Annotated in this window: 58 protein-coding genes (1 of these 58 cut by a window edge); 34 read left to right on the top strand and 24 right to left on the bottom strand. The window is 63.8% G+C overall.

Annotation, left to right across the window (positions count from 1 at the left end):
- The 3 genes in view from Q0319_RS03490 to Q0319_RS03480 are tightly spaced (at most 1 nt apart) and all read right to left on the bottom strand, a layout consistent with a single transcriptional unit that may run on beyond the window.
- Positions 1–27: the 5' end (the start) of a 2,3-dihydroxyphenylpropionate 1,2-dioxygenase gene (locus Q0319_RS03490; protein ID WP_296463168.1), read on the bottom strand. Its footprint begins 798 nt before the window's first position; the window shows 27 of its 825 coding nt (coding positions 1–27); its start codon is at positions 25–27; its stop codon lies off the left edge, out of view.
- 1 nt (position 28) lies between these two features.
- Entirely contained in the window at positions 29–331 is a 303-nt protein-coding gene (locus Q0319_RS03485; RefSeq protein WP_296463166.1) for a subunit of meta cleavage enzyme, read from the bottom strand.
- Positions 331–1494 carry an alpha/beta fold hydrolase gene (locus Q0319_RS03480; RefSeq protein ID WP_299450931.1) on the bottom strand — a complete coding sequence of 388 codons (1164 nt, stop codon included), beginning with the start codon at positions 1492–1494 and terminating at the stop codon, positions 331–333. The genes Q0319_RS03485 and Q0319_RS03480 overlap by 1 nt, the downstream gene beginning before the upstream one ends.
- Positions 1495–1772: 278 nt before the next feature.
- Between Q0319_RS03480 and Q0319_RS03475 the strand changes: the two genes are divergently transcribed.
- Entirely contained in the window at positions 1773–2897 is a 1125-nt protein-coding gene (locus Q0319_RS03475) for an FAD-dependent oxidoreductase (protein ID WP_296463162.1), read from the top strand.
- A gap of 62 nt (positions 2898–2959) precedes the next feature.
- On the opposite strand, the gene Q0319_RS03470 is transcribed toward Q0319_RS03475, so the two are convergent.
- From Q0319_RS03470 to Q0319_RS03445, 6 genes are all read right to left on the bottom strand, one after another.
- Entirely contained in the window at positions 2960–3928 is a 969-nt protein-coding gene (locus Q0319_RS03470; RefSeq protein WP_299450927.1) for a tripartite tricarboxylate transporter substrate-binding protein, read from the bottom strand.
- 265 nt (positions 3929–4193) lie between these two features.
- On the bottom strand, positions 4194–5180 hold the full coding sequence (locus Q0319_RS03465; protein ID WP_299450924.1) for a tripartite tricarboxylate transporter substrate binding protein: 987 nt from the start codon (positions 5178–5180) through the stop codon (positions 4194–4196).
- A 111-nt stretch (positions 5181–5291) separates the two neighbouring features.
- Positions 5292–6428: an LLM class flavin-dependent oxidoreductase gene (locus tag Q0319_RS03460; RefSeq protein ID WP_296463156.1), complete on the bottom strand. Its 1137-nt coding sequence runs from the start codon at positions 6426–6428 to the stop codon at positions 5292–5294.
- Positions 6425–7216, bottom strand: a complete 792-nt coding sequence (locus tag Q0319_RS03455) for an alpha/beta hydrolase (RefSeq protein ID WP_296463154.1) — start codon at positions 7214–7216, stop codon at positions 6425–6427. The genes Q0319_RS03460 and Q0319_RS03455 overlap by 4 nt, the downstream gene beginning before the upstream one ends.
- Before the next feature lie 38 nt (positions 7217–7254).
- Entirely contained in the window at positions 7255–7863 is a 609-nt protein-coding gene (locus Q0319_RS03450; protein WP_296463152.1) for an NAD(P)H-dependent oxidoreductase, read from the bottom strand.
- 90 nt (positions 7864–7953) lie between these two features.
- Complete coding sequence (locus tag Q0319_RS03445) at positions 7954–8877, bottom strand: LysR family transcriptional regulator (RefSeq protein ID WP_296463150.1); 924 nt, start codon at positions 8875–8877, stop codon at positions 7954–7956.
- Positions 8878–9057: 180 nt separating this feature from the next.
- Here Q0319_RS03445 and Q0319_RS03440 point away from each other — a divergent pair, with 180 nt between their 5' ends.
- Positions 9058–10053, top strand: a complete 996-nt coding sequence (locus tag Q0319_RS03440; protein WP_299450919.1) for a tripartite tricarboxylate transporter substrate binding protein — start codon at positions 9058–9060, stop codon at positions 10051–10053.
- Positions 10054–10110: 57 nt separating this feature from the next.
- Here Q0319_RS03440 and Q0319_RS03435 read toward each other — a convergent pair whose 3' ends face one another.
- Genes Q0319_RS03435 through Q0319_RS03420 form a run of 4 tightly spaced genes read right to left on the bottom strand, consistent with a single transcriptional unit; the run spans position 10111 to position 13449 of the window.
- The gene (locus Q0319_RS03435; protein ID WP_296463146.1) at positions 10111–10539 is read right to left on the bottom strand and encodes a nuclear transport factor 2 family protein; all 429 of its coding nucleotides are present in this window, start codon (positions 10537–10539) and stop codon (positions 10111–10113) included.
- A 2-nt stretch (positions 10540–10541) separates the two neighbouring features.
- On the bottom strand, positions 10542–11318 hold the full coding sequence (locus tag Q0319_RS03430) for a fumarylacetoacetate hydrolase family protein (RefSeq protein WP_299450916.1): 777 nt from the start codon (positions 11316–11318) through the stop codon (positions 10542–10544).
- A gap of 27 nt (positions 11319–11345) precedes the next feature.
- Entirely contained in the window at positions 11346–12524 is a 1179-nt protein-coding gene (locus Q0319_RS03425) for an alpha-hydroxy acid oxidase (protein WP_299450913.1), read from the bottom strand.
- A 7-nt stretch (positions 12525–12531) separates the two neighbouring features.
- Positions 12532–13449: a TauD/TfdA family dioxygenase gene (locus Q0319_RS03420; protein ID WP_299450911.1), complete on the bottom strand. Its 918-nt coding sequence runs from the start codon at positions 13447–13449 to the stop codon at positions 12532–12534.
- Between the two features lie 219 nt (positions 13450–13668).
- Here Q0319_RS03420 and Q0319_RS03415 point away from each other — a divergent pair, with 219 nt between their 5' ends.
- From Q0319_RS03415 to Q0319_RS03345, 15 genes are all read left to right on the top strand, one after another.
- Positions 13669–14790 (top strand): cupin domain-containing protein, encoded by a 1122-nt coding sequence (locus Q0319_RS03415; protein WP_296463138.1) that lies wholly within the window; start codon positions 13669–13671, stop codon positions 14788–14790.
- 107 nt (positions 14791–14897) lie between these two features.
- Entirely contained in the window at positions 14898–15809 is a 912-nt protein-coding gene (locus Q0319_RS03410) for a fumarylacetoacetate hydrolase family protein (RefSeq protein WP_296463136.1), read from the top strand.
- 100 nt (positions 15810–15909) lie between these two features.
- Positions 15910–17076: an ABC transporter substrate-binding protein gene (locus Q0319_RS03405; protein WP_296463134.1), complete on the top strand. Its 1167-nt coding sequence runs from the start codon at positions 15910–15912 to the stop codon at positions 17074–17076.
- A 2-nt stretch (positions 17077–17078) separates the two neighbouring features.
- On the top strand, positions 17079–17984 hold the full coding sequence (locus Q0319_RS03400; RefSeq protein ID WP_296463191.1) for a branched-chain amino acid ABC transporter permease: 906 nt from the start codon (positions 17079–17081) through the stop codon (positions 17982–17984).
- Between the two features lie 98 nt (positions 17985–18082).
- The gene (locus Q0319_RS03395) at positions 18083–19033 is read left to right on the top strand and encodes a branched-chain amino acid ABC transporter permease (protein ID WP_296463189.1); all 951 of its coding nucleotides are present in this window, start codon (positions 18083–18085) and stop codon (positions 19031–19033) included.
- Entirely contained in the window at positions 19014–19787 is a 774-nt protein-coding gene (locus Q0319_RS03390) for an ABC transporter ATP-binding protein (RefSeq protein ID WP_296463133.1), read from the top strand. The genes Q0319_RS03395 and Q0319_RS03390 overlap by 20 nt, the downstream gene beginning before the upstream one ends.
- Positions 19781–20479 carry an ABC transporter ATP-binding protein gene (locus Q0319_RS03385; protein ID WP_296463131.1) on the top strand — a complete coding sequence of 233 codons (699 nt, stop codon included), beginning with the start codon at positions 19781–19783 and terminating at the stop codon, positions 20477–20479. Before Q0319_RS03390 ends, Q0319_RS03385 begins: the two co-directional genes overlap by 7 nt.
- Before the next feature lie 17 nt (positions 20480–20496).
- The gene (locus tag Q0319_RS03380) at positions 20497–21525 is read left to right on the top strand and encodes a carbon-nitrogen hydrolase family protein (RefSeq protein WP_299450905.1); all 1029 of its coding nucleotides are present in this window, start codon (positions 20497–20499) and stop codon (positions 21523–21525) included.
- 4 nt (positions 21526–21529) lie between these two features.
- On the top strand, positions 21530–22306 hold the full coding sequence (locus Q0319_RS03375; RefSeq protein WP_299450901.1) for an Asp/Glu racemase: 777 nt from the start codon (positions 21530–21532) through the stop codon (positions 22304–22306).
- Between the two features lie 43 nt (positions 22307–22349).
- A complete protein-coding gene (locus Q0319_RS03370; RefSeq protein ID WP_296463124.1) occupies positions 22350–23129 on the top strand; it encodes an FCD domain-containing protein in 780 nt (259 codons plus the stop codon).
- The gene (locus Q0319_RS03365) at positions 23110–23991 is read left to right on the top strand and encodes an alpha/beta hydrolase (RefSeq protein WP_299450899.1); all 882 of its coding nucleotides are present in this window, start codon (positions 23110–23112) and stop codon (positions 23989–23991) included. The genes Q0319_RS03370 and Q0319_RS03365 overlap by 20 nt, the downstream gene beginning before the upstream one ends.
- Positions 23992–24298: 307 nt before the next feature.
- A complete protein-coding gene (locus Q0319_RS03360; RefSeq protein WP_296463121.1) occupies positions 24299–24757 on the top strand; it encodes a MaoC family dehydratase in 459 nt (152 codons plus the stop codon).
- A gap of 78 nt (positions 24758–24835) precedes the next feature.
- Positions 24836–25309, top strand: a complete 474-nt coding sequence (locus Q0319_RS03355; RefSeq protein WP_299450895.1) for a MaoC family dehydratase — start codon at positions 24836–24838, stop codon at positions 25307–25309.
- Positions 25310–25316: 7 nt separating this feature from the next.
- Entirely contained in the window at positions 25317–26891 is a 1575-nt protein-coding gene (locus Q0319_RS03350) for an AMP-binding protein (protein WP_299450893.1), read from the top strand.
- 13 nt (positions 26892–26904) lie between these two features.
- The gene (locus tag Q0319_RS03345; RefSeq protein WP_296463115.1) at positions 26905–27672 is read left to right on the top strand and encodes an SDR family oxidoreductase; all 768 of its coding nucleotides are present in this window, start codon (positions 26905–26907) and stop codon (positions 27670–27672) included.
- Positions 27673–27703: 31 nt separating this feature from the next.
- Here the strand turns inward: Q0319_RS03345 and Q0319_RS03340 are convergent, their stop codons facing one another.
- From Q0319_RS03340 to Q0319_RS03310, 7 genes are read right to left on the bottom strand one after another with little or no spacing between them, the layout of a single operon-like run.
- Positions 27704–28567: a fumarylacetoacetate hydrolase family protein gene (locus tag Q0319_RS03340; protein WP_299450889.1), complete on the bottom strand. Its 864-nt coding sequence runs from the start codon at positions 28565–28567 to the stop codon at positions 27704–27706.
- Positions 28568–28580: 13 nt separating this feature from the next.
- Positions 28581–29603, bottom strand: a complete 1023-nt coding sequence (locus tag Q0319_RS03335) for a cupin domain-containing protein (RefSeq protein WP_299450887.1) — start codon at positions 29601–29603, stop codon at positions 28581–28583.
- 1 nt (position 29604) lies between these two features.
- Positions 29605–30780, bottom strand: a complete 1176-nt coding sequence (locus Q0319_RS03330) for a CaiB/BaiF CoA-transferase family protein (protein WP_299450884.1) — start codon at positions 30778–30780, stop codon at positions 29605–29607.
- Positions 30777–31943 carry an acyl-CoA dehydrogenase family protein gene (locus Q0319_RS03325; RefSeq protein ID WP_299450882.1) on the bottom strand — a complete coding sequence of 389 codons (1167 nt, stop codon included), beginning with the start codon at positions 31941–31943 and terminating at the stop codon, positions 30777–30779. The genes Q0319_RS03330 and Q0319_RS03325 overlap by 4 nt, the downstream gene beginning before the upstream one ends.
- Before the next feature lie 12 nt (positions 31944–31955).
- Positions 31956–33152 carry a Rieske 2Fe-2S domain-containing protein gene (locus Q0319_RS03320; protein ID WP_296469702.1) on the bottom strand — a complete coding sequence of 399 codons (1197 nt, stop codon included), beginning with the start codon at positions 33150–33152 and terminating at the stop codon, positions 31956–31958.
- Positions 33153–33158: 6 nt separating this feature from the next.
- Positions 33159–34082 (bottom strand): SDR family oxidoreductase, encoded by a 924-nt coding sequence (locus Q0319_RS03315; RefSeq protein ID WP_296469704.1) that lies wholly within the window; start codon positions 34080–34082, stop codon positions 33159–33161.
- Positions 34083–34095: 13 nt separating this feature from the next.
- Positions 34096–35055 (bottom strand): tripartite tricarboxylate transporter substrate-binding protein, encoded by a 960-nt coding sequence (locus Q0319_RS03310; protein ID WP_299450878.1) that lies wholly within the window; start codon positions 35053–35055, stop codon positions 34096–34098.
- Between the two features lie 139 nt (positions 35056–35194).
- Between Q0319_RS03310 and Q0319_RS03305 the strand changes: the two genes are divergently transcribed.
- Positions 35195–36085 carry a LysR family transcriptional regulator gene (locus Q0319_RS03305; protein WP_299450875.1) on the top strand — a complete coding sequence of 297 codons (891 nt, stop codon included), beginning with the start codon at positions 35195–35197 and terminating at the stop codon, positions 36083–36085.
- Between the two features lie 31 nt (positions 36086–36116).
- On the opposite strand, the gene Q0319_RS03300 is transcribed toward Q0319_RS03305, so the two are convergent.
- Together Q0319_RS03300 and Q0319_RS03295 are read right to left on the bottom strand one after the other, a co-directional pair.
- Entirely contained in the window at positions 36117–36602 is a 486-nt protein-coding gene (locus Q0319_RS03300; RefSeq protein ID WP_299450872.1) for an Lrp/AsnC family transcriptional regulator, read from the bottom strand.
- An 85-nt stretch (positions 36603–36687) separates the two neighbouring features.
- Positions 36688–37614: a LysR family transcriptional regulator gene (locus Q0319_RS03295; RefSeq protein WP_299450869.1), complete on the bottom strand. Its 927-nt coding sequence runs from the start codon at positions 37612–37614 to the stop codon at positions 36688–36690.
- Positions 37615–37824: 210 nt separating this feature from the next.
- On the opposite strand from Q0319_RS03295, the gene Q0319_RS03290 reads away from it, so the two are divergent.
- The 13 genes from Q0319_RS03290 (at position 37825) to Q0319_RS03230 (ending at position 50116) form a co-directional block, all read left to right on the top strand.
- Entirely contained in the window at positions 37825–38805 is a 981-nt protein-coding gene (locus Q0319_RS03290; RefSeq protein WP_299450867.1) for a tripartite tricarboxylate transporter substrate binding protein, read from the top strand.
- A gap of 47 nt (positions 38806–38852) precedes the next feature.
- Complete coding sequence (locus Q0319_RS03285; RefSeq protein WP_299450865.1) at positions 38853–40121, top strand: Rieske 2Fe-2S domain-containing protein; 1269 nt, start codon at positions 38853–38855, stop codon at positions 40119–40121.
- 7 nt (positions 40122–40128) lie between these two features.
- Positions 40129–41112: a PDR/VanB family oxidoreductase gene (locus tag Q0319_RS03280; protein WP_299450863.1), complete on the top strand. Its 984-nt coding sequence runs from the start codon at positions 40129–40131 to the stop codon at positions 41110–41112.
- A 45-nt stretch (positions 41113–41157) separates the two neighbouring features.
- A complete protein-coding gene (locus Q0319_RS03275; RefSeq protein ID WP_299450861.1) occupies positions 41158–42150 on the top strand; it encodes a hypothetical protein in 993 nt (330 codons plus the stop codon).
- 35 nt (positions 42151–42185) lie between these two features.
- On the top strand, positions 42186–42578 hold the full coding sequence (locus Q0319_RS03270; protein ID WP_299450859.1) for a RidA family protein: 393 nt from the start codon (positions 42186–42188) through the stop codon (positions 42576–42578).
- 35 nt (positions 42579–42613) lie between these two features.
- Entirely contained in the window at positions 42614–43687 is a 1074-nt protein-coding gene (locus Q0319_RS03265; protein ID WP_299450857.1) for an amidohydrolase family protein, read from the top strand.
- The gene (locus Q0319_RS03260) at positions 43684–44541 is read left to right on the top strand and encodes an aldolase/citrate lyase family protein (protein WP_299450855.1); all 858 of its coding nucleotides are present in this window, start codon (positions 43684–43686) and stop codon (positions 44539–44541) included. The genes Q0319_RS03265 and Q0319_RS03260 overlap by 4 nt, the downstream gene beginning before the upstream one ends.
- Positions 44542–44564: 23 nt before the next feature.
- Positions 44565–45344, top strand: a complete 780-nt coding sequence (locus Q0319_RS03255) for an SDR family oxidoreductase (RefSeq protein WP_299450853.1) — start codon at positions 44565–44567, stop codon at positions 45342–45344.
- Positions 45345–45542: 198 nt separating this feature from the next.
- A complete protein-coding gene (locus Q0319_RS03250; protein ID WP_296468152.1) occupies positions 45543–46442 on the top strand; it encodes a LysR family transcriptional regulator in 900 nt (299 codons plus the stop codon).
- A gap of 131 nt (positions 46443–46573) precedes the next feature.
- A complete protein-coding gene (locus Q0319_RS03245) occupies positions 46574–47455 on the top strand; it encodes a TauD/TfdA family dioxygenase (protein WP_296468154.1) in 882 nt (293 codons plus the stop codon).
- A 58-nt stretch (positions 47456–47513) separates the two neighbouring features.
- Positions 47514–48554: an ABC transporter substrate-binding protein gene (locus tag Q0319_RS03240; protein WP_296468157.1), complete on the top strand. Its 1041-nt coding sequence runs from the start codon at positions 47514–47516 to the stop codon at positions 48552–48554.
- Between the two features lie 2 nt (positions 48555–48556).
- Positions 48557–49336: an ABC transporter ATP-binding protein gene (locus tag Q0319_RS03235; RefSeq protein WP_296468158.1), complete on the top strand. Its 780-nt coding sequence runs from the start codon at positions 48557–48559 to the stop codon at positions 49334–49336.
- 3 nt (positions 49337–49339) lie between these two features.
- On the top strand, positions 49340–50116 hold the full coding sequence (locus tag Q0319_RS03230; protein WP_296468161.1) for an ABC transporter permease: 777 nt from the start codon (positions 49340–49342) through the stop codon (positions 50114–50116).
- A gap of 90 nt (positions 50117–50206) precedes the next feature.
- On the opposite strand, the gene Q0319_RS03225 is transcribed toward Q0319_RS03230, so the two are convergent.
- Both Q0319_RS03225 and Q0319_RS03220 read right to left on the bottom strand, forming a co-directional pair.
- Positions 50207–51841, bottom strand: a complete 1635-nt coding sequence (locus Q0319_RS03225; protein WP_299450849.1) for an ABC transporter ATP-binding protein — start codon at positions 51839–51841, stop codon at positions 50207–50209.
- A gap of 275 nt (positions 51842–52116) precedes the next feature.
- Positions 52117–53040, bottom strand: a complete 924-nt coding sequence (locus Q0319_RS03220) for a LysR family transcriptional regulator (RefSeq protein WP_363322236.1) — start codon at positions 53038–53040, stop codon at positions 52117–52119.
- A 94-nt stretch (positions 53041–53134) separates the two neighbouring features.
- Between Q0319_RS03220 and Q0319_RS03215 the strand changes: the two genes are divergently transcribed.
- The 3 genes from Q0319_RS03215 to Q0319_RS03205 form a co-directional block, all read left to right on the top strand.
- Entirely contained in the window at positions 53135–54301 is a 1167-nt protein-coding gene (locus tag Q0319_RS03215) for a mandelate racemase/muconate lactonizing enzyme family protein (RefSeq protein ID WP_299450847.1), read from the top strand.
- 137 nt (positions 54302–54438) lie between these two features.
- The gene (locus Q0319_RS03210; protein WP_299450844.1) at positions 54439–55404 is read left to right on the top strand and encodes a tripartite tricarboxylate transporter substrate binding protein; all 966 of its coding nucleotides are present in this window, start codon (positions 54439–54441) and stop codon (positions 55402–55404) included.
- Positions 55401–55750 (top strand): MBL fold metallo-hydrolase (locus Q0319_RS03205; RefSeq protein WP_299450841.1); only part of this gene is annotated, 350 nt, incomplete at its 3' end. The genes Q0319_RS03210 and Q0319_RS03205, both read left to right, overlap by 4 nt.

The raw sequence follows: 55750 nt of genomic DNA, 5'->3' as shown, positions 1-55750 counted from the left end.
GGCATGCACGCTGACTATGCGAGCCACGTTATGCCTCCTCCTGCTTGCCCGCTTCCCGCATGGCTTGAACGAACACGGGCTCCGGTATGTGCAAGCCGAGGCAATGGGCCCGCAACAGGTACGGATTGACCCCCGCGAGATACATCGCGCCGATGTCGTTGTCCCGGATGGCTCGCTTGAGTTCGGCTGCGAGCGGGATGCCTGCCATGTAGGCGTCGGGGTCCTGCTTGTAGCGCTCCAGATGGTCCTCTCGGTGGTGGATGTCGAACAGGATGCGATTCATCCAGTAAGCGTCGGCCGTTGGGATGAGCTGCCGCCAGTTGCTCGGCATCAATGGCCTCCTTTCAGCTGCTTTGCCAGCCAGTTGACGATGGTGGGAAGGGTTTGCGGTGTCAGTCCCATGTGTCCGCCAGGGAAGAACCGGACTGTTTTCGGATCACCATGCTCAAGCAGCAAATGGATGTCAGCCACGGGACACTGGCGATCCTCCTTGCCGTTCACCAGCAGCAGTGGTGCGCAGGGGCGGTCCAGCAGGCCCTGGTCGAGGAGTGACAATCGCTTGAACGCGGCGACGTAGTCCTCGTCCGTTTCCACGCCCAGCATGCGCTTGCGGGTTTCGACCAGTTCCATGAGGTAGCTGTCCGGATAGCGCGATGCGGTGACCCAGTCGGGCTGGAACATGAAATGCGCGCCTCCTCCCCAGTTGACGGCACCCGCCAGGCGATCCGGAAGGAGATGGGCGAGTTTGGTTGCCCAGTAGCCTCCGAACGAGCGGCCGAGGCAGGCCACGCGCTCGGCGTCCAGGTCATTGCGGGTGCGCAGCCAATCGAGAACAGTGATGAACTGCCGTTCCGCATCCACGACACCGTGGACCGGGGATTCGCCGGTGCCGGCGTTGTCCATGGCGACCGTTGCGATGCCATGTGCAAGCACCAGGTCACTGGCGGCGGTCATCTGTTCCTTGCAGGCGTCCACGCCGCCCCACATCAGGACCACCCGCGGCCGTTCGACGCCGCGCGGACGCCGAAGCAGGACCGGCACCGTCTTGCCTTCGCCGTCGCGGCCATCGAAGGGGACGACGATGCGCTCGATGGGGATGTCCCAGTACGAGGACGTGGCAAGGTAGGTCTCGCGTTCACGGATGGCGCAGTATTGCTTGGCGGGATGGTTGGGGCAGGGAAAACGGCCCATGAAGTAGGCGCCGCTGGCACGCTGGTACAGCTCCACGGCGCGGGCGGTATCGCCGTCCCGGTGTGCCTGGCGCGCCTGTGCCTCCAGCCCATCGCCGATCTTTCCCCAGTAGGTGCCCCAGGACTCTCCGTCCAGGCCGGTCACCCCCTCGATCCACGCCGCGCCCTCGTCGGGGGGCAACGCATTCATGGGGTGGACGCGTGCCTTCCAGCGTTTGATCATCCAGGCCTTGGCTTCGGCAAGGGTCTTGGGGCGGCCAGAGACATCGGCGTCTACGGTGGCGCTGGTGGACTGCACGGTCACGGTCGTTCTCCAGGATTCGATGTTGAAACGAATGCATCGTCTCGATCGGATCCCATGATGTTCGCAGGCGGCGTCATGCTTGACTTGGCCCGGCGTGCACAGGAAGTTGATCGGTCGTGAAGGTTGATGCGAAGTTGTCTGGACGTGCGCTGAAGCTTGAGTGGGAGTCGGTCACTGGGGCCCAGGCGTTGACGGGCGCCGCTCCCTCTTGCGTAATTGCCGCGACTCATGCGTGACGGGGCCGGTGGCGCCGGTCACCATAGATGGAGCAGGCAAGAATGAGCAGCATCGGAAAGGTACTCGTGGTGGGGGGGGGCATCGGCGGCATGTCTGCAGCCATCTGTTTGCGCAGGAGCGATGTCGAGGTGCACCTGATCGACCTGGATCCCGAGTGGCGAGTGTACGGGGCGGGCATCACGCTGACCGGTCCCACGCTGCGCGCCTTCCGTGCCCTGGGGGTCTTCGACGAACTGGCGTCCCAGGCATATACCGGCCACGGCATCCAGGTCTGCAACATGGCGGGCGACCGCCTGAAGGTCGTCCCAACGCCGGTCGTCGGTGACCCGGACCTGCCCGGGAGCGGCGGAGTACTGCGTCCCGTGCTGCATGCGATCCTTGCACGCAGGACGCTGGACAGTGGCACCCATGTGAGGCTGGGCGTGACCGTGGACAGCCTCGCCCAGAACGAGGGCGATGTGACCGTGCGGTTTTCCGATGGCATGGAAGATCGGTATGACCTTGTCATCGGTGCCGATGGCATCTTTTCCCGGACGCGCACGCTGATCTTTCCGGACGCTCCAGGGCCCGAATTCACGGGCCAGTGCGCGTGGCGCCTCGTGATCCCGCGCGCACCCGGCATCGATCGCCGGCATTTCTTCCTTGGCGGGCCGGTCAAGGTGGGGCTGAACCCGGTCTCGGCCTCCGAAATGTACATGTTTCTCCTCGAGGCCTTGCCGGCGCCGAACCGTATTGAGGATGCCGACCTGCATCTCAGGCTGGCAGAACTGATGCAGGGGTATGGAGGCGTGCTGGCCACCATTCGGGAGCAGCTCAACGAGTCTTCCCGTATCGTCCGGCGCCCCCTGGAGGGGTTCCTGCTGCCTGCGCCGTGGTTCAGCGGCCGGGTCGTGCTGATCGGCGACGCCGCGCATCCGACCACGCCACAGTTGGCGTCAGGTGCCGGCATGGCGATCGAGGATGCGCTGGTGTTGAGTGAGGAACTGGCCCGCCAGGGCGAGGTGCCGCGGGCGCTCGAGCGGTTCATGGAGCGCCGGTATGCGCGCTGCCGCCTGGTGGTGGAGAACTCGTTGCAGATCGGGCGCCTGGAGCAGCAGAGGGCACCCATTGAAGCCCAGGCTGCCCTCGTCGAGGAGTCGCTGGCCGTCCTGGCAGAGCCGATCTGACGACCGGGCCATGTGCCGCCGGCTTCCCCGCGGGAGGCACATGGCCATTCAGGACGCCAGGATCATTCGATCTTGGTTCCCGTTTCGCGAACGACGCGCTCCCACTTCTGCATCTCCTTCTTCACCATTGCGGCAAACGCTTCTTGCGAGATGTCGGACGTTTCAAAGCCGACGTTGGCGAGCTTGGCGCGCACGTCTTCGGCTCTGGCCGCAGCCGACAGTTCACTGCGAATCTTCTCTATGACCTGGGCTGGCGTGCCGGCAGGGACCCAGGCGCCGACCCAGGATTCGTCCTCGAAGTCGGTGAAGCCGGCTTCCCCGATGGTGGGCACGTTCGGCACGGCGGGACTGCGCTTCTTGCTCGTCACGGCCAAACCGACGAGCCGGTCGGACTTGATCAATGGCACGGCAGGGGGCAGGGCCGTGGCGGAAAGCGCAACTTCGTTCGCCATGGTGGCCTGCATCGTGGCCGGGATGCCCTTGTACGGTACGTGCGTGACGGGAACCTTGGCGAGGATCTTGAACAGGTATTCGGCCGACATCTGAGGTGTCGTTCCGTATCCCGGTGATCCGTAGTTCAGGTCCTTGGTCGCGCGGGCCCGCTCCACGGCATCCCTCAGCGTGCGGATTCCGCTCGTGGGGCTGGTCACCAGGATATTGGGTGCCGTGGCGAGCAGTGCCACCGGGATGAGGTCCCGCTCCGAGTCGTAGCCCGTGTCCTTGTAGAGGTAGGGGGTGACCGCAAACGCGGTGGAGCTGACGAGGACCGTATAGCCATCCGCCGGTGACTTGGCTGCGGCCTGGATCGAAATCAGGGCCCCGGCGCCCGCGCGGCTTTCGACGACCACGGCGTGACCGGAGCTCTCGGTGATCTTCTGGGCGAAGATTCGGCCTATGACGTCCTGCGGGCTGCCGGTCGATGCGGTAATGAACTTGATGGGTTTGCTTGGATAGGGTTGCGCGAGCGCCGCGAGGGGAGCGCCCAGCAAGACTGCGACGCCAAGTATCGCTGTACGGGCATTCAGGGCCATCACCGTCTCCGATTTATGTGTTTGTGTCGTGAGTGAATAGCGGCCTGGCTCGTGGATGTCCTGCCTGGACGGTCCAGGGCCTGGGCTATTCTAGGCAGACGGTGGATGGCGATAGTGTGCTGTTCGTGCGCGATAAGTTGATCGTCATGGAACCCCTGGTGCAGGGGGCCATGACGTGGGTTCATGACATGACGAAAAGCGGCCGGTAGGCGCGAATGCCCTGCCCGACCGACCATTCACGCCAGGGTGGTAAGGCCGCAAGGCGTCATTGCAGCTTGATGCCCGCCTCGGTCACCACCTTCTTCCATTTCACCGTTTCTTCCTGCACGAAGCGGTGGAGCTCCCCAGGGGTGCTGCCGGCGACTTCCAGCCCTTGCGTTTGCGCCCGGGCCCGGAGCTCGGGCAGGGCCAGCGCCGTCCGGATCTCGGCGCTCAGCTTGTCGACGATGGGTTGGGGCGTCCCCTTGGGTGCGAAGATGCCCACCCAGGTATCGGCCGAGAATCCTGGCACGCCTGCTTCAGCCACGGTGGGAACGTCCGGCAGGGCCGGCGAGCGGCGGGTGCCGGTCGTGGCCAGGGCCTTGAGCTTGCCCGAGTTGACGAGCGGAATGGATGCGGTCAGGTCCATGAACCCGATGGGCACGCGACCGCCGATGATGTCTTGCAGCGCCTCGGGCGTGCCTTTGTAGGGAACGTTGCGCATGTCGAGGCCGGTAGCTTGGCGGAACAGTTCGGCTGCCAGGTGATGACTCGTGCCTACGCCGTTGGTGGCGTAGGTCAGTGCACCGGGCTGCGCCTTGGCCCGCTCGATGAGGTCCTTGATGCTATGGATCCCGGCCTGGGGGTCGGCGACGACGGCGACAGGTGCCCGCGCGACCATGGAGATGCCGACGAAGTCTTTCGCAGGATCGTAGTCCAGTTTGTAGAGATTGGGGTTGATCACCAGCGCTCCCGTGACCCCGACCAGCAGGTTGTAGCCGTCGGCAGGAGCCTTGGCGACGTAGCGCGTGGCGACGTTGCCGGCCGCGCCGGGACGGTTCTCGATCAGGAAAGGCTGATTCAGCTGGGCCTGCAACCTTTCGGCCATGGCGCGGGTAATGGTGTCGGCCGAGCCGCCGGGTGGGAAAGGCAGTGCCAGCTTGACCGGACGGTCGGGGTAGTTGGCGGCCGGATCCGCGTAAGCGGCGGGCGCCAGCAGTACGCCAGCAATGGCCAGGCATGATGCGAAGCCGCGCGCAGCGATGAAAGTCATAGTTGTCTCCTCGTTATTTCGTGGCTACGACTGCTCAAAAAGATGCGCCTGCGCCGCGGCGCGCGCCCTCGTGCAGGGGACGCGCCGCGGCGCAAGCGGACGTGAACGTGATCAGGCTGCGTCTCTGAAGTGGGGGATGACCTCCTCTGCGATGGCCTGCATGTTGGCGCGCACCATGTCGTCGGGCATGGTGCCGAACTGGGTCTTGGTCAGCGTCGTGCCAAAGCCCGCCAGTTCCTGGTACTCGGCCAGTTTCTCGCGTACGGTGGCCGGGCTGCCGATGATGACCAAGCCAGATTTCACCAGGTCTTCCGCCGACTGCGGCTTGGAACCCACTGCGCGCGTCGACTTGATGCGCTTCATGGCTTCGATGTTGGTGTAGCCCGGCGGCAGCAGCATTTCCATAGGCATCTTCAGCAGGCGCGTCATGAGTGCTTCCAGGTGCGGCTTGGCTTCGGCCATCGCGCGTGCATCGGTTTCGGCCACGTAGATGCAGTTCGACCACGCGAGTTGGTCCTGGCTTGCCTCATAGCCGGCCTTGCGCGCTTCCTCCCGGTACATGTCGAAGAATTTCTTGACCGTGAGGATGGGGCTCAGGGTCTGGCAATAGGTATACCGGCGTTCCGCGGCCCAGCGGATCGTGCTGCTCGATCCCTGCGAAGGCACCCAGATTGGCGGATGGGGGGCCTGGTAGGGCCGGGGCCACGGGTTCACGTACTGGAATTGGTAGTACTTGCCCGTGTAGGAGAACGGTCCAGGTTCGGTCCATCCCCGCACGATGAGGTCGTGTGCTTCGAGAAAGCGCGCCTGCGATTCGGCCGGGTTGATGCCCATCGCGTGGTATTCGGCGCCGATGCCGCGTACGAAACCCGCGATGAAGCGGCCCCGCGTCAGGTTGTCCAGGATGGCGAATTCTTCGGCCACCATCAGCGGATTGTTCAGTAGCGGCAATGCGCGGCCCAAGACGGCGATCTGCGCCCGTTTCACGCTGCGGGCCAGTGCGCCGGCCAGCACGCCCGGGATCGGCATCATGCCGTAGGCGGTTTGGTGGTGCTCGTTCAGGCACACCCCGTCGAAGCCGAGGCGATCCGCGAATTCCATCTGGTCCAGATACTCGTGGTAGAGCTCTGCACCCAGCTTCGGATCGTAGTGGCTATTAGAGAACGTCACCCACGCCGAACCGTTTTTCTGGATCGCTTCCAGGTCCGCATGGCGATAGGGCATCAGGTGGAAATTGAAGAACTTCATGCGGGGCTCCCGATCGAGGCGGTGAATCGTGTCAGCGCGGCCACGGTCTCGGCCGTGCGTTCGAGATGCGGTGCATGGCCGCACTCGCCGAGTTCGACCAGGTTGGCGCGGGCGATGCGGTCGCGCCAGGAGCGGCCGTATTCAGCGGGGAGGATGCGGTCATTCGCACCCCAAAGGACGAGCGTCGGAACGGTGATGCGGTGCAGCCATTTGGCGAGGTCCGGGTCGTGGCCACGGGGCTGCCACGTCAGGCGTGCCGTGATCTCCTTATTGCGCACGGCCAGGTCCAGCTCTTCTTCGGTCGGCTTGCGCTCCAGCACCTTCTCGGCCAGGGCCGGGTCGTGATAGGTGTCGCGCACCAGCTCTTCGTCCGTGCGCAGGAATACGTCGATCGTGGGCACGCCCGGCACGTGGATGCCCTGGGCCGAGATCAGGGTGAGCGAGGCCAGCGCATGGCCGTTGCGCACGGCCAGTTCCGCCGCGATCCAGCCGCCCAGGTCGTATCCGACCAAGTGCACCCCGCTCAGCTTCTGCTGGTCGAGGTAGTCGAGATAAAAGTTCGCGAGATCCCGGACGTTGTCCAGCCACGGGGGCACGGGGCTGCCGCCGTAGCCGGGGTGTTCGGGCGCATGGCAATCGTAGTGCGCGGCGAGCGCCTCGACCAAGGGCTGCGATTCGGCCAGCCCGGCCGGCCCGTGCAGGAACAATAGCGGCTGGCCTCGGCCGGCGCGCGAAATGCGCAGCGCAGTATCGCGCACGCGCAAGGTTGACGCGTCCATTGCGGTCATGGATGTCTCCTCGATGGAACGGTGTCGGCAGCGCCGCTTCAGGCGGCAGCGCGTACCGCGCTAGGGTTGCAAGCCTGGTGGGCGCGCATGCGATGGGCGAATTCGAAGACCTCACGGCCCAGCGTGCGCAGTTGTTCGTCAACGCGGGCGTCGATGCACCGACCGTCTGGCGCGAACGCCGGCTCGGTGCCGCCGATGCAGACGCCGAGGGGCGTGGGCCAGCCGCGCAGCGCATGTACGATGTCGCGCAGCGCGCCCAGCGTGGTGACGGCGCCTTGCCAGCCAGCCGCGTTCGCGATGCAACCCACGGCGCGCCCGCTCAGGTAGGGGCGGGCGTCGTTGCGCAGGTCTTCGACATAGTCCAGCGCGTTCTTGATGAGACCGGACAGGCTGCCGTGGTAGCCAGGCGAAGCGATGATGACACCGTCGGCGCGCCGCAGCTCGGCGACGAGGCGCAGTGCGGCCGGCGTGCGGCTCGGGTCGTGCGGTGCATACATCGGCAGGACCAGATCGTCGCCCGTGAGCAGGACGACTTGTGCGCCCGCTTCGGCGACCGCGTCGAGCGCATGGCGCAGGGCGCGTTCGGTGGACGAGTCGGGACGGGTGGTGCCGCCCAGGGCCACCACGCGTAGCGGGGAGGGGTTCATGCCTGTCTCCGTCGTTTAATACATAGCTAGCTATGTATTACGCTCTCCGGCGCGCGAAAAGTCAAGTGGCGCCAATGCAGCAGAACGGCGTCAGTCCGCCAGGCCCTTGCTCCATGACTTCGGGGTCTTGGCCCATTCCTTGAGGAATTCGAGGAAAACCTGGACCCGCATGGGCAGATTCTTGCGCGAAGAGTAAATGGCGTAGACGTCCAGGCCCGAAGGAACATAATCGGGAAGGACGACCTGCAGTTCGCCTCGTTCGATTTCTTCTGCCACCATGTAGTACGGATGCATGGAAATGCCCATGCCGGCCAGCGCCGCTTCCTTCAGCGCATCGCCGAAGTCCGAGCGCAGCGGGCCTTGGACGCGGACGGAGACCGGCCCTTCCGGCCCCTTGAAGTTCCAGGTGGCGGTAGGCGATTTGTTCCAGTTGACCAAGCATTTGCAATGCTGGAGATCGCTGGGATGTGCCAGCGGGCCGGTCTTGGCGAGATAGGCCGGGGAGGCGACCAGCGCTTGGGGGGCTTGGGCGAGCGGAATGGCGATGAAGCTCGCGTCCTTCAGGACGGGCACGATGATGATGCCCACGTCCAGGCCTTGCTCGACGAAGGTTTCCTGTTTACGGACCGTGAGCAGGCTGAGTGCGATCTGGACGTCAGGGTAGCGCTCGTGGAATTCATAGATGACGGGCAGCAGGCGCTGCGTGCCGAAGGCGGGAGGCACGCCCACCCTCACGACGCCGGAGACGTCGCGCGACAGATCGAGCACGGATTCGCGCAGGTCGTCGTAGCGCTTGAGGAGCTCCAGCCCGTTCTCCAGGACTTGCAGTCCCGCCGGCGTCAGTCCGAGCTGCTTCGTGGTGCGGTTGAGCAGCTTGACGCCCAGCGACCGTTCCAGCCACGCGACCTGTTTCGTGCAGGTGGCCCGGGATACGCCGAAATGTTGGGCGGCGCCGGCGAAGCTATTGCGCCGGGCCACTTCGACGAACATGCGTAGGCAGCTGAGTTGATCCAAGCCCGCGTCCTTGATCGTTTCTTCTTGGGAAATTTCAAATTTAGCACCGCTGCCTTGTTGATCAGCGCCTGCGCACGAATAATCCCCTCGTTCATTGTTTCGAAACCGACATCACCCCTATTCCGGCGCCATGCCGTTGCTGAGCACAGGGCGTCCGTCCTATATATCCGGAGACTCGTCATGTTCCAACCTCCCTCCTCCTTCGCCCGCCGTCGATTCGCCGCCCTGGCGTTCGCGTTCGCCGCGGCTGGAACCGTGGCCGCGCCCGCGGCCGCGCAGAATTTCCCGACCCATCCCCTGCGCATGGTCGTGGCCTATGCCCCGGGCGGCGCGACCGACATCGTTGGTCGCATGTTCGCCCAAGAAATGTCCGAAATCCTGGGGCAGTCCGTCGTGCTCGAGAACCGGGCCGGCGGCGGCACGTTGGTGGGCACCGAGTCGGTCCGGCGTTCCGCGCCGGACGGCTACACGCTGTTGTTCGGCACCAATGCCTTCGTGATCACGCCGTTGCTGCACGACACCAAGACTTACGACCCGGTGGCGGACTTCCAGCCCATCGGCCAGGCAACTGTGCAATCGCTGGGCATTCTCGTGACGCCCGGCCTCAAGCTTCGCACGGTCAAGGAGTTCATTGAGTACGCCAAGGCCAATCCGGGCAAGATCAATTTCGCCTCGTCGGGCAACGGCTCCGCCCAGCACTTGGCCGGCGAGGCCTTTGCCAAGGCCGCCGGAATCAAGATGGTGCATGTCCCGTACAAGGGCACGGGTCCCGCCATGGCGGACCTGCTGGCCGGGCGGGTCGACGTCATGTTCAGCTCGCTGGTCGGCAACATGGAACATGTTGCCGAAGGCAGGCTGGTGCTGATCGCGACGACGGGCTTGAGCCGTTCGCCCGCCACGCCCAATGTGCCGACCGTGGACGAAAGCGGGCTCAAGGGCTTCCAGGCCGAAACCTGGCAGGCTATCCTTGCTCCCGCCGGCACGCCTGGGCCGGTGGCCCAGCGCTTGAACGAAGCCTTGGTCAAGGCCGGCAAGTCGCCGAAGATCATCCAGACGCTGGCTGCGCAGGGAATGGAAGTGCGCACCACGTCCGCCGAGGAACTGCGTCAACTGCTCGTGCGCGACACTACGCAATACAAGGCGTTGCTGCAGCAGACCAAGAACACGCTGCAATAACGCAGGGGTGATTGCCAGAAACTCGTCTTGCCCGTGCGGCAAGACGAGTTTTTTTATTTAGTTTCCGAAGCGGCGCTGTCCACGCTTTTCTTCTACCAGCCAGCGTCCGTCTGCTGCCCGGGAGAGGCGTTCGCGATAAAACGTGATGGACAGGGGCGGTGGCAGGGGCACGGGGCCAGTCGGCGCGGCCGGCGCATCGACCCGATAGACCAGCGTCATGTAGCGCGCACAGGCACGGTCCGGCGCCTCGACGTCAATGACGAGGTTCTGCACCAGATGGGCCGTGGTGCGCCCGGCAGGGCGATCCGCCAATGCCTGGCGAACTTCGGCCGGCCCCTGCAGGGCCCGGCCCTGGCGATGCCAGACGCCTCGTTCGGCCATGCAGGCCGCGACGGCGTCGAAATCGCCGCCGTCCAGGGCGAGGTAGAAGCCGTGGATGGCTTGTTGGCAGCCGGTCACGGCGGCCCAGCGTTCGAGATCGGTCATGGTCATCCTTGGACGAAGGGGTTGCGCAGGGTACCCAGTCCCGTGATCTCGACCTCCACCACGTCGCCCGCCCGCAGGTCGGGCGATTGGCCGTCGGTGCCCATCCATACGACGTCCCCTGGGTAGAGCGTCAGGTACTTCGTCATGGCGCACAGGAAAGTCGGGATGTCGAAGATCATCGCGGCCGTCGCGAATTCCGTGGTGCACTTGCCGTTTACACGCACGCAAGTCCGGGCGGCACGCAGGTCGAACTCGGTTTCTATCCAGGGCCCCATGGGCTTGAACGTATCGGCATTCTTGGCGCGCCAGAACGTGCGGTCCGAGCGTTGCCAATTGCGTTCGCTCACGTCGTTGCCGATGGTGTAGCCCAGCACGCAGTCCATGGCATTGTCGGGCGTCAGGTGCCGGGCTTGTTTGCCGATCACGACTACCAGCTCGCCTTCATAGTGGATCGTCCGCGCGTCGGGCGGTATGACCACCTCGTGCCCGTGCGGTACCAATGCGTTATTGGCGCGGTAGCCGATGTCTGCCTGCTTGGGCAGCTGCGGTTCCTCGCCCCGCTTGCGGGCCGCCTCGATGGCATGCTCGGCGTAGTTGAGGCCGGCACAGTAGAAGGTGCGCGGGATGACCGGCACTTCCAGTCGCACGCTTTGGAAATCGACCCATTCGTCCGTGCGGACGTATCCGTCGAAGGGGGAGCCTTCGACCCGGTTGACCCGGTCGTCTTCGACGAGGCCGTAATGGGTGCCTTGGCTATCGGTGAATCTTATCCAGCGCATGGAGGGTTCTCTTGATGGGTTTTGTCGTTACGGCTGCGTCGAAAAGTGCGGCGGCGCCAACAGGCTCGCGTCGATATCCTCGATGCGCCGGGCCCCGCACAATCTCATGGCGCGCACCAGTTCCTCGGTCAGTATCTGCAAGGCCCGGTGCGCGCCGGCGTCACCGCCGGCCACCGCGCCGTATAGCGTGGCCCGGCCGACCAATACCCCCTCGGCACCCAGTGCCCGGGCCTTGAGAATGTCCACGCCGCGCCGCACGCCGCCGTCGAGCCACACCGGGATGCGGCCTGCCACTGCCCGGACGACGCCGGGCAGCGCATCGAGGGTGGCGCATGCGCCATCCAGCTGGCGCCCGCCATGGTTGGAGACCACCACGGCATCGGCGCCGAGCTGCACCAGCTTCTCGGCGTCGTCCGGCCGCAGCACGCCCTTGACGATGAGCTTGCGTGGCCATCGGTCGCGAACCTGGGCCAGGCGGTCCCAATCGAACGACGGGTCGTAGTTGCGGCCCACGGCCGAGGCCAGGCCAGCGACTGTCGTGACGTCGCGCTGCAGGCCGATCAGGTTCTTGTTCACCGGCATGCCGTGCCGCAGCAGCGAAAACGCCCAGCGAGGATGCATTGCAACGTCGCCGAAGCTGCGGTAGGTAAGCCGGAACGGCGTGCGGAATCCGTTGCGGACGTCGCGTTCGCGTTTGCCGCCAACGGGCAGGTCGACGGTGATGACCAGGGCTTCGTAATCGGCGGCGCGCGCCCGCTCGATCAGCGAATGGAAAAAGTCCTGGTTCTTCAGCACATAGGCCTGGAACCAGAGGCGGCCGGGCGCGATGCGCGCCACTTCTTCGATGGAAGCGGTGGCGCTGGTCGAGAGCGTATAGGGGATGCCGAACTGTGCCGCTGCCTTGGCAATGGCCAAGTCGCCGCCGTGCCGTCCGTAGCCTACGCCCCCGGTGGGCGCGATGGCCAGCGGAAAGCCGGCCGGCGCCCCCAAGGCGGTGCACCGGGTCTGGACCTCGGCGACGTTCACCAGGGTGCGCGGCAACAATCGCACGCGCTCGAAGGCACGGCGATTGTCGTTCAGGGTGAGCTCGTTCTCCGCGCCGCCGTCGAAGAAATCGAAGACCAGCCGGGGCAGGCGGCGGCGCGCCGCCTCGCGCAGGTCATCGATGGATTGGGCGCGGGCGATGTTCCGGTCGAAGAAACCCATGGCGCGCTCAGTGTTGGGCAGCGTCGCGCGCCGGTCGGAGTGCAGCCGGCAGGAATGACGGATCGAAAATGCGGTCAGCCAGCACCTGGCAGCGCTTGATCAGGCGATGTTCGTGCGGCAAGTAGTCGGGCCAGGCAGCGTGCAGCGTGCCGATGTGGTCCCACATCAATACATCGCCTTCGGTCCACTCGTGCGTGTATTGGTACTTGGGCTGCAACTGGTGGGCGAACAGCCGTTCGAGCACTTCGTCGCTTTGCTGCGCGTCGAGTTCGTTGATGCGGATGGCGTAGCCCGGATTGCAGTACAAGACCTTGCGGCCGGTAATGGGGTGGTCCAGGAACACCGGATGCGTGGAGGGCGGGCGCTTGGCGCGTTGCTCAGGGGTGAGGGGCGGCCGCGTGCTGCCCGGGCGCGAACGCATGTTCTCCCAGAACTTGTTGAAGTCGTGGGTGGCGGTGGCGTTGGCGAGCAGCTGCTTGAGGTCTTCGGGCAGGTCGTCGTAGGCGGCGTGCATGTTCGCGAAGCTAGTGGATCCCAGCGCGCGGCCGTCCCGGCGCGGCACCTTGATCGCGTACAAGACGTTCACGAAGCCGACGGTCGCGTTGTACGACATGTCGGTATGCCAGTCCTGCCCGGCGTCGGCAATGCCTATCGGTTTCCCGTTCTCGACGATATTGGAAAGAATGCTCACTTCAGGGATGCCCGGCTCGTTCGCATCCGAGACGGTGCGCTGGAGGCCGCCGAAACGCGCCGAGAAATCCCGCAAGTGCGCCGGCGTGATGGATTGCCGCGGGAAGCGCAGCACGCCGTGCCGGCCGAGCGCTTCCAGCAGCGCTGCGAAGTCTTCATCGGACAACGGGCGGGAGAGGTCCAGCCCGAGTACGTCTGCGCCAAGTATTTTTCCGGTGGGAACGATATCCAGCATGATGATTCCTGTCTGCCTGTTCGATGGCGAAATGGTAGGCAGCGGCGGGCCATTTGGACATCCTCGGGGCGCAAACTTGTTATTTCCCGATGAGAAACAACTGAATGGGGAAGCGAGCATGGCCCCTGGTAAACCCTAGGTCAAAACTGCTTGTGGACGATCCGGGCCGGCGATAGTATTTCGAAAAGATAATATGTTTTATAAAAGATGGAGTGGAGCATGGCCCGCTACGATGCCTATCGAGAAGAGGTGCTCGGCCGAGCGAATGTGAGCGACACGCCGGAGCTGGTGTCGTACTACGAGGAACTGGCCAAGTTCGAAACCGGCGCGCTTTGGACGGTCGCGAACAAAATCGAGCCGTGGCAGCCGCAATCGGATTCGGTGCCGGTGCTCTGGCGATATAAAGACCTGAGGGAGCACGTCCTGCGTTCGGTGGACCTCGTCAAGCCCGAGCAGGCCGGGCGGCGCGTGATCTACTTGAATAATCCGGGACGCCGCGAAGTGTCGGCGGCGGTCGGCTGGCTCTATTCTGGCCTGCAGGTCATGCATCCCGGGGAGGTCGCGACGGCGCATCGCCATTCCTCCAGTGCCCTGCGGTTCATCATGGAAGGCCGCGGCGCCTACACCATCGTCGATGGCCACAAGATGACCCTGGGCGCCAACGATTTCGTATTGACGCCTAACGGCACCTGGCATGAACACGGGGTCAGCGAAGACGGTACGCCCTGCATCTGGCAAGACGGCCTGGACATTCCCCTCGTCAATGCCCTGGAGGCGGGCTTTTACGCCGTCCATCCCGATCTGCACCAGGCCGTGACTTTCCCGGTGAACGATTCCACGGCGTCGTGGGGCGGTGCCGGGCTCCGTCCCTATGGCGACAGCTGGAGCAAGCCGTATTCGCCGCTGTTCAAGTACGAGTGGGAGCCTACCTACGAGGCCTTGCGCCGCTACGCGGCCACCACGGCAGGCAGCCCGTACGACGGGGTGATCATGAACTACGTGAATCCCGCCACGGGCGGACCGGTCATGTCCACCATCGGCGCCAGCATGCAAATGTTGCGGCCGGGCGAGAAAACCAAGGCTCATCGCCATACCGGCAGCTTCATCTACCAGGTTGCCAAGGGCAAGGGGTACTCCGTCATCAACGGGCGGCGCTTCGACTGGGAAGAGCGGGACATCTTCTGCGTGCCCTCCTGGGCCTTCCATGAGCATGCCAATGCGTCCGAAAGCGAGGATGCGTGCCTGTTCTGTTTCAACGATTTGCCGGTCATGCACGCGCTCCGGCTTTATTGGGAAGAGGCCCTGGTCGACAACGACGGCCATCAACCGATAGTCGCCTAGTCTTTCCTCGCGGGCGCGGCCCGCTTTCTTTCAACCGCTTGTCGTATATCGCGGGCTTCGGTCCGCAGGGATTCTTGTCGCCTCGTGCGACCTACGGAGTAGAAAAAATGCGTCTTGTGACTTATCGCACCGCCGTTGCCGAAGCAGCCAAATTAGGTGCCGTGGTGGGCGATCGCGTGATCGACCTGGAACGCTTGGGTTCGGCAGCCGGCGTGCCGCTGCCTGGCGACATGCTGGCCTTCATCGATCTCGGGCCCGATGCGGTGAATGCGGCCACCGGGCTGTTGAAGTCGTACGAGGGCAAGTGGCCGGTCGGGACCTCGATCCCGCTCGAAAACGTTCGCCTGCTGGCGCCGATTCCGCGTCCCCGCAAGAACATATTCGGCATCGGCCTCAATTACGTCGAGCACGTGGAAGAGTCCAGCCGTTCGCTCGACACCTCAAAAGATCTTCCCACCAAGCCGGTCATTTTTTCCAAGCCGCCCACCAGCGTGATCGGGCCGGGCGAGGCCATCGAGCACAACGCCAAGATCACCCAGCAATTGGATTGGGAGGTCGAGCTCGCCGTGATCATGGGCCGGCGCGCGCAGCGCGTGGCTGAGGCGGACGCACTCAATTACGTCTTTGGCTATAGCGTCATGATTGACATCAGTGCGCGCGACTGCCGACGCGCCGGGCAGTGGATCTATTCGAAAGGGCAGGACACCTACGGACCATTCGGCCCCTGCATCGTCACAGCCGACGAAATTCCCGATCCGCACGTCCTCGACCTCTCGCTCACGGTCAATGGCGTGACCAAGCAGAGCTCGAACACTCGCCACATGCTGTTCAAGGTGCCGCATCTCATCGCGGATATCAGCGCGGCGATGACACTCGAAGCCGGCGACATCATTGCGACGGGTACGCCCGAGGGAGTGGGCGCCGGCCGCAACCCGCAAGAGTGGCTGTGGCCGGGCGACGTAGTCGAGGCCACGGTGGAGAAGATCGGCACCCTGCGTCATCCGGTGGTAGCCGTCTAGCCGGGCTTTCACGCCGGGCCGGCGCGTACTGCATGTCGGCTCGATTCCGCCTCGTTGCGGGCTTTCCAGTAGTTGCGGTACATCCTTGGGGAACGACCATATGATCTCGACTAGGATCCGGGGCGTGCTCTGCGCGCTTCTCGTTGCAGGTACCGGCGTCGCTCAGGCTCAAGCGCCGGTCAAGATAGGATTCATCACGACCCTCTCTACGCCAGCAGGCTATATCGGGGAGGACGAACGCGACGGCTTTAGCCTCGCGATCAGGCAAGGCGGCGGTAAGTTGGGCGGCGTGCCCGTGGAGCTGGTGATCGAGGACGACGCTCTCAAGCCTGCCAATGCGAAGCAGGCCGCGGACCGCATGTTGCAATCGGGAATCAAGCTCTTTACGGGCGTGAACTTCTCGAACGTGCTGGCCGCCGTGGCGCCGGGCGTGTTGCGCGAAGGCGCTTTCTACGTGAGCTTGAATCCCGGGCCGTCTACGTTTGCCGGGGAAAAATGCGACAAGAATTACTTCGTCGCGTCTTACCAGAACGATGCATATCACTCCGCCGGCGGCCATGCCGCGAACGAGCTCGGGTACAAGCGCGTCGTCCTGCTGGCGCCCAATTACCAGGCGGGGCGCGATGCCATGGCCGGATTCAAGCGCACCTACAAGGGCGAAGTCATCGCCGAAATCTATACCAAGCTCGACCAATCGGATTTCTCGGTGGAGATGGCACGCGTCCGCTCACTCGCGCCGGATGCCGTCTACCAGTTCCACCCGGGCGGTTCGGGCATCAATTTCGCGAAGCAGTACGCCAACTCGGGGCTGAACAAGGTCGTTCCGATGCTGATGCCTGCCTTCTCCATGGATGGACGCATGCTGGCGGCAACCGGCCCCTCCGCTGAAGGCTTTTACATCGTGGGCATGTGGTCGACCGAAATGGACAATCTGCAGAGCCGCGCCTTCGTAAAAGCGTTTACCGAGACCTTCGGCCGCAAGCCCACCGACTATGCGATGCAGGCGTACGACACAGCCTTGCTGATTGCTTCGGCATTGAAGGCAGTCGGCGGTGACCTGTCCCAGGGGGAAGCATTCCGCGCTGCGATGCTCAAGGCGGAGTTCCCGACGCTGCGAGGCAAGTTCCGCTTCAACCACAACCAACATCCGATCCAGGACTACTACCTCATGCGGGTCGAGCGCAGCGGCAATGAGTTCGTGCCCAAGGTCGTCCGCAAGGTGGTGAGCGACGACAAAGACGCTTACGCCGATCAGTGCAAGCTCTGATCATGGCGCTGCTCATCGAACAGCTGCTTAACGGCCTGCAGTACGGCGCCATGCTTTTCATGCTGGCGTCGGGGCTGACCCTCATCTTTGGCATCATGGGGGTCATCAACCTCACGCATGGGTCGTTCTACATGGTGGGGGCCTACTGCGGCGCTTTCGCGCTCGGCCAGACCAACTCGTTCGGGGCCGCCGCTGCGGCTGCGTTGGCCGGCGCGGCGCTCTACGGACTGTTGGTCGAATTCGCCGTGATCCGGCGTCTCTACCAGCGAGATCACCTATACCAGGTGCTCGCGACGTTCGGCCTCATTCTGTTCACCAACGAAGCGGTCAGCATGGTGTTCGGGCGGCAGCCCCCGATGGTGGAGATCCCTGCCTTTCTCCAAGGAACCGTGACGCTCGGGCCAGGATTCGAGTATCCGATCATGCGCCTGGCATTCATCGCGGTTGGCGCGCTCGTGGCGCTCGGGCTGTGGTTTCTCATCAATCGGACCCGGGTCGGCATGCTGGTGCGCGCGGGAGCGGACGATCGCGAGATGGTGGCTGCACTCGGCGTCGACATCCAGCGGCTTTACACCGTGGTGTTCAGCCTCGGGGCGCTGCTTTGCGGCCTGGCGGGCGTCATGGCAGCGCCGCTCCTGGCGGTGGAGATAGGCATGGGCGAGCGCGTGCTGATCACGACCTTCGTGGTGATCGTGATCGGTGGCGTCGGTTCAGTGCGTGGTGCGCTGGCGGGCGCGCTGCTGGTGGGGATGGTAGACAGCCTGGGACGAGCTTATTTTCCGCAAATCCTGCAAGCCATGCTGCCGCCGGAAGTTGCCGACATGCTGGCGGCAGGATTGGTGTCTGCCAGCGTCTATGTGCTGATGGCGATGGTCCTGATTTTTCGGCCGAGGGGGCTCTTGGGATGAATCGAACGATCGATATCGCAACGCCGGACTCGGGCGGTTCCGGACCCGGTTTGGAGAGGGTGTTCACGCAGTGGAGCCGCCGTACGCTGTTCGGCTGGATGGGCTTGTTCCTCCTGGCCTTGGTGCCGGTGGCCTCCCATGTCACGGACACGCCTTACCTAGTCAGCGCCATGACCCGGTTCGTCATATACGGCCTGGCAGCAGTGAGCCTGGATTTGGTGCTGGGCTATGGCGCCTTGGTCAGTTTCGGGCATGCCATGTTCTTTGGCCTGGGCGGCTACGTGGTAGCCATTGTCACTTTCCACGCGGTGGAGGCGGGTCCGCTGTTCGGCTGGCCGGGCACAACCTCGGCCTTGGTGCTGTGGCCGCTTGCGCTGGCGTGCTGCGCCTTGCTGGGGGTGGTCGTGGGATACCTGGCTCTTCGCACCAGCGGCGTGCAGTTCATCATGATCACCTTGGCTTTTAGCCAGATGGTGTACTTCATACTTGTCTCGTTGCAGGTATATGGCGGGGACGATGGCCTGATGCTGTCTCGGCGAAGCGAGCTGCCCGGCATAGACCTGAATGAGCCGGTCAGTTTTTATTACCTATGCCTCGTGCTGTTGGCAGCATGGACGTTCTTTTGCATCAGGCTGGTCGACTCGCGTTTCGGCATGGTGCTCCAGGCCTTGCGCCAAAGCGAGCGCCGCGCGGTAAACCTCGGGGCCGCCCCCATTCCCTATCGGCTCACCGCGTTTGTGATCTCAGCCGTGGGTACTGGCATGGCTGGCATTTTGTGGGCCAATTACGCCGAACTGGTCACTCCCGACATGGCATCGTGGACCAAATCGGGCGAGTTAATGGCCATCGTCATCCTTGGAGGAGTGGGCACGCTGCTTGGGCCCATCGCCGGCGCAGCGGTATTCCTCGGTCTAGAGCAGGCGCTGTCGGCCTGGACCGAACACTGGATGTTCATTATGGGGCCGGTCCTGGTGCTGGTGGTGCTCGCCGGCAGGAACGGCCTGTTTGGTCAATGGCTGAGAAAGCGCAATGGGCAAGCAAGACAATAGCGCGGGCGAAATCCTGCTCGACGTGCGAGGGTTGCGTAAATCGTTCGGCGCAGTGGCCGCTACCCAGGACGTACACCTGGATGTCCGCGCAGGCGAGATCCATGCCCTGATCGGGCCCAACGGAGCCGGCAAATCGACGTTGATTGCGCAAATTTGCGGAGAGATCCGTCCTGATGCCGGGGAGATTCGCCTCGCCGGACGCAGCGTGACCGCAATGCAGCCGTACGAGCGCGCCAGGCTAGGGCTCGGCCGCTCGTTCCAGATCACACAACTTTGCCAGGAATACACCGCACTCGAGAACGTGATGCTGTCCCTCACGGTCGGGCCGCGCACGATTTTTTCCGTCTGGTCCGACCCTCGGCGCGATGCGGGGCTGATCGAGCGCGCGCTCGGCTGGCTGGACGAGGTCGGGTTGGCACATCGCGCAGACGTTCCCGTAGCCGACTTGGCGCATGGAGAGCGGCGGCAGCTGGAGCTGGCCGTTGCGCTCGCGCGCGAGCCACGCCTGCTGTTGCTGGACGAACCCATGGCAGGAATGGGGCCCGAGGAGTCGGCGCGGATGACACGCCTCCTGGCGAGCATGCGTGAACGTTACGGGATCTTGCTCGTGGAGCACGATATGGACGCCGTATTTGCGCTGGCGGACCGGATTAGCGTGCTGGTCTACGGCAAGCTCATTTTCACGGGGACGTGCGAGGAAGTGCGCAGGCATCCAGAAGTGCGCAGCGCTTATCTGGGGGACACAGTATGTTGAGCGCGGAAGACGTGCGGGCGGGATACGGGTCGAGCGAGGTGCTGTTCGGCATGTCGTTCGAGGCGGCCCGAGGAGAAGTCGTGTCGCTCATTGGCCGCAACGGCATGGGCAAGACCACCACCGTTCGCACGCTGATGGGCATGCTACCGGTGCGTGCCGGCAACATCGTGATCGACGGGCAGCCGGTGGTCAACCGGCCACCCCATGCCGTGGCGCGGCTGGGGGTCGGTCTGGTGCCGGAGGGGAGGCGCGTGTTCGGGTCGCTGACAGTCGAAGAAAACCTGGTGGCTACGCGCCGCGCCGGACGAGGCAAGGTCGAATGGGATCTTCCGCGCATTTACCAGCTTTTCCCGCGGTTGGGCGAGCGGCGGCGGCAGTCGTCGCGCACGTTGTCGGGCGGCGAGCAGCAAATGCTGGCCATAGGCCGGGCGCTGATGACTAATCCGCTCTTGCTCGTGCTCGATGAGGCCACCGAGGGCCTGGCGCCCATTATCCGGCAAGAGATCTGGCGCTGCTTGGCTGTGCTCAAGCGAGAAGGTCTCACCATTGTCGTGATCGACAAAAACCTGGCCGAGATGCAGGATCTGGTAGACCGGCATCACATCGTCGAGAAAGGCAAGGTAGTGTGGGCCGGCAGCCCCGGCGAACTGTCTGCCCAGCCCGAACTGGCTCAACGCTATCTCGGCCTTTGATTTCACAAGGACTGAACATGCTGACGCTCCCCCGCTTCAAGGCCGCCGCGGTGCAGGCCGCCCCGGTTTACCTGGACACCGACGCCACCGTCGAGAAAGTCTGCGCGCTTATCGAGGAGGCGGCAGGCAACGGCGCCTCGCTCGTCGCTTTCCCTGAAGTATTCGTGGCGGGTTATCCGTACTGGAACTGGATCATGACGCCTATCGAGGGCAGCCCATGGTTCGAGAAACTGTGCCGCTGCGCAATCGAGGTTCCCGGCCCGGAGATCCGCCGCATCGCCGCCGCCGCCCAGGCATGCGGGGTGCACGTGGTGATCGGCGTGAACGAGCGCGCAACACACGGGGTCGCCACGATCTACAACACGCTGGTGACGATAGGCCCCGACGGCAAATTGCTGGGCCGCCACCGCAAGCTGGTTCCCACCTGGGCCGAAAAGTTGACGTGGGCAAATGGCGACGGATCGTCGCTGCGCGTGCACGATACCGCCATTGGCAAGCTGGGGGCGCTCGCATGCGGCGAGAACACCAATACCCTCGCGCGTTTCGCGCTCCTCGCCCAGGGCGAGCTGGTGCACGTTGCGAGTTACATCTCCCTGCCGGTTGCCCCCGCCGACTACGACATGGCCGAAGCCATCAAGGTGCGCGCCGCGGCCCACAGCTTCGAAGGCAAGGTCTTCACCATCGTGTCGTGCTCGACCATTTCCGAGGAAATCGTCGAGGCAATGGCGGCTACCCATCCTCACACCCGCGATTTGCTGCGTCGTTCCAATAGCGCGTTCTCAGGCGTGCTCGGCCCGGACGGGCGCGTGATCGGCGAGCCGCTGATTGACCGCGAGGGCATCGTCTATGCCGATATCGATCTTGCCCGCTGCATCCAGCCCCGCCAGATGCACGACATCATTGGCCACTACAACCGCTTCGATGTGTTTGACCTGCGCGTGAATCGCCGCTCGCAGCAGCCGGCGCAATTCTTGGACGACGACGCGTCGCGCGATGAGTTCCCGGAGGCGCCCGCGGTGCCTCATCCGACATCTACCGAGGTATGAATCCATGATTCCCGTGCCAAGCCGCGCCCCCGGCGCGCCCATCAAGATTGGCCAGATCGTTCCGTCGTCCAATACGACGATGGAAACCGAGATTCCGGCCATGTTCCGCATGCGCGAGGCCGTGGCACCCGAGCGCTTCACCTTCCACTCCAGCCGCATGCGCATGAAGAAAGTGGTCAAGGAGGAACTCGAAGCCATGGATCGCGACAGCGACCGCTGTGCGATCGAGCTGTCCGATGCGCGCGTGGATGTGCTGGGTTACGCCTGCCTGGTGGCCATCATGAGCATGGGCAAGGGCTATCACCGCGTGTCCGAGGCGCGCCTGCACCAGCGCACCGCCGAGAACGGTGCCCCTGCGCCCGTGGTCACCAGCGCAGGCGCCCTGGTCGAGGGGTTGCATGCCTTGGGCGCCAAGCGGGTGTCGGTGGTCTGCCCATACATGAAGCCGCTGACGCGCCTCGTCGTGGAATACATCGAAAACGAAGGCATCGAAGTCAAGGACTACGTCGCGCTCGAGATCCCGGATAACCTGCAGGTGGCGGCGCAAGACCCGGCGCGCCTGCTCGAGATCTACAAGCGCCTCGATCGCGGCAACATTGACGCCCTGGTGCTGTCGGCCTGCGTCCAGATGCAATCCCTGCCGTCCATCCAGGCAGTACAGGATGAATCGGGCATTCCCACGGTTTCCGCCGCGGTGGCGACTTCCTGGCAAATGATGCGAAAACTGGGCCTGTCCACCAACGTTCCGGGTTGCGGCGAATTATTATCTGGGAAGTATTGATTCACCGCTCCCCAAGGGGCGGAGCTTGCCCAGGAGACGATGCTTGAAACCAAGAGTCAAGGCCACCCGGCAGAGCCCCGAACGGTCTTACGATGCCCTCGGCGGCGGGGTCGAGGAGATCACCTTGGCCGAACAGGTCTATCGCGCGCTTCGGCGCGATTTGATCTCCGGAGAAATCGAGCCAGGACAGTCGTTGCGCCTGGAATTCCTCAAACAGCGCTACGGCATTAGTTTTTCGCCCATACGCGAGGCCCTGAACCGCTTGCAGAGCGAACGCATGGTGGTCTCTACCGCCTCGCGCGGCTTCCGGGTCGCGCCGTTCTCGCGCGAAGAGATGTGGGATGCCGCCGAGACCCGCATCCTCATCGATTGCGAGGCCATGCGCCGTTCGCTCAAGAACGGCGACGATGCCTGGGAGACCCGGTTGGTGGCTGCTTATCACGCGTTGAACCTGGCGGCCAAGCGCGTGCAGGGCATGCCCGAGCCGGACGCCGAGGCGAGCGAGCTCCTAGAGCAGCGTCACCTCGACTTCCATCAGGCCCTGATCGGGGCATGTGGGTCGCGCTGGCTGACGGAGCTGTCGATGCAAATGTATACGCAGACCGAGCGGTATCGCCGCCCCACGCTGCGTGGCCGCTCCGGATGGGGCGACATCGATCGCGACGTGGGCCGTGAGCACCAAGAGTTGATGGACGCGGCGCTCGCTCGCGACAGCGAGCGAGCAGTGCGTTTGCTGGCGGAACACTATCGGACTACGGTAGCGCTGATCGAACGCTTCGCTTCTTTCAATGACGAGCCCTCGCATGAACCCCAGGATGCCTGACCTGCTGTTTTCCGATCTTGCCGAGCGCGCGGTCCAATACAACGCGCGCGCCTCCGTACCCGATTTCGACGCCTGTGTGCGCGAGTATGCCGAACTGGCCGCGGTGGCCCGCAGTCGCTGCGCTGCTGTGCTCGATCTCTACTACGGCATGGGCGCGGCCGAGCGGCTAGACATTTTCCTGCCGCGGGCCGATTGCCGGCCGGCGCCGGTCTTCGTTTTCATCCACGGGGGTTATTGGCGTTCGCAGACCAAGGAAGACGCCCCGATCATGGCGCCGGTGTTCAACGCCGCGGGCGTGGCGGTGGTGCCGGTGGAATACACCCTGTTGCCCGAGGGCACCTTGGGCGAAACGGTGCGCGAGGTCCGGTCTGCCATCGCCTGGATCTACCATCATGCCGAACAGTACGGCCTTGACCGGAACCGCATTTACGTGGGTGGGAGCTCGGCGGGCGGCCACTTGGCGGGGATGCTGGCCGCTGCCGGGTGGCAAGACAGGTACCGCGTGCCGGATGACGTCATCAAGGGCGTGGTGGCCTTGAGCGGCCTGTACGACATACGGCCCCTATGCGACATCAACGTCAACGAGTGGCTCCGGCTGTATCCCGACCAGGCCGAGCGGCTGAGCCCGCTCTTTCACCTGCCGCGGCCCGGGCTGCCCATGATCGTCTCGGTCGGGGGCCTGGAGACGCAAGGGTTCAAGAACCAGACCGCCGCCTACGAGGCCGCGTGCCGCGAGGCGGGCCTGGACGTCCGGCGGGTCGATGCCCCGCACTGCAATCACTTCAACCTGCTTTGCGAATTGGCCAAGGCCGACAGCCCGCTCACGCAGGCGACGCTGAAGATGATCGGGGTTTCCCGGTAATAGGCCTCGAGCGGCTTTTCGCCCCGACTGGCCTCTGGGCGTGCCGGCACGCGGGTGTCGCCCAGAGGTTTTCGCTCTCCGAAAACTATCCAAAAATGACTTGAGCGGGCCTCGGCGGCCGGAGCATGCTCGCTTCTTCGTTGGGGCCCGGCACACGACCGGGGAGGAAGGGTCGCGCGTGGGGCCGTGCGTTCCCGCTGGCCGCGACCGACACATCGAGGAGACGATTCATGGAGTACGGGATACCACTGCGCCGCGCCGCTTGCCCGCGGCAGGCGCCTTGCCAGTACCGGAGGGTAGCGAGCCGATGAGCGCCAGCGTGGAACAAGGCCGCCGTTTCGAGGACTTCCGGGTGGGCGAGCGGTGGACGAGTGAACCGTTCACGATCACCGCCGAGGAAATCATGGCGTTCGCGCGGGAGAACGATCCGCAGCCCATGCATACCGATCCCGCTGCCGCGCAGGCCGGACCGTTCGGGGGGCTGATAGCCAGCGGCTGGCAGATCGCCGCGCTGGCGATGCGTGCGTTTCTCCGGGCAGGCGGTTACGGCAAGACGCCGATGATAGGCATGGGCGTGGACGAGTTGCGCTGGCTCAAGCCGGTCCGTGCCGGCGATACGCTGGTGGTGGAGCGGGAAATCATCGAGACGATCCGTTCCAAGAGCCGGCCCGACGTCGGCACGATACGCACGCGGGTCCAGGTGCGCAATCAGCATGGCGACGTCGTCATGTCGATGATCTCGCTGGGGCGCGTGCCCGCCCGATGAGCGCTGCCGCCCGGCTTCCGGCGTGGCCCGGTTCGGCCGCGGGCGGCGATGCAAACAGAATACAGAATAGGAGGTGACATGGTAGTCCTGGACCGCCCTGCCGACCTGCAGGCCTGGGTAGGCAAAGAGATCGGTGTCAGCGAATGGCTGGCCATCGATCAATCCCGCATCGACGATTTCGCCCGGCTTACCGGGGACGACCATTGGATTCACGTAGACGTGGAACGCGCTCGCCGGGAGATGCCTGGCGGCAAGACGATCGCGCACGGTTTCATGACGCTGTCCCTGATTCCTTATCTTGCGCGCTCCATCTACACCATCAAGCATCGTGGCCGCGGGCTCAACTACGGCACCAACCGGGTCCGCTTCATCAACCCAGTGCAGGTCGGTGATCGCGTCCGGCTGCGCCAGCGGATCAAGGCGGTGGAGCGTGGCGAAGGCGGAGGCCAGGAAGGCGCGACGCGCGTGACCTCGGAATGCACGATAGAAATCGAGGGCGAGGCGCGTCCGGCCGTGGTCGCGGAGTTCTTGGTGCTGATCTATGACGAATGAGGCGGCCATGGCGGAGACCGTCCACGACATTCGAGCAAGACTCGGGCAGCAGCCCTTCGTCGATTTTCCGGCGTTGATCGCACGTCACGCCAAGGAGCGCCCGCAGGCACCGGCTTTCCGATGCGGGGCGGAGGAGCTGGGTTGGGCCGATCTCGTCCGCCAAATGGACCGCGTGGCCGGTGCGTGCCTGGCTTCGGGCCTGGTTGCCGGGGACAAGGTAGCGCTGCTTTCTGCGCCTTGCTTGCGGGCAATCGAGACATTCTTCGGCGCGGTGCGCGCGGGATGCTGCATCGTCCCTCTGGCGACCTCGGCGACGGCCGAGGCGCTGCTCGGCATGCTGCGCGATTCCGACGCACGGTTGCTGGTGGCGGATGCGGCCGGATGCGAGCTGCTGCGGACCGTGGAACCGGCGCTGCGCGACGCGTTCGCCGGCCGCCTGGTCGCGCTCGATGGCGCCACCCCGGGCTGGGCCGAATGGGAGGCTTGGCTGGCAAGAAGCCTGCCCGTCGGCACTATCGAGTACGGTGCGGACCAACCCTTCAACATCATCTACAGCTCGGGAACCACCGGCCATCCCAAGGGAATCCTCCACCACCACGGCATGCGGGCGCGCCAGGCGATGCGGCGCAATTTCGGCTTGGGGCCGGGCAGCGTCATGCTCTTGTCCACGCCGCTTTATTCGAATACGACCTTGCAGCCGATGCTGGCTACGGTTGCGGCCGGCGGCCTGACCTTATTGATGCGTAAATTCGACGCCGGGGGCTACCTGGACCTGTGCGCCGAGCATAAGGTCACGCATACGATGCTGGTGCCGGTACAGTACCAACGCCTGCTCGCGCACGAGAACTTCGGGCGGACCGATCTATCGTCGTTCGTCCTCAAGCAGTGCACGGGCGCGCCGCTCGATGCGCGCCTCAAGGCGCTTATCCTCGAGCAATGGCCCGGTGGCCTGCGCGAGATCTATGGCATGACGGAGGGCGGATGCAGCTGCGTACTCGATGCCCATGAGTATCCGCACAAGCTCGGCACCGTGGGCAAGCCCGCCGCCGACCATGACATGCGCATCATCGACGAGGATGGCCGCGTCTTGCCACAGGGCGAGGTTGGCGAAATCGTCGGCTGGTCGCCCTACATGATGGCTGGCTACTACAAGCAGCCCGAAGCCACGGAGGCCTTCTATTGGCGCGACGAGACGGGCGTGGCCTTTCATCGTAGCGGCGACATCGGCCGTTTCGATGAGGACGGCTTCCTGGTCCTGCTCGACCGCAAGAAAGACCTCATCATCTCGGGCGGCTTCAACATCTATGCCACCGACCTCGAGTCCGTGACGGCGTCTCACCCGGACGTGGCAGACGTCGCCGTGATCGGCATTCCCAGCGAACAGTGGGGCGAGACACCCTTGGCGCTGGTGGTGCGCAAGCCCGGCGGCACGGTCGATGCCGAGACGTTGCGGGAATGGGTCAATGCCCGGGTCGGCCGCACGCAGCGGCTCTCCGCGGTAGAGTTCCGGGACGAGCTGCCGCGATCGGCGCTGGGCAAGCTGCTCAAGCGGGAGCTGCGCGAACCGTATTGGAAGAAATGAACGAGGGGACGAAATGGAAAAGGTTTGCCTGGTGACCGGCTCGACCGGCAGAAACGCGGCCGGTTCGGCCACGATCAAGTATTTTGCCAAGCAGGGGTGGCGCGTCGTCGTCCACTATTCGCGCGACACGGCGGCGGCCGAAGAGGTCGCCGAGGAGTGCCGCAAGCTGGGCGCGGCCGACGTCCTCGTAGCCAAGGCCGATGTCACCAGCGATGAGGCTTGTCGCGCCATGGCGGCCGAGATCGAGCAGCGGTGGGGCCGGCTGGATCTCCTCGTCAACAACGCGGCCGTGACCACGTTCAATGATCACAAGAACCTCGACGGCCTCTCCTTCGAAGACTTCCAGCGCGTCTTCGCCGTGAACGTCTCGGGCGTGTATGTCGTCACCCGCGCGGTTGCCACCTTGCTGCGCGGTACGGGAGGCGCATCAGTCATCAACATTTCATCGGTCGGTGGCTTGCGGGGGACGGGCTCGAGCATGGCGTATGCCGCTTCCAAGAGCGCGCTCAACGCCATGACCTTCTCCCTCGCGCGCGTCCTGGCACCGGAGGTGCGGGTCAACGCCTTGTTGCCGGGCTTCATCGAAGGCGATTGGATGATCAAAGGCGTGGGCCAGGAGCGCTACGATGCGCTGCGTGCCGCCCTCATCGCGAAGAATCCGTTGAAATCCGTGCAGACACCGGAGGACATCGCCGAAGCGGTATGGTGGCTCGCGCACGGACCCGCGGCACTGACGGGAGAACTGATCCAGATCGATTCGGGCGGGCGACTGGTGGTGTAGCGGCGGGCGGCGCCGGCCACGAGCAAGGGCATCAAGCCGCTCGCACGTCCACCTGCATCGATCCCAATCCTTCAATGGAGCAAAGGATGCGATCTCCCGGAACCACGCGGCTGACGCCCGACGATGTACCTGTCATGATCACGTCTCCCGGCCACAGGGTGCAGGATTCGCTGATCCAGGCGATTTGTTCCGCAATCCCCATGATCATGTCCCGCGGGTAACACGATTGCCGCCGCGAGCCGTTGACGTCCAGCCACATGAAAAGCGACCCGGGATCCGCAATCTGGTCGGCAGTCGTCAGCCAGGGGCCCAGCACGGAGTAACTGTCGAGCGATTTGCGCATCGAACGGTCTTCAGGGCCGCGTACGACCATATCGAGGCCGATGCAGTAGCCAGCGATGTATCCGGCAGCGTCTTCGGGCCGGACGCGATCGGCACGTTGCCCAATGACGACGGCAAGTTCGAGTTCGTGATGCGTCTCCCGCTCGGGAAACCGGATTGCAATTCCCTCGGATGGGCCAACGAGGGAACTGGATGCCTTCAAGAAAAATCCTTGCTGCCGGATCGATCCGGTGTAGCGGTTGGTGAAGGTTTGGCGGGCCTGCTCGACTTCATCGACGTGGTCCTGGTAGTTGACAGGAATGCCCACGATTTTTCCCGGGCGCCGCACGGGGCTCAGCCACGCAGTGGCGTCGTTCACGGTTAGCTTGGGCGCGCCGTCGATGGCCCTGGCCACCGCCTCCCGAACGCGCGGCAGGTGAGAAATCAGCCAATCCACGTGGCCATCATCGATGCTCGGCGCCGGAAGTTCCGCGAGGATCGCGGTGACGTCGCGCCATGTGTCGCCGTCCAGGCTGGCGGCGAGTGTGCCGCCATGAATCCATCCCAGTTTCATTGGGCTCCTCGGTCTAGCAAGTAGGTTCGATCTTCGCTTCGTAGCACCCCAGCCACCGCATCAATGGGGCATTGCTGACGACGAACAGCCGGGACCGCTTGCTGAGCGAAACGTGGCGGGCCCACTGCCCTCGCGGGATGGTGAATACGTCTTTGCTGCGCCAGTCGATTCGCATGTCGCCAATTTCGCTATACCCCTCGCCTTCCACCACGCAGCACAGCCTATCCTCGTACAGGCAGTGTTTCGCGACGGCGGTATCCTGCTCGAGCTGCTGGAGCGAGCACGACAGTGTATGCAAGGCGTCGTCACCGGTTTCCGGGGTCACGTATCGCAGCTCGCGCAAGCCGACGGCATTGACCGGGCAATGAGGCAGGGCTGCCGATGCCCAGGCGTACGGATAACGGTATTGCGTCGATGCCTTTTCAGGCGAATCGGTGACCGGAACCATGCCCGGCGCGTAGGCCACGTCCGGAATGTGGGAGGGGAGGCCGTAGGGTGGGCCTGCCTCGAACTTGATGGTCCGCAACGCGATATGCAGCGGGACGTCGAGTACGTCCAGCCACAAGGCGGGCTCGGTGCCGCCGTGATAGTGCTCGTGCCAGGCCATGGACGGCGTGAGGATGAGGTCGCCGAATTCCATGGGACATTCTTTGCCGTTGACGATGGTCACGGCCCCCGAACCCTCGAGCATGAAGCGCAGCGCCTGCATGGTGTGCCGGTGTGGCCGGGCTCGCTCGCCGGGCATCAGGCACTGGATGGCTCCCAGCACTTGGCCGCACGTTGCCTCCCGGCTCCAGTCCGGCAGGTCGGCAGCGAGCAATTGCAGGACGCGCCGTTCCACCATGTCCGTGTCGACTTCGTGCTGCACGTCTACGATGAGCCCGCGCAGGCGCTCCCAGGCCCAATGGCTGGGCAAAGGGGGCGGCGGCGGTGGCTTATGGGCAGTGCGGCTCAACCATAGGGGAAGCACGTTCGCATCGCGCCAGCGCGGCGGTATCGAATCTTTCAGGGAGGGTGCATCGTTGGGAGCCGTCATCTCATTCACCTCCAGGTGCCTGCGCACTGAATTCCGCGAGCACCGCTTCGGTGTGTTGTCCGAGCGTGGGTGGCGCGGAGCCGATCGGCGGACGTACTCCGTCGACCAGGACGGGAGTCCGCACGGCGGTATATGAGGTACCGCTGGTGCTCGTGATGTCTTCGAGCGTTCCCAGGTGCTGCAGTTGAGGGTCGTCGGCAATCTCCGCGACGTTGCGGATCGGCGCGTGAGGGAGGTCTGCCGCTTCCAGTACGCTCAGCCAATGAGATAGCGGCCGGGCGCGGAACGCTTCTCCCAGCATTTCGTTGAGCACATAGAAATGAGATGCCCGGCTCGCCGGGCTGGCGAAGCGCGGATCTTGCTGCCATTCCTGACGATCGAGCACCTCCAGCAGCTTGAGCCAGTTATCCTGGCTGGAGGAAAGATGTAGGGCAAGGAGCTGCTCGTCGGCACAGCGCACGGCGTATGCTTGCGAGATGGCGACGCGCGTATGGGGCGTGATCCGCCCCGGAAGATGCCCGGCAATGGCGATGCAATCCGGAATAAAGGCGACGGAGGCGTCGAGCATGTTGATCTCGATGCGGGCGCCTTCCCCCGTCTGGCTGCGTCGGTAGAGCGCGCCCAGAACGCCATAGCAGGCATACATGCCGGTCACGTTGTCGGCGATCGTGGGGCCGCTGAAGAATGGATTCGCCGGATCCACGGTCAAGGCAGCCACGCCCGACAGGGCCAATGCGACGGAATCGTAGGCGGGGCGCTGCGCATAAGGGCCGTCGCGGCCGAAGCCAGTGATGGAGCAACGGACCAGGCGCGGATTGACGGCGCAGAGCGTGGCGTCGTCCAGGCCGAGCCGTGCCAGTACGCCCGGGCGGAAGTTGTCGATGAGCACGTCGGCCGATTCCAGTATGCGCAGCAGTGCCGCGCGACCGGCGGTTTCGCGCAGGTTCAGCGCCACGCTCTCCTTTCCGTGGTTGTATGCGCAGAACTGGGGGCTGTCGTGGCCGGTCGCATGGCGGCGGAAAGGGTCACCTTGCGCGGGGTTTTCGACCTTGATGACGCGCGCGCCCAGGTCGGCGAGCATGCGCCCGGCGAGCGGCGCCGTCACCATGGTGCCGAGCTCCAGGACGGTGACCCCTGCGAGCAGCGGGCTGCGAGAAGCGGATGTACTCGGATTCATGGAAGGGACGCTTGGATTCGGCGGGCCAGCGTGGTCTTGAGGACCTCGGTTGCCCCTTCGGTAATGCGGAAGCTTCGTATCTCGAGCCAAAACCGATGAATGGGCGACTCAATGGAAAGCCCGGTAGCGCCGTGCAATTGCAGGCAGTCGTCGACCACCTTGAAGGCGTGTTCCACGGCAAAGAGCTTGGCCATCAGCGTTTCGTATTGCACGGGGAGGCCGGCATCGGCCTTGGCCGCTGCATCCATGGTCAGCAGGCGGGCCGCATGCAGATTTTGATAGCCGTCGGCAAGCATCCATTGCACCCCCTGGCGCTCTCCGATGGGCGCGCCGAAGGTGCGTCGCTGGCGCACGTATTCCATGGTGAGCTCCAGGCAACGTTCCATCGCGCCGCAGGCCTGGGCCGCATGGCGTATCCGGCCATGGTTGATCGCGTGCTGCGCGAAGGCGAACCCTTCGCCCTCAGCACCTACCAAATTCCGCGCCGGCACCCGTACGTCGTCGAAATGAATCTCGCCCAGGGCATCGCCCATGATCATGTGGTCGGTGCTCCGCGTGATCCCAGGGCTGTCGAGGTCTACGAGGAAACAGGAAATCCCTCCCCGCGCCCGCTTTTCCGGATCGGTCACCGCGAACACCTGGGCAAAGTCTGCATGGTCGGCATGGCTGATGAAGCGCTTGGTGCCGCTCAGGATGTAGACGTCACCTTCCTTGCGGGCGCGGGTCCGCATGGAGGCGGGGTCGGACCCGGCGTCCGGTTCCGTTTGAGCGAAACATGCCTGCTTCTCCCCCGCGAGGACGGGGTCGAGGTAGCGTTGGCGCAGCTCGCCCTGCAGGTTGCACAGGATAGGCCCTGCGACCGGGCCGAAGACGTCGAGGTCGCGCGCGGTCAGTACGGCCGCGCGGGCCACCTCTTCCCAGAAGACCGACATGGCTTCCAGTGAAAGGCCCTGGCCGCCCAGCGACTCTGGAATGTCCAACATCCAGAGTCCGGCCTTGCGTGCTCGCTCGCGCACCGCCGCCTTTTGGACCTTGTCCAGGCGCGGGTGGTGCTTGAGTTCGGCCTCGAGGGGGATCAGCTCGCGTTCGACGAATCTGCGGACCGAGTCGCGAAGTGCATTCAGTTCGGGCTCGCGATGGTAGGGCGCGGGTAGGATATCCATACGAGCTGCTCGTTACGCGGCGGATTGGGCCAGGCCCGGCTGCGTGGGCAGGCGTTCTGCTTCTGTTAGGCGGCGCCATTCCTTGGTCGGTTCACCGTTGCGGAGCTTGTCCAGCTCGCGCCAGAAGAGTTTGCGCAGCGTGACGATGCCCAGGTCGGAGCGGCCCAGCACTTCCTTGGTCCGGTCAACGATGCGGCCTTGCCCGCGAATGGCGAGGTAATCCTGGGCAGCGGTCAGTCCCACGAACATGTCGTCCGGGTTGTTCCACTCGCGCATCGCAAACAGTTCGTCGTGATGGGCGGCGGGATCGTACTTGCCATAGGTGTCGAAATATTGCTCGAACCGCTGCCGCGATTCCTCGCTGCCACCTGGGGGCAGGCTATAGATCATGAAGCGGGTGGTGTTTAGGTCGTCGTTCGGCACCATCCAGACGAATACGTCTATCCACGGGTCCTCGGGCTTGAGGCCGGGAACGGTGATGTGATTGTTGTTGGGGAACGTCCAGTCGCTCACCCGTACGTTGTTGTCGGCGCGACGTCCGATCTGCCGGATGCCGGCGGGGGTTTCCTGGTATTCCAGCTTGGGTACTGCGTTCGTGACGGCGGCACCGAATGGCCCTACCTTCAGCGCGTGGTGCACGAAGCTGACGTGCGTGGCATCCATCGAGTTCTCGATCTGCTGGAACCAGTTGTTGTCCCAACGCTCGACGCCGTTGCGCAGGACGGCGCCTTCCAGCTCGGTCAGCGCCTTCCTGGGTAAATCGAACTCGGGTACGGGGGCTTCTCCCATGTAGGCGAAGATCAGGCCGCCGTACTCGTAAACGGGGTAGCCCGCGATGCGGGTGCGCGGCATGCCGGTATCGACTTCCGCGGGCCGCTCCACGCACGCTCCGCTCGAGTCAAAACGCCAACCATGGTAGATGCATCGCACCGTGTCGCCGTCGACCCAGCCCGTGCTCAGCAGTGTGCGGCGGTGAGCGCATCGTCCGCCGATCAGGTGCGGGGTGCCGGATTGGCTGCGATAGAGCGTGAGTTCTTCGGAGAGGATGGTAATGGTCTTGGCTTCGCCCGGGCCGACGTCGCTGGCAAGTGCCACCGGGTGCCAGAAGCGGCGCAGCAGTTTGCCCATGTCGGTGTCAGGGCCGGTCTTGGTCAGGGCGAGGAATCGTTCGGCGCGTTCGTCGAGCGCCATAGGCGTTACTGTGGTCATGGGGGGTTACTCCGTATTGCGCGGTTGCCCGAAGCGTTCGGTCAGGGGTTCGTTCGGTTCCCCGTATCGGGTAATGAAGGTCTTGCGTACGTAGTCTTGAATGGACAGCGGATGGTGGCGGCCAGGTGTCCAGGTCGGGTACTTGTGGCGCAGTCCGGCGTCCACGGGTATATCGATTCCCGTGATGCACGAGGATTCGTCCGATGCAAGAAACACGGTCGCCCATGCAAGATCCGACGCTCGGGGGAAGCGACGCAGCGGCAGCTGGTCGAGGTACTCCTGGCGCGAATAGAACCCGGTGCGATCCGGAACCTTCCAGTTGGGGTCGAACACTTCGTCCTTCATCAACGTCCAGAGCTGGTGTTCCATCGAACACGGGGTCACCGTATTGACGCGGATTTGGTGATGGGCCAGATCCATTGCGGCAGATCGGGCGAAGTTCAGCAGGGCTGCCTTGGCAGCGCAGTAGGCTGCACCGTCCGCTTCGCCGAAGTGTGCGGCGGTAGAGAGCAGGTGGATGATGCTGCCACCCTGGCCCTGGCGAATCATTTGCCGTGCCGCATATTGCGTGGTGAGGAGGCCGGCCGTGGCGAAACTGCCCACGGCGTCTTGCCAGTCGTCCAGGCGCATGTCGAGCGTATGGGCCCAATGAACACGGCCGGCCATGTTGACGATGACATCCACGCGACCGAAGGTTTCTACCGCGGTGCGGATGGCAGCTTCGACGTCCGCTTCTTCGCGTGCATTGCAGGCCGCCCAGGCCGCCCGCAGGTTCTTGCCCTGGATGAATTCGGCGGTTTCCCGCGCCGCTTCAGCCACGATGTCGGTCACGAGTACCGATGCCCCTTCGCGCGCGAGAAAGTGGGCGATCGTGCCGCCTATGTTCGGACCGGCTCCGAAGACCACGGCAACCTTGTTCTGCAGTCGCATGTCGATGTTCCTCTTATTCCGGGGTAACGCCAATCCGCCGGACCACACTGCCCAGGCGCTCGATGTCCGTCTTGATCACGGCGTCGTATTCCAACGGGGTGCTGCCGACTGCCTCGACCCCGTCCGATTCGAGTTTTCGGACGATCTCGGGGTCACGCGCGGCGGCCGCGAAGAGCTTGTGCAGTCGGTCGATGGTTGCGTCGTCCGTACCCGCCGGTGCAGAAACGCCGAACCAGCTGTCCACGACGACGCCATTGACGTTGCGTTCTGCCAGGGTAGGGATATCGGGCAGCAATTTCATGCGCTTATCGCTCGCCACGGCGAGCACGCGCAGGCGCCCGTCCTCGACGAGCTTGCGTATGGATGAGTACGAGACAAAAAAGAAATCGATGCGGTTGGCCGCGAGGTCCACGATTGCAGGCGCTGCGCCGCGGTAGGGAATGTGAGTCATGGGCTTGCCGGTTGCTTCCGAGAGCATGGCACCCAGCAAATGGCCGCTAGACCCGGTACCCGCCGATCCGTAGGTCAGGTTTTTCTCGCTCGCAAGCTTGATCAGGGAGGCGACGTCCCGGGCTTGGCTTTGGGAAGAGACGGCCAGTACCGAGGGAAATCGCCAGAGCAGGCTGACTGACTTGAAGTCCTTGATTGCGTCATAAGTCAGCCGGTCGCCATAGAGCGAGGGATTGATGCCGTGCGATCCAATGTTCGATTGGTACAGCATCGTCCCTCGTCCCGCCGAGCTTTTCACCGCTTCGGCGCCGATGATGCCGCCGCCCCCGGAGCGGTTCTCGACGATGACTGTTTGTCCGCTTTGTTCGGTGAGCTTTTGCGCAATGGCACGCATGGTGACGTCCGCGCTCGCGCCCGGCGCAAAGGGCACGACCACCGTAATGGGATCAGAGGTACGGGCGAACGTGGGAGGGGTTGCACAGGCAAGGGCACAGAGAATCAGCGCCGACCGGGAAAAAAACATGCGGGTCTCCTTTGGCTGTTAGTCCAGTGGGATGTAGTTATGGGCGGCGATTATCGAGACAGTGCCGATGCGCGAGCAACGCTAGAATCGCCAACGCTGCTATGCTTGATCCGTATAGCTCGATAATGAATTGCAAAATATGGATATCGAACAGATTCGTCGATTCGTTGCCGTGGCTGATAGCGGCAGCTACATCCATGCCTCGGATTTGTTGGGCGTCGCGCAGCCCACGCTCAGCCGCCAGGTTCGTGCGCTTGAGGTCGAGCTGCGCACCACGCTCTTTCACCGGCATGGACGAGGTGTCGTGTTGACGGAGCCGGGCCGGCGGTTCCTGGAACACGCACGCGGCATCTTGCATAGCGTGGATGCTTCGCTGCGTGCGTTGGATGACGGGGGGGCTGAGGAGGGCGGGCGGGTCGTGATCGGTTTGACGCCAACGGCCGGGCGCTTGCTCATACCGAAGCTGTGCAATGCGATCCTCGAGCGCTTCCCCAAGGCCAGCGTGAGTTTCATCGAAGGCTTGTCGGGCGCACTATTCGAGCGCACCTGCATCGGGCAGCTGGATTTTGCGATCGCCCACAATCCGCCTGCAACGGGGAACCTGTACGTCGAACCCATTGTGACGGAACCGTTGTACTTGATTGGCAGGAAGCCCCACGGGCGTTATCGCGATAGAGTCCCGCTAAAGAGCTTGGCAGAATTGCCATTGATCCTGCCCGGTAGCCATCACTCCATTCGTCCCGCCCTTGACCGCGAAATGGTCAGGCTCGGCTTGCGCTTGAACGTCCGCGTGGAAGTGGATTCTTTGCCGTCCATCCTGGACCTGGTGCGCAGCGGCCGAGGCTATACCATTGCCCCGAAGAATCTGCGTCGAACGGCGGAGGGCTCCGATCTCTCGTGGCAGCGGATCATATCTCCCGAGATCACCACCACCCTGTGCTTGATCGCGCAAACCCGTTGGAATCGTTCGGCCGCCGTCGTCTATGCGACAGAGCAGGCTGCCCGGCTTTTCCGGGAAGTGGCTGGATGATGTGCGATGGCGCAAAGGCATCCCGGCATGGCTAAACCGGCAGCGGCAGCTTGCTCGAGAACTTCACCTCGCGCAGGGATAGGCTGGTGCGCACCGTCGCGACGTTGGGCAGCGTGCGCAGCATGTTGTCGATGAAGTCACGCACGGAATCGAGGTCTTCTGCGACCACCATCATGACGAAGTCGGCTTCACCCGTGACGCGGTGGCAGGTCAAGACCTGGTCGCTGGCTTCGACCAGTTTTTCGAGCGCCGCAAAAGCTTCGGCGGTATGGGGGGAAAAATTCAGGCTGATGAAGGCCAGTTCGCCAAGGCCGAGCTTGCGCCGGTCGAGCAGTGCCTGGTAGCCCTGGATATAGCCTTCCGCTTCTAGCTTGCGCAGCCGATGCCAACAGGGCGTTTCGCTGAGGGCGACGCGTTGCGCGAGCTTGGCGTTGGAGAGGCGGCCGTCTTCCTGCAGGAGGCGCATCAGCTGCAGGTCAATGTCGTCCAACGAATCGGATGGGGCATTCTTCTTCATTCCAGCAGGTTAGAAAAAGAATCGCCTGATGTAAAGGCAATGCGCAAGAACAATGTCAACCCCTTTGTGGGGGCAGGGCGGACGATCAGAACACCTCGCCTGCCGCGTCCTCCACATGGCCCTTGCCCACTTTTGCAAAGTACTCGCGGACAAAGTCGCAGAATCGCCTGACGCCTTCGATGTCGGCCCGGCGGGAGTCGACGAAGAGCGAGTATTGGCGGCTGACGACCGGCGCTTCGAGCTCCACGACTTTGAGTTGATGGACCCGCGTGGCCGGTTCGACGAAGCCCGGGCAAACCGCCAGGCCCATGCCGGCGGCGACCAGGCTTAGGGCGGCAGTGGTATCGCCCACTTGCCGGACTTGGCTGAACCGGAACTCGGGGCCGAGCTGCCTGGCCAGGTGCAGCAGCGGAAGATTACCCACGAAGATCAGCGGCTCGTCGACGATTTCTTTCCAGCGCAGGCGCTTACGCCGGGCCAGCGGGTGGCGGGGCGGGCAGACGACGCAGATGCGGCTTTGAAAAAGGGGCGTGGCGATCACGTGCTCGGCCACCGGAGAATGGGTGGAGATCGCCAGGTCGACCTGTCCTTGTTCGACCGACGCCCGGATGTCGTCCACCTTGACGTCCACAGGCGTCAAGCGAACGTCTGGATAGGCGGCATGGAAGTCGTGATAGATGCGCGTCATCAGTGACCAGCCCACGAGGCGCGAGGTCGCGATCTTCACGATTTGGTGGCGCTCCCGCAGTTGGGCGGCGCTTTGCTCGATTTGCTTGAGCGCGTCCAGCGCATGCACGGCATGCGGCAGGAGCTGCTCGCCCTCCCTCGACAGCCGGACGCGCCGCGTGGTGCGCTCGAGCAGGCGGAAGCCCACGGCGCTCTCCAGTTCTCGCACCGAATTGCTCAGCGCCGCCTGGGTGATGTGCAAGGCGCGGGCAGCGTCCACGAAGCTGTTGAGGTGGGCCGTGGTGACGAAGGCCCGCAGTTGCCGGAATGTTATGCGCATAGTCATCAGGAACGCGATTCTTAACCAGAACAATAATAGTGGACAAAAACAATTTGATTGTTTTGGGTAATCCCCCTGCCTAGAATGCAGCCGTCCTGCGTGTGCACGCGCAGCAGGAGGCAACGATAGGCGGCCGCATGCAGCTTCCTTTCCACGCCGCTCGGTTCAGCAAGGCGCCAGCCGCCGCGCGCCCGACAACTCCTTGGAGACACAAACATGAAAATCATCAAAGGAGCGATACTGCTCCCCCTTGCCATGCTTAGTGCGCTGGCTGCCGCGCCCGCCAACGCCGCCGATTCTGCTTATCCCGACAAAATGGTTCGCATCGTGGTGCCGTTCACGGCGGGCGGCGGCACCAGCAACACGGCGCGCTTCCTGGCGGACAAGCTCGCCGCGAAGTGGAACCAGCCGGTCATCGTCGATAACCGTCCAGGGGGCAATACGGTCATCGGGTCCAACATCGTGGCCAAGGCCGAACCCGACGGCTACACGCTGCTGTTCGCCAACACGAGCCACACCATCAACCCGGCGGTGATGCCCAAGCTGCCGTATGACTCCGTCCGCGACTTCAAGCCGATCACTACGGTTCTCGTGAACCGGTTCGTGCTGCTGGCCCATCCCAGCATGCAGGTGGACAACCTAGACCAGTTCATTTCCAAGCTCCGCGCCAAGCCCGATGACTACAACCTGCCCACGGTCGGCGCCGCGGGCATTGGACGCTTGGCCAACGAGAGCTTGATGAACGCAATCGGCGTCAAGCTGCAGAACATTCCATACAAGGGCACGAGCGACCTGGCGACCAATCTGATCGGGGGCCAGTTGAAGTTCGCGCTCGAAATCCCTGGCTTTTATCTCCAGCACATCAAGTCGGGCAAGCTCAAGGTGCTCGCGGTGTCGGGCCAGGCGCGGCTGTCGTCGCTGCCCGAGGTGCCGACGTTCGCCGAGAAGAAGGTGAATTTCGACGCCCAAAGCTGGTATGGCCTGCTCGCGCCGGGCGGCACGCCCGACGCCGTCGTGGACAAGATCGCCGCCGACGTGCGCGAAATCGTCGCATCCAGCGAATTCAAAACGTTCCTGGATTCCATTCAATCCGAGGCTTTCGTCTGTACGCCCGCGGAGTTCGCGGATTTCATCCAGCGTGAAATGAAGAAAAACCGCGAAATCGCGGAGCAGGCCGGAATCACGGCGGAGAGCTGATTCTCGCTGTGAAGGCAGGAAGCCACTCTTAGGCTAGGAGTATCGACATGGCAATGAAGAAAGAAGAAAACGACCTGATCACCCGGGTCGAGAATGGCGCTCCTCTCGGGGAGCTGTTCAGACAATACTATTGGCTGCCTGCCTATCCCTCTGCTGCACTCGAAGCCGGCGGAAAGCCCTACCGGCTGCGCTTGCTCGGCAAGGACTACGTACTGTTCCGCGGCCATAGCGGCCGAGTCGGCTGCTTCGACGAGCAGTGCCCGCACCGCAAGGCTTCGCTCGCGCTGGGTCGCAACGAGGACGACTCGCTGCAATGCATCTTCCACGGCTGGCGATTCAACGTGGAAGGAAAGATGGTCGAGGCGCCCAACATCGCCGGCGACCAGGAAGCTTTCTGCAAGTCGGTGCGCTTCAATAGCTATCAGGTCGAAGAACGCGGCGGCATCATTTGGGTGTGGCTGGGCAAGGGCAAGGCGCCCAAGTTCCCCAACCTGCCGTTCACGGACCTGCCCGAGAACCAACGGTCGGTGACCTCGGTCATTGCGCCCGTGAACTGGCTGCAAGGGGTCGAGGCCACCATGGACTCGTCGCACGTCAGCCACCTGCACCAGGCACAAATCCAGGTCCGCGGGCGCCGCGAACAGCAGAACATGCTGGTGGACAAGCATCCCCGCCTCGAGTATGAGCGCACGCACTTCGGGTTCCGTTCCGTGGCCTTGCGCAACATCGGCGAAGGCAAAGTCTACGCGCGCGTGAACCACTATGTCTTCCCGTGGTATGGCGTCATTTGCGCGCCGGACCCGGGCGGCCCGTCTACCGTGTTCATGTCGGTGCCGGTCGATGACACCCACTACCGCGCCTGGTTCGTGCATTTCAACATTCATCGTCCGCTTGGCATGACGCCGCTGTCTGCCAGCCCGGACATCACCAATTGGCCGCCGCTGCCGCCCGGTCCGCCGGAAGACAACTGGGGCCAGAACCGCGATCTCATGAAGCGCGGGCATTTCTCGGGCTTCCCGCAAGGCGTGGCCACCGAGGACTTCGCGATGTTCATGAGCCAAGGGGCCATCCTCGACCGCACGGATGAGCAGCTCTGCTCGGCGGATTCGGAAATCATCCGCCTGCGCCAGATGCTGCTGAAGGCCGTGCGCGATTTCCAGAAAGGCGAAGTGCCCTGGGTGGCGCAGGAGTCGGACTTGGATTACTCCGAGGTGTACTCGATTGGCGGCGTCATCGATGACGGCCAGGATTGGCACGTCCTGCTCGATCGCATCCTGGCAGACGTAGGCAAGGGCGGCGCGGCAGCTAAAGCGTGAGTGAACGATGACGAGCGAAGATCTGATTGACGTCCGGGTGATGCAAGTCACCTGGTGCAGCCCGAGCATCCTGGCGTTCAAGCTGGCTCGCCCCAACGGCGCGGCATTGCCCGGGTTCCAAGCGGGGGCGCATATTTCCGTGCATCTGCCCGTGCAAGGCAAGCCGGATCGGGTGCGAGCCTATTCGCTCGTCAACACCGATCCGACCAATGACACCTCGCTGCCGCAGCCTTTTTACCGGATCGCCGTCAGGCGGGAGGAAGCCGGTGCCGGCGGGTCCAGGCAGTTGCACGAGGCAGTTCGTCCCGGAGACGTGCTGCGCATCTCGCAGCCGAAAAACGAGTTCGAGCTCGGTGATGCGGGCGGCGCATTGCTGCTTGCCGGCGGCATAGGCGTGACGCCCATCGTCTCGATGGCCGCGGAGCTGCGGCGCAAGGACGTGCCTTTTGATTTCTGCTACGCCGTCCGCAGCCGGGACGAGGCCGTGTTCCTGGACGACCTGGAGCGCCTGTGTGGCGACGGGCTGCGGCTGCACGTGGACGAAGACGCGGGCCGCCACTTGGACATCGTGACGGCGCTCGCGCAGGGCGGCTCGCGGCCCGTGTATGTATGCGGTCCCAAGCCCATGATCGACGCCGCGGTCGATGCGGCGGCGCGGCTGGGCTGGCCGGCGGACAACGTGAAGTTCGAGCTGTTCGGTCTGGACGAAAGCAGCAAATCGAAGTCCGGGTATGAGGTCGTGCTGCAGCAAAGCGGCAAGACCGTCGAGGTCGGGCTAGGGCAAAGCCTGCTGGACGTATTGATCGATGAAGACGTCGACGTCCCGTACGACTGCCGCTCCGGCTTCTGCGGCCTGTGCCGGGTCAAGGTCCTCGAGGGAGAGGTGGTCCACAACGATACCTGCCTGACCGACGACGACCGCTCCAAGCGCCGCCTCATGCAAGTGTGCGTCTCGCATTGCGCGTCCGAGCGCCTGGTGCTCGATCTCTGATCGGCGACGGGCGGCTGAGCAGGAATAACCGACATTTAGACGACTATGGCCAAGATTGTGTTGGGACTGGGAACGACCCATAGTCCCATGTTGAACCTGACCGCGCTGCAATGGCATCACCGTGCCGACATCGATTTCGCGAACAAGAAGCTTCATTTGTCGAATGGCAGGCGGTTGACCTATCCCGAGCTGCTCGAACTGCGCGGACCGCGGTATCGCTCGGAAGTCGAGCTCGATGTGATGGAGAAGAAAGCCGCTGCCTGCCAGCGGGCGCTCGACCGGCTGGCCGATGCGCTGGAGGCGGCGGATCCCGACGTGGTGGTCATCGTGGGCGATGACCAGGCGGAGCTTTTCGCGCCCGACCAGCAGCCCGCCGTCGCCTTGTTCCATGGTGCGGAGATCGCGACGACGCGCGGGAAATATGCCGATGGCGCGCCGGACTGGATGATGCAGATCGGGCGGGGCTACCTCATGGACGGCATTCACCGGCTGCCGGCCGCCCCGGAGTTCTGCACGTTCCTGATCGAGCACCTGATCCGCAACGAGGTGGACGTTGCCGCGGTCGGTTCGGTGGCCGATCCGTCCCGCGCCGGGTTCGGCCATGCCTATGGCTTCATCGTCAAGCGGCTGTTCCGCAAGAGCATCCCGGTGGCCCCGGTGATGCTGAATACCTATTTTCCGCCCAGCGTGCCGACGGCGAACCGCTGCTACGAGATCGGGCGGCGCCTGCGCGCCGCCATCGAGGCTTATCCCGCTGACCTGAAGGTGGCGGTGGTGGCTTCCGGCGGCTTGTCGCACTTCGTCGTAGAAGAAGACTTCGACCTGAACTTCATCCGCATGCTCAAGGAGAAGGACGAACAGGGGCTGCGGGCCATTCCGCCTGAAGCCCTGCGTTCTGGCACGTCGGAGACGCTCAACTGGGTCCTGGCTGCCGGGGCGGTGGACTTCCTGCCGCTGCGCGACGTCGAGTACTACGCGTTGCACCGTACCGAGGCGGGCACAGGGGTAGGCGCCGCGTTCTGCGTCTGGCAGGCGTGAATCCCGATTCCATCACTCTTCCCAAGGAAAGTCACATGAAAGCAGGCGGACGTTCACTGGAAATCGATGGCGTGAGCCATGGTTCGACCCCCATTCCCATGGGCGCCAAGGTCGGCAACACCATTTTCACTTCTGGCATCTCGGGCAAGCTGCCTTCTACCAACAAGCTGGCCGAAGGCGCGGAGGCGCAGGCGTTCCAGGCCTTCGAGAACTTGGCGGCGCTGCTCGAAAAGGGGGGCGCGACCATGCGCGACGTCGGCGTGATCAACGTGACCGTCGCGGACGAGTCGGTGCGCGATGCCGTGAACAAGGCGTGGCTCAAGCACTTCCCGGACGAAGCGGACCGTCCCGCGCGGCACACCAGCGTACAACCCCTGCGCGGCGGCATGCTGCTGCAACTCCAGGCGATCGCCGTCATCGGCGGCTGATCTCAACCCCGCATCAGTTCAAAACGGAAAAAACCATGATCATCGACTGCCATGGCCACTACACTACCGCTCCCCGTCAGTTGCAGGATTTTCGCGCCCGGCAACTCGCGGGCATGATAGACCCGAGCCTGCGGCCGTCCATCGAATCGCTGGGCATTACTGATGACATGCTGCGCGAATCGGTAGAGGGTGCACAGCTAAAGTTCCAGCGCGAGCGCGGCACTGATTTGACGATATTTTCCCCGCGCGCGGCCGGCATGGCGCACCAGTACGGCGACGAAAAAGTGGCGGCGCAGTGGGCGCGCGTGTGCAACACGCTTATCTACCGGCTCACCCAGCTCTATCCGGACAACTTCGCTGGCGCCTGCCAACTGCCCCAGCGCCCCGGCGTCTCGCCCGAGAGCTGCATCCCCGAGCTCGAGTATTGCATCAACGAGCTCGGCTTCGTGAGTTGCAACCTTAACCCCGATCCCTCTGGTGGCTGGTGGAAAGATCCCCCGCTGACCGACCGCTACTGGTACCCCTTGTACGAAAAGCTGGTCGAGCTGGACGTGCCGGCGATGATCCACGTATCGTCTTCGTGCAACGCGTGCTTCCACGCCACGGGTGCCCACTACATCAACGCCGATACCACGGCCGTCATGCAGCTCATCCAGGGCGACCTGTTCAAGGATTTCCCCACGCTGCGCCTCATCATCCCGCACGGTGGCGGCGCGTTCCCGTTCCACTTCGGCCGCTATCGGGGCCTGGCGCAGATGCTCAAGCGCCCCCCGCTCGAGGAGCACCTCTTCAAGAACGTGTACTTCGACACCTGCGTGTACGACCAGCGGGGCATCGACCTGCTGACGGACGTCATTCCGCTCGACAACCTGCTGTTCGCCTCGGAGATGGTCGGCGCCGTGAAAGGCATCGATCCGAAGACGGGCTACCATTTCGACGACACCCGCCGTTACCTGGATGCCGTCGAATCCCTGAACGACGAGGCCCGCTATAAGATTTTCGAAGGCAACGCGAGAAAGGTGTTCCCGCGCTTGAACCGGTTGCTCGACCGCCGCGCGGCCGCGCAAGCCTCTTCCGCCAACCAAGCTCCTGAACGGGTGACGCAATGAGCACGCCAAGACTCAACGGAATCATCCGCCAACTCGAATCGGGCCGCGTGGCGACCATGTCGTTCTGCCCGCCCACGATCGAATCGGCCATTGCCTTTAGCACCACCAAGTACGACGGCGTGCTGATCGAGTGCGAGCACCAGCCCTGGAACCCGCTCTCGCTGCGCGACACTTTCCAGTACCTGTTGAATCGCCGCCAGATTGCAACCTCCGGCTCCATCGCGCCGGCGGTGACGCCCATTGTGCGCATACCCGCCAACGGCGCCGAGCAGAGCCAGTGGATGGCCAAGCAGGCGCTGGACCTGGGAGCGTATGGCATCGTTTGGCCCCACGTCAGCACGGTGGAACAGGCGTATGCCGCCGTCGCGGCGTGCCGTTATCCGACCCTCAAGAGCCATCCCCTGCACGAGCCCTTCGGGCAGCGGGGCGACGGCCCGACGACCGCCGCGCGCTATTGGGGCCTGACGAACCAGGAGTATTACGCCAAGGCAGACGTGTGGCCGCGCAACCCCGAGGGTGAAATCTTCGTCATGCTGATGATCGAAGACCTCGAGGGCATCGCCAACCTGCGCGACATCCTGAAGGAAGTTCCCGGCATCAGTGCCGTCATGATCGGCGAGGGCGACCTCTCCCAGGAGCTGGGCATTCCCCGCCAATACGAGCACCCGGAGCTGCTGTCGGCCATGGCGCAGATCCGTTCTATCTGCCAGGAGTTCAACGTCCCCGTCGCCCATCCGCACGTCACGACCGAGAATGTCGAGCGCGTTTACGACGAAGGCTACCGGATCCTGGTGTGCGGCCCCAGCCGCACGTATCCGGCGCTCGACAAAGTCCGGCAACTCGCCGGCGCTTGAGCGCGGCATTTCAGGGAGACCATATGGACTTAGGAATCAAAGGCCGCAAGGCCTTCCTCATGGCTTCGTCCAGCGGATTGGGCCTGGCCTGCGCCAAGGCGCTGGCCGCCGAGGGGGTAGACGTTTGGCTGAACGCCCGTAACGCCGAACGGCTAGAGGCGGCCGCCGAGGAGGTGCGCAAGGTTGCGACCGGACAGGTTTGCACCATTGCCGCGGACCTGACCGTCGAGGCGGACCGCCAGCGCATTTTCGCGGAGATCCCGGAGGTAGACATCCTGGTGACCAACAATGAAGGGCCGACGCCGGGCAGCCTCGAGAATTGGGATCACGACGCGTGGGTGGGTGCCTTCGAGAAAAACATGATTCCCCACGCCTTGTTCATCCGGAACTACGTGGGCGGCATGCGGGCGCGCAAATTCGGACGCATCGTCAACATAACCTCGGCGATGGTGAAATCGCCGCGCGTCCACCAGTCCCTGTCCGCTGCGGCGCGCACTGCGCTGACGGCCTTCTGCAAAGGCCTCTCGCTCGAAGTGGCGCGGGACAACGTGACCATCAACAACCTGCTCCCCGAGCGCATCGATACGCCGCGCCAGCAATTCATGGCAAAGCGGCTGATGAAGCTGGAAAACATCAGCTATGAAGAAGCCCGGGCGCGCTTTGCCGACAGCATCGCGGCCAAGCGCATGGGAACCCCGGAAGAGCTGGCCAGTGCCTGCGCCTACCTGTGCTCGGCGCATGCCGGCTTTATTTCGGGACAAAACCTGCAGGTCGACGGCGGGTCGTATCACGGCTTGATTTGAGGCGTGGCCATCGGACTGCCGCGGGGTGGTCCTGGCCATCGGTGGGGAGGCAACCAGGAGGGCAGGGACCGGGGATTCCGGGGGACGAGCGGGCGCCGCAGGCCGCCGCGGCTGGTGGATAATCGATAAGATAAGAATCAGTTGCGGGCCATCGTCCCCACTCGATGTCCGTGCGCCCTACGAGGCGAGGAACCCCCCGTGCTACCCCGCGTATTCATTTACATCGACGCCATCGCTCGCGCAGGCTCTATTCGGAAGGCGGCAGAGCAGGTGCATGTCGCCGCCTCCGCGTTGAATCGGCAACTGCTGGACCTCGAACAGGAGCTCGGCGTCGAGCTGTTCGAGCGTTTGCCGCGCGGGATGCGGGCCACTGCCGCAGGCGAGCTGCTGCTGGCCCATATTCGCAAGCAGGAACGCGAGTTCGAGCTGCTGCGATCTCAACTTGATAACCTGCGCGGGCTGCGCCGCGGCCATATCCGCATCACGGCGCACGAGTCTGCCACCCGCGAGTTGCTGCCTCGTGCAATTTCCGCGTTCCGGACCGAATACCCCGGGGTGTCGTTTACGGTCAACATGGGCACGACGGCGCGCACGTTCGAGGAGCTGCAGAACGATACCGTGGAACTCGGCCTGCTGTTCAACCCGCCTTCAAATGCCCTGCTTACCCGGCTCGTGGAGGTCAAGACGCCCTTGTATGCAGTGGTGGCGTCCGATCATCCGCTGGCAGACCGCAAGTCGTTGCGCCTGAGCGATTGCCTCGCGTACCCGCTCGCGCTAATGAACTCTTCCGCCGCAGGCGGGCGCAACCTCATCGAGGCGCTGGCCCGCCAGTCGGGCCATGTCATCAACCCGGTACTGCAAACCGACAGCTTTGAGCTGATGGGGCAATTCGCCCGGCAGTCAGGGGGGATTTTTTTCCAGCTGGCGGTCGGGGTCGCGGCAGAGGTGGCCCGCGGAGAACTCGTCGCGATTCCGCTCGGCGACCCCATCCTGGCCCGGGGCCGCTTGGTGCTCCTGGCTCGCCGGGGTCGCACCTTGTCGGTGCCGACATTGCGTTTCGTGCACTATTTAGAGGAGCACATGCACGCCTTGGTGTAGCGTACAGGTCACGCTATACCGTTCTGAAAAAGCGAACGCTTTGCACGAAATTTGCTGATTCTCATCTCGCATTTGTATTCCTACGATGATGCTTTGCCGAGCGATCGGTACACTGTCGAGGAGTATGAAAAGTGGAAACCGCTACGTGGCATTTTGAACCCATCGCGGGCGCGCCGTTGGGGGCGGTGGCCCACGGCGTCGACCTGCCGGACGTGGATGATGCCTTCTTCGAAGAATTGCCCAGGCAGCTCGCCCGCCATGGCGTCATCGTTTTCCGCGACCAGCACCTGACTCCTGAAGCGCTGCAAGAGGTAGCCACCCGCCTCGGACCTCTTGAGCCCCTGGTGCTGGATCAGTTCTGCATGCCGGGCCATCCTTTCATCTACATCCTGTCCAACATCGTCGAGAATGGGCGGCCCATCGGATCGTCTACCGACGGCTACGGTTGGCACACCGACCAGGCTTATTACGCGCAGCCGACGGCGTACACCCTGCTCTATGGCGTGGAAGTTCCTCCCGAAGGCGCCGACACCCAGTTCGCGAATACGCGCCTGGCTTACGAGACCTTGCCGCCCGAGAGGCAGTCGGCCCTGCGCAAGCTTTGGACAGAGCACTCCTACATGAAGATGATCATGGACCGGGCCAAGAATCCGGCGTTTGCGGGCAAGGTCCCCCTGCCGACCCCGGAGCAGCAGGCCAAGGTTCCCGATGTCGTTCAGCCTCTTGTTCGCCGCCACCCGGTGGACGCATCGCTCAGCCTCTATCCAGGAGGGCAGACGGTCAAGCGTGTGGTGGGCATCGAAGACGCCGCCGCGGGCGTGGCTTTGGTACAGGAATTGCTTGATTGGTGTACGAACGAGCGCTTCCAGTATCGGCACGTCTGGTCCGCGCACGACTTGGTCATCTGGGACAACCGTTGCACCGTGCATCGCGCCACGCCCTACGACAAGGAACGTTATCGACGCCTCATGTGGCGTGTGAGCGTGAAAGGGGAGCGACCCTTGAGCTCGTGACACCCGCTCCACCGGCAGGGCCGGCGCGGATCCACATTGACTTGCCATCGAGGCCGACATGAAAAATCTGTTTTCTAGTGTATGGACCGTCCTTGCTCCGTCATCGCTGCGCCTCGTGCTGCGCGGTGCCGCGGTTGCTTTCACCGCCGCCCTTGCCGCCGCCTCCGCCATGGCGGCGGACCGCGTTGTCGTGCAGATTGACTGGCTGCCGTCGGGCGACAAGGGGCCGTTCTATGTGGCCTTGCATGAAGGCTTCTACGCGAGCGAAGGGTTGGAGGTGACCCTGCAGACCGGACGAGGCTCTGCCGACGCGCTCACCAAAGTGGCCACCGGAGCAGCCGATATCGCCAGCTCCGGGATCAGCGCGGTGCTGAGCGCCGCTGCGAAGGGACCGATGCCGCTGAAAGTCGTGTACACGGCATACACCGAGTCGCCCGAGTCGTTTTTCGTCATCAAGGGTAGCGGAATCCGCACGCTCAAGGACCTGCAAGGCCGGCCCGTGGCCGCCACCGCCTTGTCCACTTCGCGCGTCCTGATGCCGCTGGTGTTGGAGCGCAATGGCGTGTCGGTGGATCAGCTGAAGCTGCAGCTGGTCGACGCCAATGTCCTCATGCCCATGTTGGTTTCGGGCCGGGTAGATGCCATTTCGAGTTTCCGCACCCAGGTTCCCCTCGCCAACTCGCTGCTCCAGCCCCGCGGCAAAGAAGTCGAGGTGCTTCCGTGGTCCATGTTCGGCTTGGAGACCTACGGCATGGTGCTCGCGGCCTCGGATGCCATGATCAAGGAGCGTCCGGATGTGCTGAGGCGCTTCTTGCGGGCGTTTCACAAGGCGATGCTTCTTTCGCTGAAGGATCCGGCCGTGACGGGGCGGGCCTTGAAGAAATCGGCCCCGGAAATCGACCCGCAGGTCGCCGAAGCGCAGTTCCGCGCCTCGATTCCCTTGATTGACAATGCCACCAGTCGACGGGACGGCATCGGGACCATCGAACCCGACCTGCTGAAGAAAAGCTGGGGGTGGGTGGCCGCGTCGGAACGCTATCCGCTGGACAAACTCGACCCGGAGCGAATGGTTGCGCGACTCAATTGGGCGGATAACTGAAAATGGATGCTCCGGTTATTGAGCTCCAGCGGGCGGGCAAGGTGTTCGTGTCGAGCGACGGCGCCAAGACGACGGCACTCGATGGCATCGACCTCGCGATAGGCAGGCATGAGTTCGTTGCACTCATCGGGCCCTCGGGGTGCGGCAAATCGACGCTGCTGCGGCTGGTGGCAGGACTGCTCCCGGTCACGTCGGGCCAGGTGAGCATCTATCGCCAGCCGGTCACTGAGCCCCGGGACGAGATTGGCATCGTATTCCAGCGCCCGACCTTGCTGCCCTGGCTGAGCGTATTGGACAACGTGGCATTTCCGGTCAAGCTCAAGACGGGACGCGTCGATGCCGGCACGCGCGAACGCGCCCGCGAGCTGGTTAGGATGGTGGGCCTGGCCGAATTCGAAGATCGCCTGCCGGAAGAGTTGTCGGGGGGCATGCAGCAGCGGGTCGGCATCGCGCGATCGCTGCTGCACGATCCAGACATTCTGCTCATGGACGAGCCGTTTTCCGCGCTGGACGCCCTGACCCGGGACGAAATGAGCCTGGAGCTGCTGCGGATACTACGCGATTCGCCCAAGACCGTGGTGTTCGTCACCCACTCCATCCCGGAAGCGCTCTTGCTCGCAGACAAGATCGTGGTCATGCAGTCGCGTCCCGGTCGCGTCCGGGAAGTCATCGCGGTGCCGTTCCCGAGGCCCCGCTCGCTCGATACGCTCATGGATCCCCGGTTCAATAGGATGGCCAATGACATCCGCGCGCAGGTGTTCACTCGAAGGACGGGAACTTAGATCATGTCTGTGCTGCTCACGTTCACCGATCGTTATGCGCCGCTGATTACCGCCATCGGGCTGGTCATCGTCTGGGAGTTTGCCTGCCGCGTGCTGTCTGTGCCGGCGTACGTTTTTCCTTCCCCGTCGGAAATCGTCCAAGCGGCGAGCGTGTTTACGGGTGCCCAGCTGTTCAATCACTTCCGAAGCACCGTGGAGGTGGTGATCGTCGGGTTTCTCGCATCGATCGCGATCAGTTTCCCTGTTGCGGTGATCATCACGCATTCTCCGCTGTTGTCGCGCACGGTGGTGCCCATCCTCGTGGTGATCCATTCCACTCCGATCGTGGCCGTTGCGCCCATCATCGTGGTGGCGCTGGGCGCGGGGGTACTGCCACGCGTGGTGATCACTTGCCTGATTACCTTCTTCCCTTTGGTCATTTCCCTCGTGACGGGGCTCAGGTCGACGCCGTCGGAGATCCTCGAGCTATCCCGGTCGCTGCGGGCGTCCCGCAACCGGGAGTTGTGGTTTATTCGCATGCCGTTTGCCGTGCCCTATATCTTCAGCGCATTGAAGGTATGCATCACGCTGGCCGTGATCGGGGCAGTCGTAGGCGAGTTTGTCACTGCAGAGAGCGGCTTGGGCTATCTCATCCTGTTCTCGACATCGATGATGAAGATGCCGCAGTCCTTTGTTGCGCTCGTCATCCTCGTGGTACTCAGCCTAGCGCTCTACCAACTGATCGAACTGGTGGAAAAGCGATGGTTCGCGTGGAGTTTGCCCAAGCGGGAAACGGCCTGACCGCCGGGGGCAGGCTCGAGCTCCCCTCGCAGGAAAGCCGGCACGAAGGTTCGGGCGTACGGCGGAAGGGTAGGCTGATGGGCGGTGCGTTCAATGTCGTCGCCGGGCCAATACGTCGTCCCTCGGCCCGGCATCCACCACTTTCCCGGCCTCCATTACGACGATGGTATCGAACCGCGGTAGGAGGCTGGGGCGATGTACCGATGCAATGATGCAGGCCGACGGAAACGCGGCGAAGATGCGGTCGAACACCTGGCCCTCGGCCTGCGGGTCGAGCGCGCTGGTGGGCTCGTCCAGCAGGAGCAGCGAGCTGCCGCGCGCCGCCAGGGCGCCCCGGGCCAAGGCCAGGCGCTGCCGTTGGCCGCCGGAGAGGTTGCCGCCGCGTTCATTCAAGGGGCTGGATAAGCCTTCCGGGAGTCGTTCCAGCACTTCGTCGAAGACGCCCGCATGGACGGCGGCAACAAGGGCTGCCGGGTCGGCCGGCTCGCCAAACGTCAGGTTTTCCTCCACGCTGGCTTCGAACACCTCGGCTTCTTGAGGGATGAGGGTCGCCAGGGTGCGAAGGTCAGACCAGGACGTCATCGCGCCGTCTTTGAGCAATGTCCCTTCTTGCGGCGAGTAGAGGCCGGCGAGTAGGCGTAGCAGGGTGCTCTTGCCGCCACCGCTCGGGCCGATCAGGGCAACCCGGGTACCCCGGTGCAAGGCGAGGTCGATGCCGTGCAGGCCGCCCCGCGCATCGTCGCCGTAGCGCCATACGGCGCCCCGCAGTTCCAGCGTTTGCCATGGCGCATCGGGCACGACCGCGGGCACGGGTGCGTCCGGGTCGCCCGGGGCTTCCCAGATAGGCTCGGCGCTGCCGTAATCGGTGTGCATGCGCGCGAAGCTCTGGAAGTTGGTGGCCATCGCGCCGACCACGGTGGCCGCTTGCTGCGCATACTGGTAGATCATGAACACCGTGCCCAGCATCACGGCTTGGCCGGGTTGGCGCGATTGCAGCACGTAGACGACCACCAGTATCCAGGTGAGGCCCATGCCGAGGATGTCCACCGTGAACCATTTTCCTTCCGTCACCATGACGGCCCGTCGCAACGGCGCCATGACCGCCTCCATGCGGCGGCCGAGCACCTTGCGGGAGGCAGCCTGCAAGCGCAGGCCAATAACCGTCCCGGCGTTGCCGACGAAATCGAGCAGGGCCGCTGCATAGCGGCGTTCCGCGTCGTTCTCGGCGCGGGCCAGCTGCATCAGCGCGCGGTCGAAGCGCATGATGATGAGCGCGATGACGACATAGCCGGTGATGGCGATGATGCCGCTGGTGGTCGAGAGCAGTGCCAGGGCCACCAGCGGGCCGACGAAATTGAACGCGCTCTGCAGATAGCCGAACTGGTTTTGCGCGAAGTCGGAGAGCGCCCGGCTCGACTGGACGACCCGATGCTGGAGTTCCCCGGAATGTCGCCCATCGCGCCAGGCGAGCGGGGCGGCGGCAATGCGCGCATAGAGCTGGTCGGCGAGCCGCTCGCGGACGCGTACGCCCACGTTGCGTTCCAGGATGCGGCCTGGCCCGTGAAGCAGCCACGACAGCAGATAAACGCCGACGAGGTAGGCGATCCAGCGGCCGGCGGTCGCCATGTCGCCATGCTGGAGCGCGTTGATGGCGTGGGATGCCAGCCACGGCATGGTCAGGCGCAGCAGCTGCGCCGCCGACAGCAGGCCCGCAGCGCCGAGCATGTGGGCTCGGACCCCGGCGGCGTGGCGCCAGAGTGCGCGGTAGAGGTCTCGGGCTGCGGTACCTAGGCCGATGGCGGGTGGGCGGGAAGTGCGATGGGATCGGGTCACGTGGTGCGGAGGTTGAATGACGCTTCAGCTGTGGTATCTGGATCTGTCTATAGTCCAGGAGGAAAAGGCCTGGGCGATACATGCGAGCGCTTGGAGCGATAGGCCGGATCCAGCTTCTGTCCGCACGTGTCGACGTCGTTCCCGTCTTGCGCTCGAACGCTTGTTTGTTACACGCTCCGCGCTGTACTGTCCTGCGCCGCTGCCCAGAAGCTTTCCGCTGCTTTTCCCGCATGTGCGCGGTAGCGATAGAGGCGAATGTCCAGATCGACATGCCATATGGCGGAGGCGGCGACAACGAGCCGCCCGCGTTCAAGGTCGTCGCCGACAAGCAACCTGGGCAGCCAAGCCAGCCCGCGCCCGTCGAGTGCCATGGTTCTCAGTACGGAAGCAAGGTGTGCCGTGAGGATGTACTGATGATGAAGACGTTCGATCGTGGGTCCTTTGAGAGCGCTCAGAATGCGCCCTAGGCCGGACTCTCGGCTATAGCCCAGTAAGTGGATGGTCGCGCCGGTCTTTCCATCTTCTAGCCTGTGTAACGGTTCCCCCCGACTGTCAGGTGCCGACACAGGAACGAGCTGGTCTTTCCCCACCAGAAGGTTCGGAAAGCTGGCGTCATCCAGCTCGCCACGAACGCTGGTGTGGCCATGCGCCAGCATGAAATGCACCTCGCTCTGAGCGAGCATGCTTTCGCATTTTTGCTTTACGTCCGAGATCAGTTGAATCGGCCCCATGGTGGCGTGCGCTTCCAGCGCCCGAAGCCAATGCGGCAGAAAGGTGAATGACAACGCATGCGTTGAAGCAAAGCGGAGCGTCGAGGAACTGGCTTCGGCCACAGCACGCGCCTCGCCAGGGATAGCGGCGACACGCGCTTGCAAGTCCTGGGCGACAACGCGAAACCATTCTCCAGCCTCCGTGACGCGCGCCGGCTGCGAGCTGCGGTCAAACAGCTCTGTGCCAAGCCATTCCTCCAACGCCCGGATGCGCCGACTGAACGCAGGCTGGGTCATGTGTCGTTCATCGGCTGCGCGCGAAAAGTTACCGGTGGCAGCCAGTGCGTTGAAGTCATCAATCCAGGACAGGTTCATCGTCATGACGGTGCTTTCAAAGCATCAAAGCCAAGAAAAAAAGCATTGGTCAAAGGTTTCCGCCAAGCTGATCATAGATTCCTTTACGTAGGAGAACGTTATGAAGATCGTCGAGATCCGAGAAAAGACCCTTCCCATCAGCTCGCCGATCCGCAATGCGTATATCGATTTTAGCAAGATGACCCTGAGTCTCGTTGCTGTGATTACCGATGTGTTCCGTGACGGCAAGCGGGTGGTGGGCTACGGCTTCAACTCCAATGGGCGCTACGGCCAGGGCGCGCTGATGCGCGAGCGTTTCATCCCGCGTCTCCTGGAGGCCGAACCCGAGTCGCTGCTTGACGACAGTCGCGAGAATTTGGATCCGCACAAGATCTGGAACACGATGTTCAAGAACGAGAAGCCGGGCGGCCACGGCGAGCGTTCGGTCGCCATCGGCACCATCGACATGGCAGTGTGGGACGCGGTTGCCAAGATCGAAGGCAAGCCGCTGTTCCAGCTGCTTTCCGAGCGCTACGGAGACGGCAAGCCCAAGCGCAAGGTCTTCGTCTATGCCGCGGGCGGCTACTACTATCCCGGCCAGGATCACCGCAAGCTGCAGGACGAGATGCGCAGCTACATCGATCGCGGCTACACGGTGGTGAAGAAAAAGATCGGCGGCGCCTCGCTCGACGAGGACCTGCGTCGAATCGACGCCATCATGGAGGTGCTGCAGGACGGGCAAAAGCTGTGCGTGGACGCCAACGGCCGCTTCGATCTGGAAACCGCCATCGCCTATGCCAAGGCGCTTTCTCAGTACGACCTGTTCTGGTACGAGGAGCCCGGTGACCCGCTGGACTTCGAGCTACAGGCCGCGCTGCGCGCTTTCTACAAGAATCCCATGGCCACTGGCGAGGACTTGTTCTCTATGCAAGACGCTCGCAACCTCATCCGATACGGCGGCATGCGGCCCGACCGCGACTGGTTGCAGTTCGATTGCGCGTTGAGCTACGGCCTGGTCGAGTACCTGCGCACGCTGGACATGCTCAAGGAGCACGGCTGGTCGGCCAGTCGCTGCATCCCGCACGGCGGCCACCAGATGTCGCTCAACATTGCCGCGGGCCTGGGCCTGGGCGGGAACGAGTCCTACCCTGACCTGTTTCAACCCTTCGGCGGTTTCCCCGACAGCGTGAAGGTGGAGAACGGCCACGTCACGCTGCCCGAGCTGCCCGGCATCGGCTTCGAAGGCAAGGCCGATCTGATCAAGGTGATGCGCGAGCTTTCAGCGTGAATGTCCCGCCCTCCGGAAGGAACAGCCTTGCACCAAGGCGCCAGAGGGGGGCGCGCGATCGGGTACAGGCCTGCGACAAGGGAGGCATCGTCCCGGCCCTGTCCGGACGGGACCATGGGACCAGACGAGGAGACAAAATGAAACGCATTGCCTTGCTGTGCGGTGCCCTGGCTCTCGCCGGCACCGCCGCGGCGCAGACCTATCCCGGCAACCGCCCTATCAAGCTGGTCGTGCCGTTCTCGGCCGGAGGCAACGCGGACCTCACGGCCCGCCTCATTGCCAAACAGCTGGCCGGTGGCCTCAAGACCCCGGTCATCGTCGAGAACCGCGCGGGAGCCAATGGCACGGTGGGCCTGGACGCGGTACGCCAGGCCGCGCCCGACGGCCACACGCTGCTGGTCTCGCCTAGCAGCCCACTGGTGGTCAACCCTGTGCTCTACAAAAAGCTCCCCTACGACAGCCTGAAGGACTTCGAGCCCATCAGTCAGATTCTGGCTTACCAGTACGTGCTTGTCGTGCCAGCCGACTCGAGCCTGCGCAGCCTGCCCGACCTGGCCCGCGAAGCCAAGGAGAAGCCGGGCATGCTCACCTATGGCTCGTCGGGCATGGGCGGAGGTGGACACTTGGCCGGTGAACTGCTGGCGCTGACACTCGGCATCGAGCTCAACCATATCCCGTACAAAGGGGCCGCGCCGGCGTTGGCCGACCTGCTCGGCGGACAACTGTCCTTCACCTGGGACACCGTGATGACCGCCGTGCCGCACATCCAGGCGCAAAAACTGCGTCCGTTGGCGGTCTCGGGCAGCCGCCGCGCCGGTTCCCTGCCCAAAGTGCCCACCATGCAGGAACTGGGCTACAAGAACTACGACGTTACCCAGTTCGTAGGCCTGCTCGCGCCGGCGAAAACACCGGCCGCAATCATCGAGCGCCTGCACGCCGAGGTCGAGAAGGCCGTCAAGGCGCCCGAGGTAATCAAGGCCCTGAAGACCGAGGGCGGCAACGAGTTGGTAACCAGCACGCCGGCGCAGTTCAAGACCCTGATCGCGAGCGAGCTGGATTTCTACCGCAAGCTCGTGACCGACGCCCAGATCAAGGCCGAATGATGTACGACGTCCATGTCCTCGTCCAGGGTTACCCCGGTCGCTCCGTGTGCCACGGCGGGCTGGGGTGGAGCACCGTCACGCTGTTGCGCGGAGGGGGGCGCGTGATCCTGGTCGATGCAGGCGGCTACGCCACTCGCCCGGAGATCGGCAAGCAACTATCGGCGTTGCGTGTTTCGCCCCTGGACGTCACCGATGTAGTGCTGACACACGCGCACCACGACCACGCCTGCAACTTCACGCTCTTTCCCGAGGCCACGGTCTGGATCGGACAGAAAGAACTCGAATGGGCCGTCGCGCAGACGCCGGGCTTCAATCCGCTGGCGGAACTGCACGCAGATCGGAAGAG

Source organism: uncultured Pigmentiphaga sp. (assembly GCF_937950555.1).
Taxonomy (GTDB): domain Bacteria; phylum Pseudomonadota; class Gammaproteobacteria; order Burkholderiales; family Burkholderiaceae_B; genus Pigmentiphaga.
Note: the sequence above shows the minus strand (reverse complement) of the source record. Positions and strands in the feature narration are given on the sequence as shown.

Excerpts from the sequence above, each read along its gene's own strand:
- Q0319_RS03485 (WP_296463166.1), bottom strand. The coding sequence starts at position 331 with ATGCCGAGCAACTGGCGGCAGCTCATCCCAACGGCCGACGCTTACTGG.
- Q0319_RS03475 (WP_296463162.1), top strand. The coding sequence starts at position 1,773 with ATGAGCAGCATCGGAAAGGTACTCGTGGTGGGGGGGGGCATCGGCGGC.
- Q0319_RS03470 (WP_299450927.1), bottom strand. The coding sequence starts at position 3,928 with ATGGCCCTGAATGCCCGTACAGCGATACTTGGCGTCGCAGTCTTGCTG.
- Q0319_RS03465 (WP_299450924.1), bottom strand. The coding sequence starts at position 5,180 with ATGACTTTCATCGCTGCGCGCGGCTTCGCATCATGCCTGGCCATTGCT.
- Q0319_RS03460 (WP_296463156.1), bottom strand. The coding sequence starts at position 6,428 with ATGAAGTTCTTCAATTTCCACCTGATGCCCTATCGCCATGCGGACCTG.
- Q0319_RS03455 (WP_296463154.1), bottom strand. The coding sequence starts at position 7,216 with ATGACCGCAATGGACGCGTCAACCTTGCGCGTGCGCGATACTGCGCTG.
- Q0319_RS03450 (WP_296463152.1), bottom strand. The coding sequence starts at position 7,863 with ATGAACCCCTCCCCGCTACGCGTGGTGGCCCTGGGCGGCACCACCCGT.
- Q0319_RS03440 (WP_299450919.1), top strand. The coding sequence starts at position 9,058 with ATGTTCCAACCTCCCTCCTCCTTCGCCCGCCGTCGATTCGCCGCCCTG.
- Q0319_RS03435 (WP_296463146.1), bottom strand. The coding sequence starts at position 10,539 with ATGACCGATCTCGAACGCTGGGCCGCCGTGACCGGCTGCCAACAAGCC.
- Q0319_RS03430 (WP_299450916.1), bottom strand. The coding sequence starts at position 11,318 with ATGCGCTGGATAAGATTCACCGATAGCCAAGGCACCCATTACGGCCTC.
- Q0319_RS03425 (WP_299450913.1), bottom strand. The coding sequence starts at position 12,524 with ATGGGTTTCTTCGACCGGAACATCGCCCGCGCCCAATCCATCGATGAC.
- Q0319_RS03420 (WP_299450911.1), bottom strand. The coding sequence starts at position 13,449 with ATGCTGGATATCGTTCCCACCGGAAAAATACTTGGCGCAGACGTACTC.
- Q0319_RS03415 (WP_296463138.1), top strand. The coding sequence starts at position 13,669 with ATGGCCCGCTACGATGCCTATCGAGAAGAGGTGCTCGGCCGAGCGAAT.
- Q0319_RS03410 (WP_296463136.1), top strand. The coding sequence starts at position 14,898 with ATGCGTCTTGTGACTTATCGCACCGCCGTTGCCGAAGCAGCCAAATTA.
- Q0319_RS03405 (WP_296463134.1), top strand. The coding sequence starts at position 15,910 with ATGATCTCGACTAGGATCCGGGGCGTGCTCTGCGCGCTTCTCGTTGCA.
- Q0319_RS03400 (WP_296463191.1), top strand. The coding sequence starts at position 17,079 with ATGGCGCTGCTCATCGAACAGCTGCTTAACGGCCTGCAGTACGGCGCC.
- Q0319_RS03395 (WP_296463189.1), top strand. The coding sequence starts at position 18,083 with ATGGGCTTGTTCCTCCTGGCCTTGGTGCCGGTGGCCTCCCATGTCACG.
- Q0319_RS03390 (WP_296463133.1), top strand. The coding sequence starts at position 19,014 with ATGGGCAAGCAAGACAATAGCGCGGGCGAAATCCTGCTCGACGTGCGA.
- Q0319_RS03385 (WP_296463131.1), top strand. The coding sequence starts at position 19,781 with ATGTTGAGCGCGGAAGACGTGCGGGCGGGATACGGGTCGAGCGAGGTG.
- Q0319_RS03380 (WP_299450905.1), top strand. The coding sequence starts at position 20,497 with ATGCTGACGCTCCCCCGCTTCAAGGCCGCCGCGGTGCAGGCCGCCCCG.
- Q0319_RS03375 (WP_299450901.1), top strand. The coding sequence starts at position 21,530 with ATGATTCCCGTGCCAAGCCGCGCCCCCGGCGCGCCCATCAAGATTGGC.
- Q0319_RS03365 (WP_299450899.1), top strand. The coding sequence starts at position 23,110 with ATGAACCCCAGGATGCCTGACCTGCTGTTTTCCGATCTTGCCGAGCGC.
- Q0319_RS03360 (WP_296463121.1), top strand. The coding sequence starts at position 24,299 with ATGAGCGCCAGCGTGGAACAAGGCCGCCGTTTCGAGGACTTCCGGGTG.
- Q0319_RS03355 (WP_299450895.1), top strand. The coding sequence starts at position 24,836 with ATGGTAGTCCTGGACCGCCCTGCCGACCTGCAGGCCTGGGTAGGCAAA.
- Q0319_RS03350 (WP_299450893.1), top strand. The coding sequence starts at position 25,317 with ATGGCGGAGACCGTCCACGACATTCGAGCAAGACTCGGGCAGCAGCCC.
- Q0319_RS03345 (WP_296463115.1), top strand. The coding sequence starts at position 26,905 with ATGGAAAAGGTTTGCCTGGTGACCGGCTCGACCGGCAGAAACGCGGCC.
- Q0319_RS03340 (WP_299450889.1), bottom strand. The coding sequence starts at position 28,567 with ATGAAACTGGGATGGATTCATGGCGGCACACTCGCCGCCAGCCTGGAC.
- Q0319_RS03335 (WP_299450887.1), bottom strand. The coding sequence starts at position 29,603 with ATGACGGCTCCCAACGATGCACCCTCCCTGAAAGATTCGATACCGCCG.
- Q0319_RS03330 (WP_299450884.1), bottom strand. The coding sequence starts at position 30,780 with ATGAATCCGAGTACATCCGCTTCTCGCAGCCCGCTGCTCGCAGGGGTC.
- Q0319_RS03325 (WP_299450882.1), bottom strand. The coding sequence starts at position 31,943 with ATGGATATCCTACCCGCGCCCTACCATCGCGAGCCCGAACTGAATGCA.
- Q0319_RS03320 (WP_296469702.1), bottom strand. The coding sequence starts at position 33,152 with ATGACCACAGTAACGCCTATGGCGCTCGACGAACGCGCCGAACGATTC.
- Q0319_RS03315 (WP_296469704.1), bottom strand. The coding sequence starts at position 34,082 with ATGCGACTGCAGAACAAGGTTGCCGTGGTCTTCGGAGCCGGTCCGAAC.
- Q0319_RS03310 (WP_299450878.1), bottom strand. The coding sequence starts at position 35,055 with ATGTTTTTTTCCCGGTCGGCGCTGATTCTCTGTGCCCTTGCCTGTGCA.
- Q0319_RS03305 (WP_299450875.1), top strand. The coding sequence starts at position 35,195 with ATGGATATCGAACAGATTCGTCGATTCGTTGCCGTGGCTGATAGCGGC.
- Q0319_RS03300 (WP_299450872.1), bottom strand. The coding sequence starts at position 36,602 with ATGAAGAAGAATGCCCCATCCGATTCGTTGGACGACATTGACCTGCAG.
- Q0319_RS03295 (WP_299450869.1), bottom strand. The coding sequence starts at position 37,614 with ATGACTATGCGCATAACATTCCGGCAACTGCGGGCCTTCGTCACCACG.
- Q0319_RS03290 (WP_299450867.1), top strand. The coding sequence starts at position 37,825 with ATGAAAATCATCAAAGGAGCGATACTGCTCCCCCTTGCCATGCTTAGT.
- Q0319_RS03285 (WP_299450865.1), top strand. The coding sequence starts at position 38,853 with ATGGCAATGAAGAAAGAAGAAAACGACCTGATCACCCGGGTCGAGAAT.
- Q0319_RS03280 (WP_299450863.1), top strand. The coding sequence starts at position 40,129 with ATGACGAGCGAAGATCTGATTGACGTCCGGGTGATGCAAGTCACCTGG.
- Q0319_RS03275 (WP_299450861.1), top strand. The coding sequence starts at position 41,158 with ATGGCCAAGATTGTGTTGGGACTGGGAACGACCCATAGTCCCATGTTG.
- Q0319_RS03270 (WP_299450859.1), top strand. The coding sequence starts at position 42,186 with ATGAAAGCAGGCGGACGTTCACTGGAAATCGATGGCGTGAGCCATGGT.
- Q0319_RS03265 (WP_299450857.1), top strand. The coding sequence starts at position 42,614 with ATGATCATCGACTGCCATGGCCACTACACTACCGCTCCCCGTCAGTTG.
- Q0319_RS03260 (WP_299450855.1), top strand. The coding sequence starts at position 43,684 with ATGAGCACGCCAAGACTCAACGGAATCATCCGCCAACTCGAATCGGGC.
- Q0319_RS03255 (WP_299450853.1), top strand. The coding sequence starts at position 44,565 with ATGGACTTAGGAATCAAAGGCCGCAAGGCCTTCCTCATGGCTTCGTCC.
- Q0319_RS03240 (WP_296468157.1), top strand. The coding sequence starts at position 47,514 with ATGAAAAATCTGTTTTCTAGTGTATGGACCGTCCTTGCTCCGTCATCG.
- Q0319_RS03235 (WP_296468158.1), top strand. The coding sequence starts at position 48,557 with ATGGATGCTCCGGTTATTGAGCTCCAGCGGGCGGGCAAGGTGTTCGTG.
- Q0319_RS03230 (WP_296468161.1), top strand. The coding sequence starts at position 49,340 with ATGTCTGTGCTGCTCACGTTCACCGATCGTTATGCGCCGCTGATTACC.
- Q0319_RS03225 (WP_299450849.1), bottom strand. The coding sequence starts at position 51,841 with ATGCTCGGCGCTGCGGGCCTGCTGTCGGCGGCGCAGCTGCTGCGCCTG.
- Q0319_RS03220 (WP_363322236.1), bottom strand. The coding sequence starts at position 53,040 with ATGACGATGAACCTGTCCTGGATTGATGACTTCAACGCACTGGCTGCC.
- Q0319_RS03215 (WP_299450847.1), top strand. The coding sequence starts at position 53,135 with ATGAAGATCGTCGAGATCCGAGAAAAGACCCTTCCCATCAGCTCGCCG.
- Q0319_RS03210 (WP_299450844.1), top strand. The coding sequence starts at position 54,439 with ATGAAACGCATTGCCTTGCTGTGCGGTGCCCTGGCTCTCGCCGGCACC.